This window comes from Paenibacillus sp. 7516, assembly GCF_002272715.1.
GTDB lineage: Bacteria > Bacillota > Bacilli > Paenibacillales > Paenibacillaceae > Paenibacillus > Paenibacillus illinoisensis_A.
Genome location: NZ_NPBI01000039.1, coordinates 1 through 57,671 on the forward strand (window position 1 = coordinate 1; position 57,671 = coordinate 57,671).

Sequence of the window (57,671 nt, forward strand, 5' to 3'; positions counted from 1 at the left end):
TTCGTTTCCGACTCTATCAAGGCCGGAATTAGAATATATCACATTTCATTATATCTTGTAAAGAGTTTTCTCGAAAAGTTTTTTTGAGAAAAGTTTTTTTGAGTTTTCCGTGCCTTTTGCGGCCGGAAGAATAATATATCATTTTGTTAGCTAGCTTGCTAGTTGTAAATTATTCCAGGTCTTAAAGCAAGTTGAACTGCAAAGAATTGCAATTTGCAAAAATTCCAATCTGCCTTTGGCTTCAGTTTCTAGCTTCATTAGGAAGGGAACCTTTCCATAACAAACATTAAACCAGGAATACGCTTCATGAGGTCTCTCGCCTCTTGTTCTGTGATCCGCATTCCACATCCATCTTCATGTGCTTCCGTAAACAAATAGTCGCTTCCGTCTTCATTCAGAAAGCACAGGTCCTCTGGCAAAGAGGGATAAAGCCAATCGAGGAAACCATCGGCCTCTTCCTTCAGAATCTGTCCAGAGGCTGGCGTACATTCATATATGTAATAGATTCCTTCTGTGTAGAATGCTCTTGTTCTCATCATCATTTCTTCCGTGGTACAACGCTCAATCAGATACGGCTTCAATCTTTCAAAAACTCTGGCGACTTCCGCTGGAGTATCCCCTCTGCCGTGTCGTCTGTCCACAAGGAAAAAGCGACCCGTCTTATCAATTAATTCGTCAATTAAATATCTATATGCAGCGCCGCTTGGAGCCGTATGAAAAGGTATTATTCTCATGCCAATCCCCCTAAATGTTCAATATCTCTGAGATTTCTACAGTGTCACGCGATTGCATTGTGGCATAGGCTGATATCATCTATTTGATAACAGGAGGCTGATCACATGGCATACGGACCTGGTTCGGTTTCATCTCCGTCCTCTGCGGGGTATCCTTATCCATATTACCCACCAATACCGCCCCCCCCTTATCCCTATCCTTATCCTTACCCCTATCCATACCCGCCATTTTACCCGCTGCCCTTGCCCATTCCCTTTGGCGGTCCTTGGTGGCATGGAGGGTATCCGGGAGGCGGATACCCAGGCGGACATCACGGACCAATCCCTGGAGGCGGTTATCCCGGGGGTCCACATGGCGGAGGTCCTGGAGGTCCTCCAGGTGGAGGTTTCCACGGTCATCGCTTTTTCCAGCAGGGATAACTTTTGGAATCGTGCAGGAGCTGCTACAGGCAGTTCCTGCAATTTATGATTGTTTTTACGATTTCACTAGTGATCTAGTACTCAATCTCATCCATAATCTCCAGATTACGATTGGAGTCTTTCAGCAGGTTAGTGAACGTGTCTGTAATATAATAAACAAAGTCGGGATCATGTACATAGATAATAATCTGGCCATAACTCCCCTGTTCTGACGGGTCAAAGTCTAGCATCAAATACAGGGAACCCCCGGCCATTGTCGCAAAGGGAATCCACGGTTTATGAAATAAATAAGGTTTGATCTCGGGGTCAAGTTTGCTGATCTCCTCTGCGGAATAATACTCACTTAGCTTCTCATCACGCTCACAGAAATATTGCTTGGTTTCCCGTATCTCATCAAGTGACATCATGTAAAACGGGGTGCATTCCTCTGTCTCGGCATTGCCGGGATACAAGATATGAAAGGCATAACCACTACCATCTTTACATTTGTAGAATTCGCGAAAATCTTCGGGCAGCCGGACATGCATCTCGGTTTCAAAAGCAGCCAAACGATCCTCGGAAGCTCCTTTCTTATCCTGATACTCATTGTATAGCTGCCTAATCTCTTCATCCTTCACTTTAACATCCAATAATTCATTCAGATGATTCATCAGTTCATGCATTCTATCGTGTATATCCGATTTCACAACCTTCTCCCCTTCTCACCATTTTCGGCCTGTTCCCGCACATATTCCTTATATCCCCAGAACGCTTCTTCTTCACCGCCATCTTCAATCAGAATCATGACGGCGTAAGAGAGAAGGTCCAGCCATTCTTCCATTAAGGCAATTTGCTCATCCGAAAGGAGTTTGTTCCTGCGCAGCATGCCATCAGGCAATATCGCCCATGCACGCCCCAAATGGGTGATACTCCATAAACAGGACATCACTTCCCGGTTTAGTGCCTGCTGCTTAAGTTGTGGTGCCAACGTGCGGACAATTTCCATTAACTCGTGAAAGTTTTCTTCTATTAATTGCCCGCGAAAAGGGCGCAGGCTTCCCAGAAAGCCGCTCTCCATCTTGGGATGATCCAGATCGTCATGAACAAAGGCATGACATTTCAATAAAAGGACAGCTTCTTCAATTCTCAATGAGCGTTCCCCATTTCTGTTTGCATGTTAAACAGCTCGCCACTCTACCATCGCAAAGGCTGCTCTCCACGCCACACAACAAAGCGCTCTACTTCACGGAGTGTTCCTGTTCCAATGCTATAGTCATCCATCTGGTCAGCATGCAGATCAAGAATATGCACCATGCCCCCAAACGTACCTACTGCAAGCCTGGATTGATCAGGCGAGATTGCCAGTGAATAGATGGTGCTGCCGACAAAATGTCTCCAAACTTCCTGACCCTTCTTATCTATACATTTGAGGTAACCATAAGCATCACCAAGAACTATGCCTTCAGGTATTTCTACCGAAGCATAGACACGAGCAATTTCATCCATTATCGGCCAATCTTCTCTGGATTCATTGCCTTCCACTTCACTCAATTCCACCTGCATCGTAACTCCATTGTAAAAATGACATGCATTAAACCATACCTTCCGGCTATCTCTGGTAAATAACGCATGATGCGGATAGCTGGACTCCGGATAGAGCGAATACGTATGATGACGTCCAAGATCCAGAAGCATATGGTCACTGACCTGACTGCCAAACGCAATCCATCGACCATCCGGTGATACCGCAGCGTGACCCATGGAAATTTGTGTATCTTCTAATTCATGCTCTTCCACCTCTGCAGGATCCGGATGAATTGGAGAAACCTTGCCATGTTCCACCAGATAAATTCCGTGAGTGGACAAAATGAGGAGTGCATGGCCTTCATTGAATGGAATAAGGCCTTCAAGTGTGCGCTCCGGGTATTCACAGTCTGCAAGAGATTCAATTCGAGGCAGGGCCTGATGAATGGCCGATTGAATGTCTTCCCAACGGAACGTTGCCACTTCTTTTCCTTCCAGATGACGATCCGGATGTGTTATCACGCGAATCCCTTCACCGCCTGCCAGAGCATACTGTGTACCATCCGGGGACTGACCTGCAAATTGATATTGCGGAAAAGAACGTACATGTTCTGAATCTGCAGTATACACACATCCATGATCCGTATGAAAACCACTATTGAATAAAACGGTACTGTTGTTCAGATATCCGGCTATGCGCACGGCCTGCATGGATGACTGGAAGGTTTCATTGAAAGGCCATGTCGCTGCAGGCAGCTCCTTGCGCAGTCTTTGCAGATCGTTCTGCTCATTGGCCTTCTTCACCATGTCCCATACTTGCGCACTGATTCCGGCTCTTCCGTCGTCTGTCAGTTCCGATTCATCCGGCTCTTCGCCCGCCATACCTCTGAGTACAAAATCATTTACACTCTCGGCATAACGTTTCCCTTCATTCCTCCACTTTTCTGCAATCTGTTCGTTTAACCAACTCATCCATGATTCCTCCACTCCGTCTCAATTCATGATTTTACAGTGATGTGCGAGCAAAAATTGTTCAAGTTCATAATCCGTCGTCCCCCGGCTCCCGTCCGTTTCCTCATAGAAAAGCACAATTTCACTGCCGTATGCATAATTAAAACGCAGGTATCCACCGATCGAAGCCATAAACAGCTTACAGGTATATTCATTTTCAATCATGGCATCCCACTTGAACTGCGATTGGCATAACTTAGACAAGTGGTGGAGGGAGAGCCCTTCCCCGTTATCCTGCAAGTGGTAAAAGGTATGATTCCTCAGCTCATTCCACGGTTCATAATATCTTAGCGTTATTGGAGTAGCTTGGCGGTAGTATCCACAATAGATCTTATCCAGCATATCTCCAAATTCGGACTCGGTATGTTCCCACAACGTAATCTGTTCATCGTGGCGAGGGAGCCACAGCAGCCCATCAATCATCGGATGAATGGCCAGAAAATCTCCATCCACAGAGCTGCCAATACTAATGCACTCCTTCAACTGATCTTGACTGACAGGCGTATCTTCGGTATGCATCCAAAAATCATACTCTGCAAAAGGCTTCAATACCTCCTGATCGGGCCGCTGGATATTCATCCAACCCGAATAGGTTCCTTCTCCATATTGTTCAAGCCACTGACGATAGGATGCAGGCAATGATACAGAATACTGCTGCTCAAAATGTCCAAGCTCCTCCGCAGATACCGGTTTAAGCATATGACTTACCACGTACATGAACGACATCTCCTATCTTCCAATCAGATCCCTGTCTTATAATTCAAACGATGAATCAGGCAAGCTCCTCCTGAACAATTTCCGTTGTTACGCCTTTACGATTCACGATACGAATCGAGAATGCATCATATCCATCCCGTTTAACCTGATCAAAATCCATAGTCTCGCCCGTAATCAATTCGTAGGTTCCGTCTTCATCCACATCTTCTCCGAATTCCTCATCCCAAGGAACGTTATAAAAGGCGGACAAGTGAACTTCAAATGTATCTTCTCCTTCAACGTCCAGATAAGGACGCAGCATCCTTTTACTCAGCTCTTCCTCCGGATAAGTTTCACACAGCATCGAATCATAGCCATGTTTGGCTGCATCGATTAGCAAGTAACGCTCTCCAGTAACCGTGTGCTCGGCATATACGATTAACGGTGTCGAATCCTGCCAGGTTATCAGATCATCTTCCATCAAGTCACCATAATAAAAGATATGGAACTTGTCATGGCCATCACTCGTCTGCAGCTTGCCTTTCCACTCGACTTCCTGGTTCTCCCCATCCGTTACTTTCTTAACGATCCCTTCCAGATATGCAGGTCCATTATGTACGCCAAACAAATTCATGGTCTCGCCTCCGCTTTATTCATTCGTATCCATACGATTTTCTGTTCTTCATCTACGGTCAGGTTGACATCCACATTCAGCTTATCGTGAAATAGTGCCGTAATGTTCAGGTACGGGTCACGTGCCGGTTCACTTCCTCCGTTATGAGAGCGAGTCATCCCTTGGTGAATAATGGATTGTACCAGATTCCCATCGCCTTTGCCGGTAGATTCATAAGTATAAATCTCCTGTCCTTCTTTATTGTAAAAATGAAGGAAGGTGGTGTAATCCTGGGCGTTGGAATATTCCATTTCCGATTTTACATACGTGCTTTCAAGGCTATGGAAGTCCACTTTCCCTGCCAAATAGGGATTCTCATTATCGGGTGAAATGTCATACTCCTGATAAGCCAATTGAAAAAGGTAGTTAATATCACTCATATCCACCCGGTAATACAGCTGGCGATGATCTCCGCTCTTATCCATGGCAGCGAAACTGTTGATCAGCGGCCATGCATCATACGGTTTTCCATCCACATCGATCGCGAGCGCATAGTCTGATAAAACTTTTTCTTTTTGGAACACACCGAACGTCTGTAAAATAAAAAAGGCCGGGATCATCAGGATCCCTAAAATAATAGCCAACGTAAGCAGCTTGCCACGCAATTTCATTCCTTTCCTCCTTCAAACATGTACAGCATCAACCTTAGCCCGTCTTGTGCTGAAGCTTGGTGAGTGTACGCACCATTTGATCCCTGTTTTTTGCTTCTTTCATATATACAGGTAGATAGTGTGATGCTGTTTTTAACGGCACATTTCCACGTCGTACGCGCAGATCGGCGGAAACATACGAAATCAGATAATTTAAATGCGCCCGATTAACAGCCCATACCAATTTGCCTCGAACGTAGTCCAGGAAATATAACTCCATCCCAAAAACGGGGTCTCTCCCGTCACGGGTGTCCATAATATATCTTCTGCAAACCGGCTTGCTATGCAGCTCTGCCTGATTGACTGAACCGCAGTGTGGACAATGGATGTGCGTTGATTTATGTGATACTTTTTTCTCATCTGTTACTTCAACATTGAACCATCGTTCACAGAGAACACAATTACCCTTGGCATGATACTGATACACTTGTTTCTCCACCCCATGCGCATAACATGCCGAGCACTTCCACGTGATTTCATCCTGACATTCTTCAATATACGCATGACCACCACAGGATTGACATGTGACATCCACACGTTCACCTCGGCGGAGTACCCAATAAAAATTATATTTATAGGCTCCTTCATCCTCAAAACGTTTCATTAATAAATCGACTCCTTTCTTGACTGAATTTTATTCGGTTTTCATCAGCATGGCAGTAAACATAAATTTCAACCCTCAATATTTCCCATCCAGCGCTACCTAAAATTATAAGTAACTCCATCGCGTAGTACAAGAAAGGTGTCTATGTCTGCGGAAATTTTGAATATCGAGCCTCTGGGGAATGTGTTTCACGTCACACCTGTCCCTACTGAACTGTCGTACACTAGACATGGCTGCAGCAAGATATTGATTAGTTTGTGAATGATATCACTTGAATAAGGTTGTGTTCCCATGTTCTCCTGGATGAGTCTCATCAAATTGTCTTTCGCATTGGCATTAAGTACGGCCGTCCTATCCCATTGCAATGCTGCAGAAATAGATAAACCGGATCATCACGATACTGCTCCTGTTGACTCAATTAGTCATCAACCTGTTGACCCCATCATCCGTAGAGAAGGCACTAACGTATACATCGAGATGACGGCCCAAGTGACCGATATCGAGATCTCCGCAGGTGTCGTCTACAATGCCTGGACTTTTAACGGCACTGTACCTGGACCCGTTCTGCGCGTAATCGAAGGTGACACACTGATTTTCACTTTAAAAAATAAGGATTCTTCCTTGCCCCATTCCATGGATTTTCATGCCGTACATGCTTCACCAAGCAGCAAATTCGTCGACGTTATGCCAGGTGAGGAGGGTACATTCACTTATAGCACATCGTCACCCGGAGTCTTCATGTATCATTGCGGAACCAGTCCGGTACTTGCCCATATTGCAAACGGTATGTATGGCATGATTATTGTTGAACCGAAGGCCGGCTACCCTTCTGACGGACAGATTGATCGGGAATACACACTCGTACAAAGTGAATGGTACAAAGAGCATAGCTACGATGCTTTTATGAATGATGAGCCGGATTATGTTGTTTTTAATGGCAACGACTATGGTCTGGTCAACTCCCCTTTGCTCGCTAAAACGGGTGATACGGTTCGAATATATGTCAGCAATGCAGGGCCGAACGAAGTTTCGTCCTTCCATGTGGTAGGGACTATTATGGACCGGGTTTACATGGATGGAAATCCCCGAAATATCCAATATGGATTACAGACCGTTATGCTTCCTGCGAGCGGAGGTGCAGTCGTTGAGTTTACCGTAACGGAAGAGGGCGATTATCCCATTGTAACCCATCAATTCAAACATGTATCCAAAGGTGCTTCAGCTGTTTTGCGAGTTACCTCTGATGGCAAGGATCACGGTGGTAAAGCGATGCAGCATTAAGTCCGTCTCCGTGCTCAAGCAAATAAATAATTGAACCATGCGAGGTGAATTTTGATCATGATATGCAGTTCTCAGAACAAGACTCCCTGCCATGTCAAAGTCCCCCTTTTTCAGCACCTTGGACCTGAAGCATCATCCCTGCTCGTTTCCCTGCTGCAATCGCAGGTCTTTCACAAAGGGGAGATGGTAGTGAAGGAAGGAGAAGATTCAGCTAAGTTATACATGGTTCATCAGGGATGTGTGAAATTATCCACATACACCGAGAACGGCAAGGAGCATATTGTCCGTTTCCTGTTTCCTGGTGATTTCTTCGGGCTTGACGCTCTGTTACACCAAAAACCGTTAGGAGTTCATGCAGAAGTATTGGAAACATCAACTTTATGCACCCTTCATAGGCAGGATTTTGACCAATTGATAGAACATGACCCGAAGCTTGCTTATCATTTTCTTCTAGCTGTTACCGAACTTCTTGAACAATCTGAAGAATGGAATACTGCACTCAGTTCCATGAACCCTGAACAACGAATTGCTAAGCTATTATTGAATTTTCATGTGCGAAATAAAGAGACAGATGGAATCAAGCTTCCTGTTTTTAAAAAGGATCTGGCATTACTGGTAGGCATTACGCCCGAAACCTTGAGCCGCAAACTGGCCATTATGCAGTCCGAAGGTCTGCTTCAGGTAGCTGGGAATGTCATTCACCTTCTTCAATTGGAAGAGCTTCAGCAACGAATCCAATAACTCGGTATAGAGAATCCTGACAGGAACGTTACATATTTCACACAATATGTGAGTATCGTCACAGTGCACCATGGAGATCAGGTATACAGTGATACGTAAGAGAAACCACTCTACAGGAGGTAAACAAGATGAATACAATTGTAAAAATGGACAAACAGGCGATCATGCTTAAAATGGAGGAGTTGTGCTCCGTGTTATTACAGGATGAAGGTTACCGTGAGATGCGGGAGATGATTGATCAATTTGCCGCAGATGAGCAGGCTACATCGCAATACGAGCAGTTTATGGAGAAGCATCAGGCTCTGGAGGAAAAAGAACGTCAGAATATTGAATTGCTGACATCCGAAATGCAGGTGTACGAACAAGAAGAACGCGCCCTCTATGATCACCCGCTTATTCGCAGATTTATGTATGCACAGCGTGAGTTTAGCCTGATGCATCAGCAGATCAGCCAGTATTTCACCAAGTCCGTTGAATTAAACCGACTGCCCAAACCGGGCGAAGTATACAAGGAAGCATGTGGTTGTGGAGGGAACTGTTCAAGCCATCACTAGTCACTGGGGAACAATGTATATGCATTAGTAAGCAAAAGAGTATCCGTACCTCAAAATTACTTGAGCGGATACTCTTTTTTTTGTGCTTTTTTCGTGTAGATCTTACAGATCAAGCAGTAAGGATACAAGAAGCCCCATGGAAGCAATGAAGCCCACGACAGGACCACCTTCTTCAAAAGCTTCAGGCATCATGGTAGAACAGATCATGGCTATAATACCGCCGCCTGCAAATGCCCCAATGGCCGCAGCCATCTCATCCGGAAGCTGTTCGAGAAAAAGATATCCGCACAAGGCTGCAAGCGCAGAAATCAACAGTACACCAAGCCACATCCATATGATTCTGGACTTGGTGTAATGATTGCCTCGCAAACCCACCGTGCTGGACAAGCCCTCCGGGATGTTGCTGACGAATATGGAAACGATGAGCACCACACTCACGCTTTTTCCGGCCAGCAAGCTAGCACCAAGCATGATGGATTCAGGAATGGCATCCATCACCGTACCCGCAAAAATGCCGAGCCCACTTTGGCTGCTTCCTCCGGGTTTCGGATGTGCAGAACGTTTCCGTCCGGCACCACCCCTACTGGAAATAAGCAGGTCGAACAAGGTGTACACTACAGCACCCGCCGTAAACCCTATGGCTGTCGGGACAATTCCGCCATCATTCAAGGCATCTCCAATCAGCTCAAATGAAGCTGCCCCAATTAATGTCCCCGTACCGAAGGCCATAATCCAGCCAATCACTCGTTTCGGAATCTTGAGAAACAGTGCAGCAAGTGCACCAATAACTACTGCTGAAGCGGAGATGCCTCCCCACATGAATGCAGTCCACATTCGGGTCATCCCCTCTCATGTCTATATCATATCTATCCTTTCATTAACCTGGCTTGCTGCTGCAAAAACATATCGGGCAGCACTGCTGCAAGATACAACCTATCTTGTCTGATCTTCTGTATTCCTCATCACATCCCATGTGATCTATGTCACTCATGTATTTCTAATATCGCGTTATGATAAAATGATGCTGACTAAAAGAGAATAAACCAAATCAGGAATTGCACCGCTCCAGCAATCTCAATCATACCCACTTTCATCGGACGCAAAGTGCGACCAGCATATACAAATGCTCGAACAGCTGAGTAGATATATGCTAAGCTCATCCATGGATATCCGGCGATGACGGGAATGATGAGCAGGATAATATGCAGCAGACGGGTCATTGTTACCCAGCGTTTGTTGTTTCGCTCCCGGAAGACTGATTTCACAAAGAACGTACTTCCTGTAAAATGTAAAAAGGAAAACAACAGCACGATCGCCATCCGGTAATCCCATACTCCCGATCCAATGAGATATGCTGCTGCACCTCCTAGCGAGAACATCAACATGGCGCATAGATCATTCGTGAGCGAACGCTCAGCCTTGTGTCTGACATGCCAGATATTAACGAGCAATAATAGGATCAGAACCGGGGCAAATGCCAGTATGGAAGGATGCCCGATTAACGGGGGTACCAGACATATCACTGCACCCACGCCATATATCACTGCCCATGTGTACAGACGTCGATGATCCGCTTTTCTTTTAAGAGATTGCATCAAGGGGTAAGCCGCCAGGTATAGCCCAAGCCATGCCATGAATAGTGGCAAATGCAGCCACTGTGGTCCGCTGGCCATTACACCTGCCGCAAAAGGCACACTTACCATGGCCCAACCGCCATGTTCATGAGGAATAACAATTTTATGTACTGTCACTTCACCATTGACCTCCTAATTGATATGGATATAGAAAGGAAGAATCATAATGCGCAGGGAAAACAAAGATACGGCAGCAGAGTTTCTTCAACAGTTCCCCATTTTTCAGGATCTAAGTCCTGAGGAATTGAAGCAGGTTGAGGATATCGCCATTTCCAGAAGCATTCATAAAAAAACAGTTGTTTTTGCCGAAGGCAGCGAAAAGGAAGCTGTATTTTTTATCCGAACCGGCATCGTAAAAGCATATAAAACGGATGAGAATGGGCACGAGCAGATCGTTTCCTTCCTGAAAACGGGAGATATGTTCCCACATACGGGGTTCTTCAATGCTCACCCTTATCCCGCTACAGCAGAAGCCATCACTCCAGCGGAACTGATCGCCATTCCGGTCAGACTGTTTGAACGTCTTATGCTAAATACGCCATCCATTGCGATCAAAATTATGCGGGTACTCGGCGATAAAATCCGCGAACTGCAGGATAAACTGCAAGTGCTCTCCAGCCAGGATGTCCGGAACCGCGTGCTGTCCTTCCTGCTGATGTTGGCAGAGCAGCACGGTCAGCCTTCCGGTCACAAAATCATTATCAACCTGCCCATGACGCACCAGGAATTCGCCAATTCCATTGGCACGACCAGGGAAACCGCCAACCGTTTGTTGAATCAGCTCACCAAGGAAAATCTGCTCGAAGTCGATCGGAGACAGATTATCATCCATGATTTACAAGCCTTGAAGCATCAACGTGACACTTGAGCAGGTACCTAAACTGTACCTCTAATGCTGAAATTATAATGACCCTAGCATGGTATATATCTAATTACGAAAGAAAAGACCTTAACAAGGGTGGCATGTTGTTAAGGTCTTTTGCTGAATTTATCCTGGTCATGTGGCTACCATGACTATGCTGAAGGAAGATCCCTTTTTCCCATATCACTGAACATGCCCGCATAGAACTTTACTTCCCCAGCTTCATTGCGGATCGCTGTAATACTCAGCCATTCCAGATATATCTCTCCGTTTTTCTTCCGATTCCATATCTCTCCCTGCCAGTACCCTTGCTGCTTCAGATCAGCCCACAGCTGTTCGTAGAACAATTTATCCTGTTTACCTGATTTCAGCAAGCTCGGCTTCTGTCCCACTGCTTCATCGGATCGATAACCGGTGACTGCCGTAAATGCCGGATTCACTGAGCGAATAACGCTGTTTGTATCCGTAATCAGGATGGCCTCAATCGTATTTTCCAGTATGCTTGCGGACAGCTGAAGCTTCTCTTCGTAAAACATCCAGAAGACAAGTACCAAGCTTACCAGTGCAACCATGGAGAGTGCCATGAATCCAATCGCATAGTGACCTGTCATGCTGTAGAGCAGCGTCAACATTAGTGGCGGAAAAAAGCCACCGAGTCCCCCCATTGCAGATATAATACCGTTAGCGACACCTGGTTGTTTAACGAAATACATTGGGACCAGTTTAAAAATAGTTCCGTTTCCTGTACCGGCACATAAGGCTACGGTCAGGCAACCAACTGTATACATGTAGATTGACGGCGCGAAGGATAATACGATCGCCGCTACCGTTAAACCACCGAATACAAACATCAGTATTTTAAAAGAATTAAAGCGGTCTCCAAGCCAGCCCCCGACCGGACGCATAATGGTAGCAACCAGAATGAATCCCGCTGTGCGTATCCCTGCATCCACTTTATCCATCTGAAAGTGACTGACCAGGAAATTGGGAAGGTACACGGTGAACGCTACGAAGGAACCAAAGGTCAGGAAGTAAAATAAACAGAGCAGCCATAATTTAGGGCTTCGCGATACCGCTTTTAATTGTTGAATTAGCGGCACGTTAACCCTTGTTTCCTGTTTGTCGCCCAATACAAAATTCAAAGCGGCCATTCCCAGCAGCAAAATGCTGTACAGAAGAACCGTGTTGGACCAACCTATTTGATCCGCAATCAGCGGGGCACCAAATGCAGACAATGCCGTTCCCAGATTACCGATACCATAGATCCCGTTAACAAACCCATGTTTCTCTTTTGGATAATATTTGGGCAGTGAAGTTACGCCTACGGAAAATACCGCTCCGCCAATCCCGAGAAAAAAACCACCTATAATCAAATCCAGAAATGAAGTGGATCGGCTGATCCACCATATGGGCGCGAGCAGCAGAACAAAACTGATCATAAATATATTGCGTGCTCCATATCGGTTCGTCCAGTATCCAATCGGGATACGGGCAACGGAGCCAATGAGGACAGGAATGGCTGTAGACCAGGCTAGCTGCGAAGAGGTTAACGCAATATCCTCCTTAATAAATGGCATTAAGGAAGACAGTATAACCCACACCATGAAGCCCAGAACCAAACTTGCCGTCTGCAAGGGCAGTTGGACTTTGCCTTTGTTTTGCATCTACATCGCCCTTTCTTTGTTCGGTTTTGATTTTGGATCCGGATAAACAGATCCGTCACGTCTGCGGTACAATACGTAGCTTCGCTTGAGGTAGCCGAGCGGCATGCTCAGCATATGCACAAGACGCGTAAACGGAAAAACGCAGTACAGGACAAACGAAAGCAGGATGTGTACTTTAAAGTTCATAGGCACGGTCTGCATCAGCGTTGGATCAGGCTGAAATACCATCAAACCGCGCAGCCAAGGGTTAATGGTCGTACGGTAATCAAAGCCAGTATGGTTCACTGCATTTGCAGATGTCGCCAATATGCCGGTTATGATGACAACAAGAAGCATGATGAGGGCCATCCAGTCTCCTGCACTGCTCGTCGCTCGTACTTTGGTGGCCACGTATCTACGCACCAGCAGTATGACTCCCCCGGCAAATGCGATAATTCCCGCAGGCAACCCGCCCGCTATGGCAATCAGATGATAACCTTCGTCACTTAGACCAATCCAGCGATAGAATTCTACCGGAACAATTAATCCGGCAATGTGGCCGCAGATCACTGCGAATATGCCAATATGAAACAGCAAGCTTCCCCATTTCAGCATGCGTTTTTCTAACATCTCACTGGACTTGGATGTCCAACTGAACGGATTCGTCACGTATCTCCATATGGTTGCAGTAACACAAAAAATGAGAACCATGTATGGGAGAGCACCCCATAAGAACAACTCTGGTGTACTCATCGGCTTCCCCTCCCTATCCAGGTTGGCACGGTTTGGGATGCTGCAGAGTGGTCATGAACTTCTTCGTCAACATGAGCTGGCTTAGGGATAACCTTCAGAACTTGTTCTAACAATGGACCGTAGGGACTGTTCTGCCCTAATACACTATCTGTGATCGTTACCAAAGACTTATAACAACTCGATATCACTCCATAAGCATCTTCAGAAGGAGCCTCCGCTATAAATTCAAGCACCATGGGTAAATAATCCGGCAGTTCATTCAATTCCATGTAGAATCCCGCAGCTTCGTATCTGCGCTTTAAATCAATTAGTGCCGGTCCACGGTCTCTTTCGTCTCCATAGAGAGCATAGGTTAAGTACAGATTTGATTTTTTGTCAAAATCAAACGTCCGTACGTATTTGTCCTCCCAATACGTGGAATCCACTAATTCCGCTTCACCCACAAAGGTCAGAAGAACTTTTTTCATTGTTTCATCCGTGAGGGATTGCACAGCAGTTCGGACACCCTGCAGTCCGGCCCTCCACGCAGGATCTGGATATTGCAGCAGATAGGAGGTCAGCTTACATGCTTTTCTGGCTTCATCCATTCGTTCATCCGATCCCTGACTCCATTCCGTATTCATATTGGTCGCCATCGTAGTCGTTGTCTCCTCTCCCATCAGAATACACCGCAGGAACCTGGGCCCCCCGCAAAATCAAGCCCGCAGCTTCCTTGTTCCTTGAAGAGATCCGCTACTTCTTCCCGATGAGCAGGCGGGATCACGAAGCGGTCATTATATTTGGCAATGGCGAGCAGTCGGTACATGTCTTCAACTTCCTGCGTGTCCATCCCCACAAGGTTAAGCAATGCAGGATCACTGGTTTTTCCGGTTTGCTGATTCCGCATGTGAATTCGCATTACCGCCATTTTGCGCAGTACATCACGAATTCGTTCCGTGTCTCCTGCAGTGAGCAGATTGGCCAGATATTCCACAGGTATGCGCATATTGTCAATGGCAGGGAAGATATCACTCGCATCCAGCGAACTACCCTGTCCTTCAACCCGATTCGTAATTGGACTCAGCGGCGGAATATACCATACCATCGGCATGGTCCGGTATTCCGGGTGAAGCGGAAGCGCTATGCGCCAGTCCACAACCATTTTATAGATAGGCGACTGCTGAGCAGCGATGATCCAATCTTCCGGAATGCCGGTCTCCCTTGCTTCACGAATTACGTCAGGGTCATGCGGATCCAGGAAGATATCCATTTGCGATTCATACAAATCCTGTTCATTCTCCGCTGAAGCTGCCGCTTCGATGCGGTCTGCATCGTACAACATCAGACCAATGTACCGAATACGACCGACACAGGTCTCCGAACAAATCGTTGGTAATCCCGCCTCAATCCGCGGAAAACACAGGGTGCATTTCTCCGCTTTGTTAGTCTGCCAATTGAAATATACTTTTTTGTAAGGACAGCTCGACACACAGAATCTCCAGGCACGGCATGCGTTTTGGTCGACCAGTACGATGCCGTCCTCTTCCCGTTTGTACATCGCTCCTGAAGGGCAGGAAGACACACAGGAAGGATTGAGGCAGTGTTCACAAATTCGCGGAAGGTACATCATAAACACCTGTTCAAAATCCATTTTGATCGATTCCTCGACACCCTTCATGTTGGGATCTTCCATCCCCGTTACATGGGCACCTGCCAGATCATCCTCCCAGTTGGGTCCCCACTCCAGGTTCATGTATTCACCCGTAATTTGGGATTTGGGTCTCGCTACGGGCTGATGCTTTTTCTCCGGACTGCTCGTTAGTTTCTCATATTCATAGGTCCAGGGTTCGTAATAATCGTCGATCGTCGGCTGATCGGGATTGTGGAAAATGTTAAGCAATCGTCTGGCACGTGTGCCTGACTTTAACTCGAGCTTGCCATTTTTCATTTCCCAACCGCCGCGATACCGCTCCTGATCCTCCCACTGTTTGGGATAACCTACCCCTGGTTTGGTCTCCACGTTATTCCAGTACATGTATTCCGCGCCCGGCCGGTTCGTCCACGTATTTTTGCACGTTACGCTGCACGTATGGCATCCGATACATTTATCCAAATTCATGACCATGCTGACTTGTGCTTTAATCTTCAAGCCAATCCACCTCCTGCAATTTTCTTATGATGACATTCAGGTCACGCTGGTTGCCTGTTGGGCCATAATAATTGAATCCATAGCTTAACTGGGCGTAACCGCCAATCATGTGGGTCGGCTTCACATGAATCCTCGTCGGACTGTTGTGCGTACCTCCACGTGTTTGCGATATTTTCGTTCCGGGAACGTTAATATGTCGATCCTGGGCGTGATACATGAACGCCATTCCACGAGGAATGCGGTGGGTGACGACTGCACGGGCAACGACTACACCGTTCCTGTTAAAACATTCGATCCAATCATTATCGACGAGTCCTGCCTCTTCGGCATCCTCATGATTCATCCAGATCGTCGGGCCACCTCGGAACAGGGTCAGCATGGGCAGTGCATCATAGTACATGCTGTGAATCGACCACTTGTTGTGCGGAGTCAGGTAGTTCAGAACAATTTCCTTGCCACCTTCGATTGGACGTTTGCTGCTTGGATGGAAAGGTGTATGTTTCAGTACAGGTTTGAACGTCGCCAGTGTCTCTCCGAACTCACGAAGCATCTCATGATCAATGTAGAATTGCTGTCTGCCTGTCAACGTGCGCCAGGGAATAAGCCGTTCCACATTGGTTGTAAATGGCGAGTAGCGTCGTCCGCCCTTCTCCGATCCGCTGAATGCGGGTGACGTGATAACCGTTTTGGGTTTGGAAGTAATCTCATCAAAAGTAAAACATTCTTCCGATCGCTCTTCAGCCAAATCCTTCAGATGTAAGGCCGTTTTTTGCTCAAGCGACTCCCATGCACGTACCGCCATTTTGCCATTTGTTGTTGTGGAGAGCGTCAGGATGGCTTCCGCCACATTTCGGTCTGTACTCAGATCTGGACACCCTTGCCCCACTCCGGCTTGCCTGCGCGTACCCAGAATACCCTTGAGCTTCTCGTACTCTTCGCTGGCTGACCAAGAGATCCCCTTGGTTCCAATGGGTTTATCCTTGACCACAGGACCAAGAGTGATCATCTTGTCATATACCGCCGCATAATCACGCTCCACAATCTGAATGTGAGGCATCGTTTTGCCCGGAACAGGTTCACACTCTCCTGCACTCCAGTCCCTGATCTCGCCATACGGTTGAGCCAGCTCATCAGGTGAATCATGCAGCAGCGGTGTCGCCACAATCTCATGCTGCGGTCCGTCAAACTGCTGCGCAGCCATTTCCGAGAAGACACGTGCAATCTCCTTGAATGTGTCCCAGTCCGAGCGTGACTCCCACTGCGAGGCGACTGCCGGATTAAACGGATGTACAAATGGATGCATATCCGTGCTGCTCAGGTCACTTTTTTCGTACCAGGTTGCCGCAGGCAAAACAATATCTGAGTACATCGCTGTTCCCGCCATGCGGAAATCCAGGTTGATCATCAGATCCAGCTTACCCTCGGGTGCTTCGTCCACCCACTCCACGTGTTCTGGCCGTAGTCCGTGATCATCATCGTTCAGCAAACCGTTCGTCGCACCAAGCAAATGCTTCAGGAAATACTCATGGCCTTTCCCCGAGCTGGAGATCAGATTCGCTCTCCATACGAACAGCACTCGCGGGAAATTCGCAGGGTTATCCGGCTGCTCAATGGAGAACTTGAGTTTTTGACTTTTCAATTCGGATGCCACATATGCACCGATTTCGTCTTTCGTTACAGCTCCGGCATCTATAGCATCCTGATGCAGATCAATCGAATTCCGATTGAATTGTGGATAGGACGGAAGCCAGCCCATGCGAGCAGCCATGACGTTATAATCTGCAACATGCTGGAATCGGGGTTCACCCTCCAGTGCCGAAGTCAGCTCGCCTACTTTCGTTTCTTCGTATCTCCATTGATCTGTAGCAAAATAGAAAAACGATGTACCGTTCTGAAGACGGGCTGGCCCTGTCCAGTCACGGGCAAAGGCAATTGTCTGCCACCCCTCCGCAGGACGAAGCTTTTCCTGTCCGACATAGTGAGCCCAGCCCCCGCCGTTCACGCCCTGACAACCGGTCATAAGAATCAGATTGATAATCGCTCGGTAGATCACGTCCGAGTTATACCAATGGTTGATTCCGGCTCCCATAATAATCATGGAACGCCCCTGGGTATCGATCGCATTCTGGGCAAATTCACGTGCAATCTGCACCACGGTTTCCTGCGGAACGCCTGTAATCTGTTCCTGCCATGCGGGGGTGAAAGGCTTCTCGTGCTCGTCATTCAGCTGACCATTCACTGCATCATACGCTGTTGTTCTTCGAGCACGCGGCATGTCTGAGATTGAGATTACTTCGTTAGAATCTGCGGAACGTGTCATTTCACGTTCTACTCCGTACTTGGCAAGAACCAGATCATACACCGCTGTAACCATAATCCAGCGATCCTCCAGCCAAATTTGACGAACAGGAATTTGACGTTCCATAACATGTCTACCCTCGTCGTCAAAATAAGGCAGCTGAATCGTGACCAAGTCATGATGCACCCCTAGAAGAGATAACCGCGGATCGATGGGTTCGCCATTCTCAACCTGTTCCATTTTCAGATTCCAGGTCCCTTCCTCACCCCAGCGGAATCCCAGGCTTCCTTTCGGCATCGCATATGTACCGCTGTTTTCGTCATAGACGAGTGTTTTCCAGGCCATATTGTTGCCCGTGATGCCCAAGTCTTCTCCGACAAGAAATCTGCCCGCTGTGTGGACCCCGTTTTTCTCCTCAACGATCAGGAGATTGGGAAAATCCGTATATTGTTTGGCATACTGCATGAAGTATTCCGTAGGTTGTTCGATATAGAATTCTTTGAGAATCACATGTCCCATAGCCATGGCAAGAGCTCCGTCGGTCCCCTGTTTGACTGACATCCATGTGTCCGCAAATTTGACATATTCAGCATAATCCGGGCTGATGGATACGACCTTCGTTCCCCGGTAGCGTGCTTCAGCCAAAAAGTGAGCATCAGGTGTACGAGTCATTGGCAGGTTAGAACCCCAGACGAGAATATACCCGGAATTGTACCAGTCGCTGCTCTCCGGCACATCGGTTTGATCACCCCAAATCTGCGGTGAGGCCGGAGGCAGATCGGCGTACCAGTCGTAGAAACTGAGCAGTGGCGATCCCATCAGGGACAGGAATCTTGAACCTGCAGCATAACTGACCATCGACATGGCAGGAATAGGCGAAAAGCCGATAATCCGATCAGGTCCGTACTGCTTGATCGTATGAATAAGGGAGGCCGAGATAATCTGCGTTACTTCACTCCATGACGCACGAATCAATCCGCCCTTGCCGCGAACAGACTTGTATTTATTGACTTTATCCGGATCATCCGCAATACTGGACCAAGCCTTGACCGGATCACCATGCAGCTGAAGTGCCTCACGCCACAGATCCAGCAATGCTCCCCGGACGTATGCATATTTGACACGCAGCGGACTGTAAAGGTACCAGGAAAAACTCGCTCCGCGCGGACACCCTCTTGGTTCAAATTCCGGCATATCCGGACCCGTGGAAGGATAATCGGTAGCTTGCGTCTCCCAAGTGACAATTCCGTCTTTCACATAGATCTGCCAGCTGCAGGATCCGGTGCAATTCACGCCATGTGTCGAACGTACAACTTTGTCATGCTGCCAGCGTCGCCGATAGACGTCCTCCCAGTCCCGGTTTTCGGGTGACATCTCGCTCCAGCCCTCTGCATTCTTTTCCCGTTTCGCAAAATATTTAAGTTTACCCATCCACGGTGTGCTTTGCTTACTCATTGTTTTCCTCCTGCTAATATGACATGTAGTTTCAGACCGGAATAACATCCGTTGCCGACATTTATCACTTACATCCAGCTAACCTCCAATTTGGGACATATGCCGGAGAGACGGAACACCTCGAATTTCTTCGCCTTTAAGAGCATTGAGCATGTCATGCGTCTCGGGCTTAACCCCCAGTGCTCTAAGAAATATGGCTTGAACCGCACTGTCGTTACCGACATGTGGACGTACGTTGAATTCATCCGACCAATATAGGCAGGGCTTGATATTGCCGTCTGCCGTCAGTCTCAATCGGTTACATGTACCACAAAAGTGACTGCTTACAGGATGAATCAGACCAAATGTGCCAGCCGCTCCGTCAATACGGTAACTATCTGCCGGACCATGGCTATAGACATCACAGCCTGTGTAATTCCAGCTGTTCTCACATGTATCCAGTACCTGCTGCAGGGACATAAAACCCGATTTCCAGGCTTCTCCGCTCCCCCCTATGGGCATGTATTCGATGAAGCGAACATGTATCTCTTCATCGAGAGTCAAGCGCAAAAAGTCCTCAACCTCGTCATCATTCACGCCTTTCATAAGCACCACGTTCAGTTTGATTGGCTGCAGACCGGCTTTTTGGCTGGCTCTTACACCATCCAGCACCCGTTTCAGCTTGCCTCCTCTGGTAATTCGGGCAAACCGTTCAGGTTGCAGGGAATCCAGACTGATATTTACTCTTGTCAGCCCGGCTGCTTTCAGACGATCCGCGCATGCGGCCAGATATATGCCATTGGTTGTCATAGCGATATCCTCAATGCCAGGAATTTCGGATAAACGGGCAATTAGCTCGTCAAGATCTTTTCGAACAAGAGGCTCCCCGCCGGTCAGACGCAATTTCCTGATCCCAAGCGGAGCAAGCGCCCGAACAACCGAGACAATTTCATCATGTGTCATGATCTGATCCGGTGGTTCAAACTGCATTCCTTCCTCCGGCATGCAGTATACACAGCGCAGATTACAGCGGTCCGTAACCGAGATGCGCAGATAATCATGAACTCTTCCAAAAAGATCAACCAGTCCAGCTTGCATCTCAAACTCCCCCTTCCTCTGGGTGTAATCTCACTATGGCGGGATGGAGGGATTCCTCTTTCCTCTCATCACTTGTCATCTTGTCGCTAAATATAAGGATGTCTTTGTAACGTAACTGTGCAAAATATCACAATGAGTGAAACATAATGCACATGACCTATCTCTAAAACTCCCGCAATCCGGGTTCCACGTAGGAATCCGTAAAAAATGAGGCAAGATTATGACAAAACAAAATGTGTGAGCATGCTCACACAGGGGACCGTACATATTTTCTATACTCAGTTTGCAACACCACACTAAACCGATCCTGGAGGAACAACCTATGAACACATATGCAGCAACAATTAACGCAACCGAGTATCCGCCGCATCTGAAACATAAGATCATCTTCGAGACGTTTGAACAATTGCCGCAAAATGAGGCCATGCTGCTTATCAATGACCATGATCCGGTACCTTTGCGATTCCAATTTCAGTCCACTCATCCAGACGGCTTCACCTGGGAATATATCGAACAGGGTCCGTCTGTCTTCCAGGTCAAAATCAGTAAATTGTAAAATGGTGGACCAAACAGAGCACGAACTTACAGGAATGGATGTGAGCCATATGTCTTCAACGGATAACCGAATTATTGAACTCGATGTCCGGCCGCATTTAAGAAAAAAGCTTGAGCCGTTCCAACTCATTATGAACACCGTCAAGGGGCTGGACCCCATGGATGTATTTGTGCTCCACGCTCCTTTCAAGCCGACACCCCTGCTCGGCATACTAAAAATGAGAGGCTATTCCCATTCATCCGAACGAGTCAATGCTGAACACTGGCGTACCACATTCGTTCACCGGAAAAATAAAACGTGGTCCAAGGAAGGGACGTTTCATACTGCAAAAGACCTGAACCAGGAAGAAACTCCTACTGGCTGCACCGGAGAGCCTGACTCAACTGAATTTATTTACAGCTCTGATAAGATGCCCCTGTCCCCAACGATCACATTGGATAACCGGGGATTGGAGCCGCCACAGCCAATGATGAGAACCCTCGCCGCACTAAAGCGCTGTGAGCCTGGTCAGACGGTTCTCATTCATAATGACCGTGTTCCTGTATTTTTGATGGAAGAACTGATTAATCTCGGATGCTCTTACACCGTAGAGGATCAGGCGGATGGTACAGCCAAGCTTAGAATCGTAAAAGGATAAGGGAGGGAAACGCCATGTCCAGGCTGCCATTTTGGTTTATCGTTACAGGCATCCTCGGATTTATCGCGTACCATGCGTTTTCCCTTCTGTCCCTGACAGGCTGGCTTGGTGATGAGTTACGAGGGCCGGAAGGATGGTTCCATGCCCATCTGTTTGTCTTGGGATGGTCGACCATGCTGGCCATGGGGGCTGTATATCAACTGATTCATGTGATTTTGCAATCGGATATTTACAGTACAAGGCTTGGTTACATCCATTACGTGATGTTTAGCATTGGCGTCACTGGCATGCTGTATGGATTCATTCAGGCAGATGTACGCTGGCTTGCAGGTTTTGCTACCTGTGCCCTGATTGGAATTCTGTTGTTCGGATGGAATATGGCGGTCACGTTATTTCGAGCATCGCAATGGAATCCGATTACGGTAAGTACGGCTTGTGCTTGTCTTTATTTGGTTCTTACCGGCCTGACGGGTATGTTAATGGGCTTGAATTTTGCATTCGGCCAATGGAACGGGCTGCATGAACGAATATTCGGAGCTCATATCTGGATGGGGACAATCGGCTGGTTCGGCATGTTAATTACAGGATTCAGCTACAAAATGCTGCCCATGTTCTATCTTTCGCACCATTATCCAGTTCGGCTTCAAAAGATAGTCCTGTTGTTGTGGAATGCAGCTGTAATTACAGGCGTTGTGGCATTTCTAGCTGATATGAAACGAGGCTTGCTCTGGCTCGCACTCCTGCTGCTGACAGCAGGTATGCTCGTTTACGTCTACCATTTGGAACAAATACAGGAGAAACGCCACAAAAACAATCCCGGCCCAGGCATACGCTGGTCAGTCTATGTAAGTCGTGCACTGGCAGCATTTATGGTCGCTCTGTTGATCTATGCATCACAAGGACCGGAACTTCTGCTTCATCCGAGGGTAGTCCTTCTGGCAGGCTGGGTCTATCTTGGTGGATGGGTCTCATTAACCATTCTGGGTTATGCTTCGAAGATTGTCCCCTTCTTATGGTGGACACACAAATATGGCAAGCAAGCCGGAAAACCAGGAACACCTCTTATGGCTGGTATGTTAAACCAGCGTCATGTGAGCTGGGGTTTGATTGCCATGGCTGCTTCCAGCCTTCTGCTTGTCAGTGGTGTATTGATCAATCTGGCAGAGGTGATGATGGTCGGTGGTACTCTTTTATCGATCTTCTCCATGGCTTATATCTTCATGATCGCAAGGGTGTTCCAACATTAAGAAACAGAAATGGAGCGTGGAACATATGGAACAGACGCAACAGGTAAACCCACTGTTTGAGTATCTTAAGGAAGTATACGACCCGGAGCTAGGCGTTAACATTGTTGACCTTGGGCTCGTATATGAAGTGCAGGAGGAGCCGGAACGGGTCTCGGTCCGCATGACCTTGACCACACCAGGCTGCCCGCTGCATGATACGATTCTCGGTGCTGTGAAATGGGTACTGCAGGCGCATACAGACCATAAAGATGTAGATGTACAGTTGGTATGGGAACCTCAGTGGTCTCCCGATATGATGTCGAATGAAGCCAAGGAAATGCTCGGATATTTTTAAATGGGTAATCCAACTGGCTCCTGATGAACATATAGACACGATAAAAAACGTACTACAACTCTGCATTTAAGAGAGTGTAGTACGTTTTTTGCTTGATATGAGTTTTGATAATTCATATGGGAATCTACAGGCCTTGAGTGACTCAGAACCATTTTATATGTCACGGGCGTACGATTCATCAGGCACCTTGTTTAATACAACAAACAACCGAGCTTCACGATTTCCCGTGTTATGGAAAGCAAATGTGTCTTCTCCACTGCAGCAGATTACATCTTCCTGTTGTACTTTCTGTTCGACTCCATCCAATATAATTGTTCCTTCTCCTTCAATAATAAGAACCAGCACATCCGATCCTGGATGTTTATGGACAGGCAGTTGTTGTCCCGGCAGAAAATGCAGCGCAAACGTGACCCCACCATTCTGCTGAAACAGAATGCGTTTCGTAAAACGTTCGGTCTGAAACTCCTTGACGGCTTGCAAAGAAATCGTACTCACGTTTATTCCTCCTTTGATATTCTTGGAATAAACTCATCATAAAGTACAATAGCCGGGATCACCTTGATTAGAATCAAGGAATCCCGGCTGGCTCAATGATTAAGTGTTGATCAGCATTGCCCTCAATATGATCTATACCATCATTTTTCTCAACGAAGAGATATATTTTGCACGAATAACAAAGAAATAAAAAGTCTGTGCCAACAAAAACGCACCAAACACGGTTAATACAGGAACGGTATAGTTGGCAATCCCGAATTGAGTCAGGAACGGTCTAACCACAACCAGTGTTTCCACGATCGAGATTAAAATGGGAAAGAAAAAGAGAATTGCAATCTGTATCGTAGACGATCTCTTCATCTCCTGGAAACTGAGTCCCATCTTCGAAAGCGAACGTACCATTCTTCCATCTGCTTCGAGATCCGTGTGCAATCGGAAATATAGAAAACTGGCTGATGAGATTGAGAAAATCAGACCAATGAAAATACCCAAAAAGGTAATCAGCGCTGTCGTCTGTCTGAATTCCTCAAAATCCGTATAACGAGTCGTGAAATAGCCGGAAAACTCCTTATCCGCAGAGTGTTCCCTTATTACTTCATCGATGTCTTTCAAACGATGACTGACCAGAGCTTCGGATGATTCACGATCCGGTACAGACTGGCCCCATGATGGGATTTGATAAAGATATTTGCCTGAAAGCTCTCGCTTATCCAAGGATTTCGTGAGTTCGTTGTATTCCTCATCATTGATAACCACCATCGCTGTTGAATAGAGAAGATCGCCAAATACCGGATCTTTTTCAGTGTGCTCTATATTGAGCTCAAGAGCCTCTGATACGGTATTTAAAACGAGCTGCTCCCCAATCGCATAAGGATGAAATCTCTCATGCTCCAGCGGCCTGTCCTCATTTCGGGAGTCAATGAAAATTGCTGCGTGATCTGTCAGCGTATACGTCGGTTTCTTCCGTATGGTATTCAACGCATTGTAGTCACTTAGTGACAACAGTGTTACCCCGCTGTCATTCGTGCTTGCATAAAAATACTTCAGGTAGACTTCCTGATATTCCAGATTAGCTTCATCAAGCACTTCATTAACAGGAGCCATATTGGGCTGATCTAATGCACCATATACATTGTAACGAATCGGGAACGTATTGTCCTTGAAAACCTGGCGATTTTGCTGATCCAGGGATAGGATGACTACAGCGCTCATCGATGCGAGGGCAATCACGACCGTCACCATAAACAGCATGCGTGCATTGTCCTTAATCTTGTAACTCATCTCCGAAATCCACAACAATCGAGTTCCGTGCCACACCCGCTTACGGTTGCGTTTCATCAATCGAATAGCCAGAACCGAGAGCTGGGAGTAGAAAAAGTAGGTCCCGGCTATACCTGCTACCGCAGCGATCAGTATATTTCCACCAGATAAATCACTGTATAGAGCTATAAAACCAGCCGACAGTAAGGCCAGCCCTATAAGGGAGAGCGGCCAGGATGCTTTGGGTTCCGTTTTGGGTTTACTCGTACCTTTTAACAACTCAAGCGCCCGCTTGTTACCGATAAAGAGCAATGTGAACAGGGAAATACAGAAAAATAACAGCAAAAAGGCACCCACCGTAATCAAAATTGCCTTTGTCGGGAAATAAAAGGGCAGATCCTCCATGCCGATAAACCGTGTAGTGAGCATAAGGAACAGTTTGGACAACAACATGCCACCACCTATGCCAGCCACAATGGACAGGGAACCGATCAGCATATTTTCCATGATGACAAGTCTTCGAATCTGTCCTGGTTCTGCACCCAGTATGGTCAAGATGCCGAATTCCTTATTCCGTGATTTTAGAAAGGCACCGATGGAGTACATGACGAAAAAGATCGCAAATACATACACAATAATTGAGGCAATTTGCATTCCAGACGCCGTTGTCTTGCCAATCGGCATATTCGCCACATAAGGATGATAGCTGAATACCGCATAAGCGAAGAAGATCATAACCATAAATACACTGCTCAGAAAAAAAGCCACATACGCCCGTCCATTCCGCCGAATATTATTAAACGCGAACTGAGGAAAGTTCATGTGAATTACCTCCCCAAAAGGATAGGGTATCGATGATCCGCTGGAAGAAGGTTTGACGGTTATCCCCGCGGTGGACTTCTGCAGCAAGTTTCCCATCCTTGATAAAAACGATGCGATGACAGAAACTGGCGGCGAGTGGATCATGCGTCACCAGCATAATGGTCGTTTTCTCCTGCTGATTAATCTGTTCAAGTGATTCCATCACGGCTTGTGAGGACGTGGAATCCAATGCCCCTGTTGGTTCATCCGCGAGCACGATCGATGGCATGTTAATCATGGCTCTGGCAATGGCGGTACGCTGCCGCTGTCCGCCTGAAATTTCATAAATGCGTTTGTCTAGAATATGATCAATCCCGAGCTGGTTCGTGATTCGAGTCAACCTGCTCTCCATTTCCCTATATTTCACCTTGTCGAGCGTTAGGGGTAATACGATATTCTCTGCAACCGTTAGGGTGTCCAGCAGATTAAAATCTTGAAAGACAAATCCGAGTTCCCTGCGCCGGAACATGGCGAGTTCTTTTTTTCTCATTTCAAAAGGATTTTTGCCGTTAATGAGCACTCTGCCCGAACTAGGTTCATCTATCGTAGATACCATATTCAGCAACGTCGTTTTGCCACTTCCGGAAGGACCCATAATGCCAACAAACTCACCTTGTTTAATGGACAGATGAATATCGCTAAGGGCCTGAGTTTGTACTTTACCCTGATAAATTTTATTCAGTGCCGAGACCTGTAACATCTCCATATCTATTTCCCTCCAATGGAACCAATCTTATGTTCCTTGATCTTATCTTTATCGTAACCTACCTCCCGCACCGCTGCTATCGAATAACCTTAAACTTTCCTTACAACAGCTTTAAGATTATGTTCCCCTTGCACTGCAACTGTTTTTATCCACAAAAAAACACCTCGCCCTCAGGCAAAGCGCTCTACTTTTGATCCGCCCAACTGAAGCGGACCAGTGTCCCTTCGTCCAGTTTGGAGAATAGTTCAACCTGGTTCCCCAGACGTGTACTGATCTCACGGACAAGATATAACCCCATTCCGGTGGACTCATGATACTGCCTTCCCCTCTTCCCTGTGAAGTAAGGGTTAAAAACGCGATGAATGTCTTCCGCAGATATGCCAATTCCTTCATCCTGAATGTCCAATACGGTTCGGTCACCCTTAAGGTAGGCGGTCATAATGACCTTTTTGCCAGATCTGCTGTCCGAGTAGTTAACGGCATTGGTCAAAATTTGGGTAAACATAAAACGTAACCACTTGGCATCACTGTATATGTGAAGCTCCTCTTCAATCCGGATGTCTGGTGTGATACCTTTGCGAATAAACAGGCGACGATTTTCAGCAATGCTTCCTCGGATCACTTCACCAAGAGAGAGACGCTCTACACGAAAGTCTCCTTCAAACTGCTCCAATCTGGAAGAATGAAGCACCATCTCCAGCCCTTTGCGCATTTTATCCAGTTCATCCTGAATGCTACCAGCTGTCTGATCCTCCACATCCTCCAGTGTTAATTGAATGATCGACAATGGTGTCTTCATCTGGTGAACCCAGCGATTCATAAAAACGACCTGCTGCTCGTTTCGAGTACGCAGTTCACCCATTTCTTGCTGCCGATTTCGTTCTTGTTCGTGGAGCACCCCTCTAATGGCTTGCGCCATTGGAGCATAACCCAGCGGCTGAAAAGGTTCCCTGACCAGATCGTTTGGCTTTTGAAGCGCGCGATAGACATGATGAAGCTGCGCATAACGCACAATCAGATACACGACAAAGATAACCGTGCTGATCAACATGCCGTATAGGACAATACGAATAGGACGAGCTTCGCCCGAAAGCCAGTATACTGAAGGGACTATCAGCATCTGTAGCAAATAAAAACCAATCAGGGGTAACTGGTCTCTGAAGAAAAGTTTCATTTACAATCCCTCCTGAGCAGCCGTGCCCAAATCGAGTAAACGATAGCCCGCTCCCCGCACCGTTTCCAGCAAATCCTCTACACCCAGATCTTTCAGCTTGCGACGGACACGGGTAATATACACATTCAGTGTATTATCATCGATAAAGTGCTGATCTTCCCACATCAGCTCAAGCAGTCGTTCGCGGCCCACCACCCGCCCGACCTTGCTCATCAATGCTTCAACCAGGACAGATTCTTTTTGGGTCAGCTCCACAGTTAGATTTTGATGTTCAAGTACGAACCTTTCGGGATACAGCACCAAGGGTCCATTTCGGACTTTTACCTCTTGCTGAGCTGCAGCATATGTGCCGTACGCCCTACGCAGCTGGCTTCGTACCTTGGCAAGAACCACCTCATATTGAAAAGGTTTGGTAATATAATCATCCGCACCATGTTCGAGCGCCATAACCTGATCCATTCCGTTGTCACGTGCTGAAATAAATAAAATGGGACATATGGAATGCGTGCGGATCTGTCTGCACCAATAGTAACCATCAAATTGCGGAAGGTTCACATCCATCAGGACCAGATCCGCACCGATTTTCAAGAATTCATCCAGGACATGACGGAAATCATCCACGACATATACCTGGAAACCATTTCGGTTGAGATATGATGACAGTAAGCCTGCGAGCTTAGCATCATCTTCAACCAATAGTATCGATTGCATTGTATAACCTCTCTTTCCACACCAGAATGCCCTGTTCACATCTAGTAACCCATTCTAGACGGAAATGGCCCGGAAATAAAGGATCAGACCACAAGACGTCCTCGTTTCTCTGCAAGACTGATGGTGGCTTCCACTCCGGAATTGAATTCGAGAAAGTCCTGTTCCACGCCATCGCTAAAAATGACCCCATCTTCGGGCATTTGCGATACGATCTGTAGTGGCTGCTTCTGATGCACCTGACCAAACACCAGGTTGACTGCTGTGGTCCGGCTCGGGAACGGTTCACGAACTGTAAAGTACAAATAGGGAGCATCCCACCCAAAGTTCTCCATTTGATGTCCTCGGGTAACCGGACTTACCGCGTTAACATCATCATTGATGTGCATATGCTTCCATGCTTCGGATCCCACAATGCCGGCTGCTCCAGCCAACACACTCTTGAACCAGCCTGTCGATCCGAGTCCTGTGGAAACAATAATACCGCTGGATGACTGCTGTTCAACCGAGGAACCCAAACGTACTTCATACCTGGCTGAGACATGGGTCTTCCGTCCGATGAACAAATCGTTAACCCCGTACAGAAACTGTCCATCATTAAGTTCCACTTTTGCCAAAGTCACTTCTTTTAAGGAACGCTGCTTGCGCATGACATCCGGGATTATCATCTTCAGATCCTCCACCGTAAAAGGAAGGAGTACGCCATCCCATCGCATGGGATCGGGATTCACGCCGATAAGCGGCTGTTCCGTCACATATTTGAGCGTATTCGCCACCAGTCCATCCTGCCCTACAACGACAACAATGTCCTGTTCTCCAAATATAAAATTAGGCACATGTTCCCGGTCAATGATCTGTACCCGGCCGAGCTGACCCAGCTGAAGCTGGGCCTGCTGCACAGAATGTCGATAACGCCGATCCTCCTCAATATAATCGCTGAAATCGGCACCAAGACGTTCAATGTAAAACTGGGCCTGCTGCACCGTGTTATAACGCACCACCAGTTCTTCTAATCTTGTTCTGCGTTTGACCAGAATCAGCTTGACATCACCAAGGTGGTTTTGGTCAACATGTTGAGAACGTGAAGATTTTTTTGCGTGTCCCCGTCTCATCGTGCATGGCCTCCCTTCTCTCTTCCTGGTGTCGACATTAATCCTTGCAGCAGATCAGGCGAAATGTTGAGCTGACCAATTTTCCCCGCATTCTCCGCCAGCTCCTGAAATGCCAGCGCGATCAGTTTATCCGAGTTCATTCCCATATTGGCCATTGCCTGAAGTACATTCGGTTCCACATCCTGCAAAGATCTCATAACGGCCGCAATTTCATAGGCTTTCGCATCCGCTTCGGCATTTTGGTTGGCAATGGTCAATTCAATGAGCTGCTGTTTCCGTTCCTCCATTGCGGTGTTGAATTGAAGCTGCTCCTGCTCCATTTCATTTTCTTTCTGCTTGACCGAACGCTCCGCCTGTAATTGTGTCTCCCTGATCTGCTGCTTTTTCGTTTCGACGGCTATTTCCGTATTGAGCTCGTTTTCCTTCACTCGTCTCTCCTGCTCGATGGAGGCATTGCGGCGCACATATAATGCTTCATCCGCTTGACGTAAAATTTCTTCCCGTGCCTGTGCCTCCAGCGCCCGCATCGTTTCCTTATTCGGCAGAATGGCCAGAATGGATAGACTCATCAGCTCAACGCCCAATTTTTCAAGCTCCTCGCTTTGCACCACTTCGCGCTTCATGCTGCTTGCAAGCCTTTCACTGGATTGAATGGCCTCCTTCAGAGGCATCTGCTCCAAGTGCTTCTTGGTTAATACTTTGGCCGTCGTAATCACACGTTGATCAAGCTTGCCAGGATCGTCAGAGATATATTTGTTTTTGCGCAAGTTGTACGTGTAATTTAAGCTTTGCGTTATTTTCAGGTAATCCACGATGCGGTAGCTCAATTGTCCCTGCACCGTCACCGTTTGATAGTCCGCCGTAATTTCTTCGAACATAAACGGAACGTCGACGGATGATACAGGCAGAACAACAACCGACGTTGTAGGCTCATAATAATAAAAGGACAGTCCTACACCTTCGCGCTGCACCTTGCCATTTTTAATTTTCATTACATACTCACTGGGTTGAAACTTCACGAATCGGAATCCAAACATCGCTCATTCCCCATTTCTCTATATTGTCATTATGATATTATCGGAATGATAACAAACGATAACGATAATGTCAATATGACATTAATGATTTCCTAAAAAAAAATAAAAGACCCGTCTCTTGGCCGCAGCCTTAAGACAGGTCTTTATTTTATTCCTTCACAATTTTAATATAGCAGTTCCATCATTCTGGCGACGACAACAGCACCTTGTGCACGGTTAGCCGTCTGTTTGGGAGCGAAATTTCCATCGCCCATGCCCTTCAATAAACCTAACTGCTGCATGGATGACACGGCTTGCTTCGCATAATCTGCGATATCTTCGTTATCCCTGAACTCAGCACGAGTGGATACATCCAAATCAGATGTTGCATCCTGCTTCACCGCTTGCATGGCACGTTCCAGGATAACCGCCATTTCTTCACGGGTAACCCGTTCATGCACTCCAAACGATCCGTCAGGGCGCCCCTGAATAATGTTCATCTCCAAACCAAGTCGAATCGAATCCGTATACCATTGTCCTTCGGATACATCACTTAGCAAATATCCGGTTTGGTTCGGAACATGAGACTCACCAATTCCCTGCACAACCATATGCAAGAACTGGGCTCTGGTCAGTTCACCCAACGGATCGAAACGGTCACCGGACATTCCGGAAACAATTCCCTTACCATACAAACTCTTCACTTCATTCACTGCCCAAGAATGTGCTTGTATATCCGTCAGAGGCACATTCACCTCTACAATAACGAATGAACCGGATTGAAGCGGCTTGAACGTCATGACCTGTGCAGAATCATCATATGCGGAATACAGGACTGTCTTCATCTGACCATCTGGCGATATGGATTGAACAACGGGAACTGTATTGGCTGTCGCCGGTTTAGCTATACCCGAAAATGCGATCTCAATCGCTCGATCGGTCCAAGGCAGCACTTCGCCATCCACCAACAGTTTGACGTCGATGACGGAGTGATTACCGACCACTGCTTTTTGCTGCTCGGATAGATTCGCAGTGGATCCCTTCGATATCACCACATCCAGTGTTTTGGCAGTCGATGCATGCATCTCCTGAAGTGATTTCATCGGTATGCGTACCGATGTCTGGCCCACTCTCAGTTCCAGTGTCTGTAACGCCTGTGTCTGAAGCCATGCTCCGACAGGCAATTGGAATGTGACTGCTTGGTATGGCTCAGCAATGTCTGCAACCAAACGCAGCTGATGCTTCCCAGCTTCCAGCCCTTTAACCAACTGAACCAGCTGCTGTTCGTTCAGCGAAACAGAATACTGATCTTTCCCGGTCAAAACTCCTTTGATTAGGGTAGAACCCTTTTCGGTCTGATGTTCCGTTTCAGGTCCAGGTACTGTAACCGCTGGACTTCCCGGTGAGGATGGTTGTGACGGTTGGACTGGTTGCGAAGGTCCAGGGGTTGACTCCTGCCGGACCAACTGACGCATGGCTTCTTTTAATGCGCTGTCAGCATCTCTGATATTCTGAACTGAAGCTTCGATATCGTCCATCCATTCCTTGGCTGTATTTAGCGCCTCCGCCAATCTGCTCCAACTCGCAGCCGTGTATTGATTTTGCTGAAGCTTGGACGCTGAGTCCACGGTCATCTGAAGAGCAGTTTTGTCTGCAGGGAATGTTCCATATGCCTCAAAATCCATGAATCCTTTCCAAGTCGAACCAGCTGTAATGGTAACCCGAATGTAACGTGCCTGAGTGTTTTCCGGCAATATGTGCCTTGGACTGGTGGATACAACGACATCACTTGTGGTATCCACCACCGTGACATAATGTTCATTGTCTTCAGAGACTTCGATTCTGTATTTGATGCCTCCACTCCACATGGACATTTCTAACTTACGAATATTGGCAATGGTGCCCAGGTCCACCTGCCACCAGCTGCCTACACTTTGATCCGTTCCCCATGATGTATTCGGGTTGCTGTCAATCGCCCCGTCAGGTGAGTTGCTCTGTCCGCCGCCCGTTCCTGCACTCGTGGAGGCTGTTGCTGTCTTCCCTGTTGTTAAGGCTTCGAGTTGAACAAGGTCACGACCGGCTTGCTGAAGCTGTTCCAGTGCTTGATTGACTTCAGACTGGATGGCATCAGGTTTGTCTCTAACCACAATGGCTGTCTGCAGCGCCGTCTGCAAAAGGCTCCAGCTTCGGTAAGTATACGATGATTCACTCTGCTGCTGAGTCTCTTCGATGAGCTGTATAAGCAGAGTCTTGTCTACATCGGACAATCCCTGAATGGCTTTCTCCAAATGAATCACTGCCTGACTCACTTCGGTCTGGGTCGCTCTTGGATCAGCAAGTACTAGTTTAGCCTTGGCGAGTGCTTTGCTAAAAACGGCCCATGTTGCCATTGACCAATCTGCTTCATGGTATGATTCAGCTTCTGCAATTTTGCCTTCAAGCGCCTTCCGATCAGCCGGAATAACTTCAAGCTGCTGCATAACGGCTTCGAGTGCTGCTGCAGCTTCATCAGTCTCCTGTTGTGTCAGAACCTCTGAAGTATAGGCTTTGTGATATGTGTTCTTCGCTGTCTGAATGGCTGGTGCCAGGGTTATCCAGCTAGACGGCGTATAATCAGAAGCCACCATTTCACTTCCGCGTTTAATGGCTGCCCATAATTGCTGGCGGTCTACAGGCAGGGTATCCATCCCTCGTTTGTACACATTCAGTGATTCCAAGGCACGACCTTCGAACGAGTACCCTCCATTGGCAGGGTATTCATCATAGTCAAACATGGCATGGTTCTCCCATGCATCTCCCTCTGAAGCAATCCAACCCACATTGGCGGCAATCCATGCCGGCTCCCAGTAGAAGAAGCCCGCTCCACGACCATGAGGAACTTCTGCAATCATATCCATAATGCCGGCAATGGCATCATGCTGACCTTGCACCGTAGCCGGGAAAGTCGCACCTCCCACATTCAACGCCTCTGGACTGCCAATGATGTTGCCGTGGGCATCTCCATTTTTGTAGGAAAACGGATATGAGGTCTCGGCAATGATTACATCTTTTTTATATTTGTCGGAGACTGTATTCATTGTCTTCCGTACGTCTGCGAAGGTTCCATGCCAGAACGGATAGTAGGATAACCCAATGATGTCATAATCCAGTCCGCGCTTCTCCAGTTCTCCAAAGTACCAATCGAACAGCTCGGGTTTGCCGCCTTCTGCCAGATGAATCATGATCTGAACCTGATCTCCACCATCAACAGCCAGCACCCCATCTACACCGCTCTTCAGCAATGCAACATTCTCATCAAAATTCACATTGCTGTTCAGGCCATTCAGAACACCGCTGTTAATTTCGTTCCCGATCTGAACCATGTCCGGCATGGCACCGGATGATTTCATCTCACCTACGACTTCAGACGTATAATTGAATACCGCCTGTTTCAGTTCTTCAAAGGATAAGCCCTCCCATGCCTTCGGCCGAAGCTGCTGACCTGGATGAGCCCACTCATCGGAGTAATGAAAATCCAGCAGGATCTTCATTCCCTTTTCCTTAACACGTTTAGCTAGTCGAATTACATCAGCTTTATCATTATATCCACCTGACTTCTGTGGATCATTCCACAGTCGGAGACGAACATAATTGACGCCGCGGTCCTTCAGGATGTCGAGCAGATCCCTTTCCGTCCCATTACTGTCCAGATATTTACCACCATTGTCTTCAATTGCCGTTAAGGTTGAGATGTCCACCCCACGTACAAAATCATTCCGGTATCCCCCAACCTGAATATTAGCTACCGGTTGAGTAGGCGCTCCATATACATCCCCCGTAACCGTGAAGCTTCCAGCGGAAGAATATTGAATCGGATCTATCGCGTTCCATGACACAGGAACATCTGCCGTCTTTCCATTTGCATAATGAGCCTGCACATCAGCAGGCAATACGGGTGCCATACCTTTTAAGGTGGAAACAATAATTGGAGAATACGATGTAATGAGTTCTGGCGTAAGCCCCTCTTCTTGCCCCCAGACTTTCAATTCGGCAATGCCTGGCCACCAATCTGGTCCAGCATAATATGGAATCGTAACCTTCACATACCTCACGTCGTTAGCCTGAAAACTCACCTTCGCGATGTCTTCTGCTGTTTCATTCGTTCGTTGATCCGCAGCTGTTGTCCATTGAGCGCCATCTGCTGACACTTCAATATGGTACTTTACCACCTGGCCTTTATCTTTCCATGTCACTTCAGCTCCCGATACCTGGTACGTTCCTCCCAGATCGACCATTAACCAATGAGGCTGCCCCGCTTCATTCCTGCTGTCTGCACTCCATTTGGTGTCGGCGCTGCCGTCCACGGCATTTTCCTTGTTTCCATTGTATTGCAGATCCTCTGCACTCACGGTAACCTGTTTATTCAATGCGACGTTTACCCCTGCTGCCCCAGCCGGACGAACCCAGAAGCCCAACTCACAGAACAGCATGAGTAAGACCAGGCAGCCGCTTATGTATTTCTTGTTCACTCTTGATCCCCCTTTTTTGATTGACTGAACATGATTGAATCATTGATGAAATCTATATTATTGTAAGCGCTTCACAGTAACCCGGAACACGGCATTTTCCAAAGGAAACAGCAGTTATTTCAAACAGTTTAATATCATTTGCTGCTAGCCGAACCATTCGAACCATTGAGTCTCTCTGCTACTCCTGTGTTAGAACAACGCCTTAACACAAAAAAAGCCTGCCCCTTTGCCTTCGGCATCTGGGACAGGTGTAACTAATTATATTATTCAATCCAAGTAGACCGGATCAACAGTGATCCTATTTTGAATCAGGCTCTGTGCCTTATCCTTTTCATGGACAAATCGTTTATTTGTCAAGCTTCAGTTCCAGTTGGACCTGAATATCATTCTCTGTGGATAACACAACAGAGTGAGGGTTCTCCATACCGAAGTCTTCGAAGGTTACCGTCGTCGTGGCAGACAGCAATACCTGACCATTTTCATATGCGGCCTTTGCATCAAAAGTGACCTCTTTTTCGACGCCTTTAACCGTAAGGGTACCGTTCATTTTAAAATCCACGGTTTGCCCTGCAGTCCATTCCGCTGGCATGCCTTCAAAGGAAGTTGCCGTAAAAGTCGCTTGCGGATGTGTGCTAACATCGAAGAAATCAGCTTCTTTCACGTGACCATCGCGCTGACCGTTACCCGAATCAATTCCGCTCATCTCAATCTGACCTTCCGCTTTCATCTGGGAAGCATCGTCCACATGAATCGCCCAGGTTCCACTTACCTGCTCGTCCACAAAATTGACGGTCTCCTGTGATGTCGTTACCGAGAAATACACCTTCGAGCCTTCGCTGATAGTCCAATCCCCGTTTAATTGCTCCGTACTTGCTGCTTCATTTGCAACCGCCGTACCTGTGCCTGCATCCGTTGTGGATGCTGCAGTGCTTGCCGGAAGTACCTGTTCAATATCTACGTTGTTACCCATATAACTGTTAGCAAAATAGTAACCTCCGCCCCCAAGAATTGCGATTGCTGCGACGCCGGATATCACCCATGTTTTTGTCTTTTTATTCATCTCTATCTCCTCCAATTGGTCATTGTATATGTTGGTTGTTGCAAGAATCTTATCAACCCAATGTGTCAGGATGACGTCAAAAAGGATGAAAGCCTCATTTTTTTTCTGAAAATATTTGCCTAATTGGCTTTAAGCCCCGGCTCATGTAAAATCAGTACACAAGCTTATGTCGTGAAAGGAGACACCTTCTTGAAATCCATACTTATCGTCGAGGATGAGCAAGCAATTGCACGTGTGCTGGCTGCTTATCTGAGAAAAGCGGGTTTTGAGGTCCGTCATGCCGCAGATGGACCCACTGCTCTCACTTTATTTGATTCTGACGTACCCGCCCTGGTACTGCTTGATGTCATGCTGCCAGGGATGGATGGTTGGGATCTGCTGAGAATTATTCGTGAAAAAAGCCCTTGCCCTGTCATTATGCTAACGGCACTGGACGACATTCAGGACCGTCTCAACGGGCTGAATGCCGGTGCCGACGATTATATGAGCAAACCCTTTGTGCCGGAGGAAGTGGTTGCAAGAGTTAATGCCGTACTTCGCCGCAATCCACATTGGACAGCGGAAGGGGAAGGTAAACGTTATTTCGGCAATCTGGTCATTGATCTGGCAGCCAAACAGGTACTGCTGAATGGTGCAGAAGTGGCGTTAACGCCTCGCGACCTGTCGCTGTTGATGTTCCTATCTGAATATCCAAATCGAACGTTCACACGGGAGCATCTCATTGAGCAGGTATGGGGCATGGATTATGACGGAAGTGACCGGGCTGTGGATCTCTCCATTAAACGGTTGCGTCAGGCCCTCTCCCACTGGCTGCCAGAAACAGGAGAAATCCGGACTTTAAGGGGAATGGGGTATCAATTTTGGATCGCAAACTGAGCCGTAAAACGCCTAAACGAAAAACATCCATTCTCTCCTATTGGACGCTTCAATATTTTCTGATCCTCTGTATCGGCTTCATCATTATTGTTGCAGGGGCACTCTACTGGATCAGGACCACTTCCCTTGAGAAAGGTCTCAAAACCGCTGAGCTTCTGGGGCTTGAAATTGCGGAGAAGGTATCAGGGACTGAAAACAGACTGCACATCCCTCCTGATCTGGATCGATTGGTGGACAAGCGTACCAAGCTTTTTAATACCGATAATCATTTTTGCATCATGATTCTTGACAACAACAATCAATTGATCTATTCGAACCCGAAAATGACCCAGCAGGAAGTCTACACTAGACTGTCGGATGATCTGTCGGAGCCGCGAAACCACAAATTTGCGGGTGTAACCGTCAATGTAGTGGATGCCGACCAGACGCTGGGTAAAGTATGGGTGTTGCAGTCCAAAAAAGCCATAACTTACAGTCCCGACACTCTGCTGATCGTAGGTCTGCTATTTGCTGCTCTCATTCTGTGTGGCTGGTTTACGATCTATCTTCTGTCCCGCAAGCTGTCCAAACCCATTCGCCAGGTCGCACATGCTGCAGAGCAGATTCGAACCGGCAATTATGATGTAAACCTGGATCTGGACACCAGGGAGCAGGAAATGAATGAACTCGTCAATTCCTTTCGCGAAATGTCCCTGCGATTACAGCAGCTGGAGGAATGGCGTAATCTCTCACTGGCAGGCGTTACCCATGAGCTAAAAACCCCGGTTACCTCCATCAAAGGACTGGTTATGGCCGTTCGAGATGATATCGTCAGCCCGCAGGAAGGCAAGGAATTTCTCGATATCGCATTAAAAGAATCCGAACGTATGGAACGCATGGTGGCTGATCTTCTGGACTATAATGCCATGAGTGCAGGCAGTGTTGCCGTGCGCCATGAGCGCGTCGATCTGAGTCTGCTGGTTGGGGAGATTATTTACCAGTGGAAAATCGCTTACGAGGATCAATCACCGGAAATTGCAATGCATGTACCTGCGGGGGCACTGTATACGATCGGTGATGCATTGCGGATTCAGCAAATTATCGTCAATCTGCTGAATAATGGTTTGCAGGCCACAGCTTCAGGGCAAACCACGCTGTTCGACATTCGCCTGCGAGCTGAAGAACACGATCTCTACGTAGACGTACAGGACAACGGTACAGGCATCACCGAGGAAGATCAATCCAAAATATTTGAACGTTTCTACCGCGGCGAGCTCAAAAAGCGGCAGTCTCGGGGATTGGGACTTGGGCTCACTTACAGCCGCCTTCTCGCTCAAGCACAAGGAGGAGATCTGAATCTCACCTCAAGCAGCCCAAAAGGAAGTCAGTTTACGCTAAAACTGCCACGCTGGAAGGCACCTGATGCGACTACTCCGGAAAAAGCGTACCGTTCACCAGTAAATGCATAGAACATCTTAAACAGCAGAACAGCCCGGCCCGGTTTCCTGAATGGATTCCTGGCAGGGCTGTTTCGTTATATCATTTTTGTTTATTAGACAGTTACGTTTCGGCTCAGCTTCTAGATGGTTAATAACCGCGGCATATACTCATCATATGCATCAGTTATCAATTGTTCATGCAATGGACTGTCCGTAATAATCGCTTTCCGTTTGGCTTTGAGCACAATCTGCTCCACATCGGCGTAACTGCACCCTTTTAACTGCTTGCACATGTAGGTTTTCAGGTCTGGCTGATGCTCAAATTGTCCAACCAGTTTGTTGATATATCGCTGCCTGCTCTCTTCATCCGGCATGCCATACGTAATTTTGGTATCAAATCGACGCCATACGGCATGATCCAGTTGGGTTTCCAAATTGGTGGCTGCCACAAGTACGCTATCGCCTTCGAATTCATCCAGACACTGCAGCAAGGTGTTAACTACCCTGGCCATCTCTTTCACTTCATCATTGCTCTCTCGGGTGCGGCCAATGGCATCGAACTCATCCAGAAACAAGACACAGGGATTCATACGCGCATACTCAAAAAGTTTGCGTACGTTCGTAGCCGTCTCTCCCAAATGACTGTGAATGATGGCGTCCAGACGTACCAAAACCAGTGGGAGATTAAGCCGAGAGGCCAGGTAGGATGCCGTTAATGTCTTCCCGGTGCCGGGAGGACCAAACATGACCAATTTGTTCGGCATAGAAACATCATGCTCCACAAAACGTTCCTTCATGCCGAGAATGGTCAGGAATTCCTCAATGACACGCTCGTTCTCCTGTGAGAATACAATGTGCTTCACTTTGCGTGTACACTCTTTCGGTGAATAAAAAGCAGCCATATCGATTCCCTTGGCACGGGGAATACGATTTATATGATTTGTTTTGCTCATGTTTGGATAACTCTCCTTCGTTCATGCCAGGAGAGTAAACTGCGAATCTCCAAGCCTTAAGTAATTAATGTTTGAGAAACCGAATAAAGAGGTCACGATCAACTAAGATTTATAAACGTCACTATAAACGACTTAAAAATAGTTTGTGGTGAGCTAGTTGTGAGTTTCTTATTGAACTCCTTGTTAATCGTAATTATTACTATTTAATCATAGCATATAACCGCCTTTTTGCAAAGGCAGTCTTCCTCGCTCGCGCAAATAGCTTCGTAAAAGCATTGCACATGTTGCATGCTTTGCCCAAATTTGCTATTCTGAAAGTGCACCGTTGTGTATAATGCAAATAAGCCCTCTTTAATTAAGAGGACAAAATGTTCCGAACTTCAAGCGGCAACTTGAAAAGTCGGACCTATCTTTATACCAACGAATGTAATCTAACTCAAAGCGAGGTTATTAATCATGGCAAAAGACGTATTGTGTGAAGTAAATTCCTGTGTTCACTGGGCTGAAGAGAACAAATGTAATGCTGATTCGATTTATATCGTGAGCCACAGTTCTCAAGAAGCAAGCAAGTCTGCTGAAACAGACTGCAAAACCTTTGAAGTAAAATAAAAACTTTTTAAGTTAAAGGAGCCCTGGCCGGTTCCTTTTTCTTTTTGTATTGTAACAAGAATGATAATTATTATCAAGCCCTTTTTGCCAAGTTCGTTATTCCTCTGTCAGGATGCACATAAAGGAGACTGCCTACGTAAACTACGAGAGCAGTCAATCTGCCCATGAACGATTAGATCCAAGAGGTGAAAAACGATGCCTGTTAAAAGTGGCAAGCAGTACATTGAACGAATCAATGCCCAGACTGTCCCCTGCTGGTACAAGGGAGAACTCGTTACGGGTAAAAGATCCGAACATCTTGCTTTCAAAGGTCTTATGGAGACTCAAGCGCAACTCTACGACATGCAGTCAGATCCGCTGCTTGCAGGCAAAATGACGTACGAATCCCCCGTAGACGGCAAACCGGTGGGACTATCCTTCCTGCCGCCAACCACAGTTGATGATCTGCGGAGACGTCGTGAAGCGATGAGCATCTGGTCGGGCACCCATCACGGGTTTCTGGGTCGGTCACCCGATTATATGAACACGGCCATCATGTCATTCTACACTGCAGCGGATCTCCTTAACGAGTTATCTCCGCAGTACGCCGAAAATCTGAGGAACTACTATGCCTTCTGTCGTGACAACGACATTACCCTCTCTCATGCCTTTATACAACCACACGCCAGCAAAATATCCGGGCAAATGGACGCTACCGAGGATGCAATTGCAGCCAAGGTGGTTGAGCACACCGAAGATGGCCTTATTATAACTGGTGCATTCATGATGGCTACACAGGGTGCAACTTGTGACGAAATTTTTGTATACCCGTCTCCCTCACCTGCCCCATTTGACGATGAGAATCCATTTGCCTTTGCGTTTGCCGTGCCTAATGATCTGCCAGGCATCACCCTCGTTTGCCGGGATACCTATGCATCTGAATCACGGTTTAATTTTCCGCTCAGCTCCAGATACGAAGAGATGGATAACATCGTCATCTTTGATCATGTCTTAGTGCCCCATGATCGGATTTTCTTTGCCGGAAACGAAGAAATGTCCTCGCGTCTATTTAGCGGAAGCAACTTCCACATTCACGCGGGACATCAAGTGTTATGCCGCTATATTGCCAAAACCGAATTCATCTTGGGAACACTTCAGTTGCTCACCGATACGCTTGACCTCGCCTCCGAAGCACACGTCATTGAGAAAACGGCACGTGTATTAGCCGGGCTCGAGTCTCTTAAGGCGTTAGCCATCGCGGCTGAAGATGGCGGCGTGCCAGATGGTAGAGGTTTTATACTGCCTGCACCACAGCCATTGTTCGCTGCCAATATTCTATATCCGAAGCTGTATCCCGAGATGATTGAAATCATTCAACTTTTGGCTTCAAGCGCGATGATCATGGTGCCTCAGGAGGAAGAATTCAGGTCGGGCGCGGCAGCACATTTGGATATCTATCTGAAAGGCACAGATATGGCTTCACAGCAGCGTACTTCCCTTTTCCGTTTGATCTGGGAGCTCGGAGCAGGTTCATTCGGCGGCAGACAGACCCAATTCGAACGTTTTTTCTTCGGAAACCCCATTACCGTATCCAACCGCTTGTACTCGACCTATTCTGGCGTAGACACGTACCGTCAGCTCGTTAGCCATTTTCTGGCAGACAGACATCATTAATTTCTGCTCGCCTAGACGCAACGTTTTAAACCAGATGGTCGTAGACTGTCATCAGTTCAGAGGCTGGTCTGCTTATGTCCACATCTCTTAATGCAGGCTGGTCTCCGTAACCGATATGAAATACTCCCAAAACCTGCTCTTCACTGGTTAAGCCCATCAGATTCATAAAAACGGGGTGCTGCTGATAATCATTCATTTTCCAAACGGCATGCAGTCCCTGTTCTGCTGCCAGCATGGAGAATCGCCTGCTCCAGGCCTTTGCAGGCAGCATATGATCCTCTTGACTGCCCGTTGGTGCAACAACAATCAGATGCGCAGGGATGGCTTCTGTATATTGATATGCGGCCCAGTCACCATATCGATCTGCCAAGTGAGGAGGATAGCTCTGTCTGACCGCTTCCAGATAGAGCTGGCGCCCTTCTCCAGCAAAAAGCATAAATCGCCAGGGTTTAGAACTCATCACGTACAAGGAAGGGTCTGCCTCATCCAGCAAACGTCCAATCACCGACTGTGGTACCGGAAGTGGACTGAATTCGCAGCTTCCTGCACGCTTCTTGCCACTCCCCAACTGATTCACACCGGTTAACATTGTATCGCTCCTCCTTTATCTTCACTTTCTCAGACACTCTTCATGCAGATTTACATGAGCCAGTTTTTCTTGGGTTCCACTTCACTTCTTCTTCGGTCCACTTCCTCATGTATCCGTGCTTTGTCACGGGAGGTGAAATGTTCCGTTTCCGAATTTTCCGTTTGCGGGATACTGTCACGAACAAGCCTGATGTAATCCATTGAGCGAATCAGGGATTGACGTCCCGGAATAAATCGAATTTTACGACCTTCGAGCAAACAGTAAATTTCAATCATGCCAGGCAGCTTCCCGAAGGCTTCCCAGCAAAACACACTGGCCATATGCTGAAAAGCTTCAACTACGTTTGGATCGTGGACCACCATGAATTTCTGAACCAACAGAGAGTCCCACCCTTCCGGTTGCCAAGCTGTCTGGAAAATCATTGACAGGTGCATGGAAAGTGCAGGAATTTCGGTTTTCCACTGTTCAAACAGGATCATGGGATGCTTCAAATCATCGTTCATCGCGATTGCCAATGAGAGTTCATCGATGACTTTATTTTTCACATCCCAGTAATGAAGGATGGAGTCGAAACCTGCTGCCTTTTTCGGCCACCACTTTTCCAGCAGATATTGTACCGGAACCTCCTTGCGCACATCCGGGTCCATACTATAGAAGGCATTGACCGCATGACTGACTGCATACTGAACGCGGTGTCTCCATTGTAACGAGGAACGCTCTACAGCCTCCGATTCTGGGCGAATGAATCGATGCGGGCTACGAAGAATCTCCTCCAATTTATAATCCTCAAGCAGTCGCTCCGAATTGTACGTACCTCCCGGCTGAACGGCTGCCTGAACATTAGGTTTCAACATGGTTTCTAGGACACCTGTAATCCGGCAGCAGCGAAGCGTTTACCGAATTCACGGCATGTATCCTTCTCCTGCTCCATCGGACTGTACTCAATCTTCAGCATCTCTGGAGATACCTCCGCCCCGCGCTCCTGCAGCTTCGCAGCTGCAAGATCCACCGCTCCGCAAAATTGTTCATAAGATGTGTCACCACTACCGAAGACAGCCGCTCGTTTGCCACTCAGGTCCAGTTCATCCAGCTCTTCGTAAAAATCAAGGAATTCATCGGGCAGTTCCCCGTCTCCCCATGTGTAAACTCCAATCAGGAAACCATCATATTCAAGCACATCTGCTGCATTGCAATCCATGACATCCTTGAGGACTGCCTCATGCCCTCCCTGTGTAATTCCTTCTACAATCAGTTCTGCAATTTCTTCCGTATTTCCAGTCATGCTCGCATAAGCCACCAACAATTTAGCCATCTATTATTCCCTCACTTTAATTTAGTCATCTAGATCATGCAGTTCATAAGGATATCTGAATTATCAAAATCATATGTGATAATGATTATCATTGTCAAATTAAATTTTCATCTTTTCTTCATTTTCAGGATATGGTTACACAGCAAATTCAAAATAACAAAAGCCCCTTCTGCCCACCCCAACTGGCGTACAGGCCCTTTTTTGTTGTACAATAGTATCCAAATGACTTTTGAAGGATGGATAAACGACTATGTACGTAGCATCGAACTGGAAGGACTATGAAGTAATCGATACAGGAGGCGGCGAGAAACTGGAGCGTTGGGGCGATGTCATCTTGCGTAGACCCGATCCACAGATTATTTGGCCTCTCGAAAAAGAAACCAATGAATGGCGCCAGGTGCACGGTCACTATCACCGCAGCTCTTCCGGCGGCGGCAGCTGGGATATGAAAAAGCCAATTCCGGAACGCTGGACCATTGGATATGAAAACCTTAAGTTTCACATTAAACCGACCAGCTTCAAGCATACAGGCCTGTTCCCTGAACAAGCTGCCAACTGGAGCTGGATGATGGATAAAATCTCGAATGCAGGACGGCCCATCTCCGTACTTAACCTGTTTGCCTACACGGGCGGTGCGACGGTTGCTGCAGCTTATGCCGGCGCTTCGGTAGTTCACGTGGATGCAGCCAAAGGCATGGTGCAGTGGGCCAAGGAGAACGTTCAACTCTCCGGTCTTGCAGACCGCCCTGTTCGTTTTATTACTGATGATGTATTCAAATTCGTACAACGGGAACAGCGCCGTGGTAACCGTTACGATGCGATTATTATGGATCCTCCGTCCTACGGCCGTGGACCTAATGGAGAGACGTGGAAGCTGGAAGAGAACCTCTACCCCTTCTTGAAATCTTGTATGAGTATTTTGTCGGATAATCCACTATTCATGCTGGTTAATTCCTACACTACTGGCATCTCATCCACAGTTCTGCGCAACATGCTGACGATGACGATGTCTGCTCAATACGGAGGCAGCATTACTGCAGGTGAGATCGGTCTGCCGATTACACGCAGTGGTCTGGACCTGCCTTGCGGCATTTTGGGCCGCTGGGAGTCATGATGTCTGATCACGTACAGCCACCTTGTGATATTCCTATACTATACGAGGATAATCATCTGTTAGGCATTACGAAACCTGTTAATATACCTACCCAGGAGGATGCGTCGGGAGACCCCGATCTGCTCACGATCCTGAAGCAGGATTTGAAGGAACGTTACAATAAACCCGGCAATGTATATCTCGGTCTGGTTCACAGGCTGGATCGCCCCGTTGGAGGTGCAATGATATTTGCCAAAACCTCCAAGGCGGCTTCCAGATTGTCTGAAACGGTCCGCGGACGGCATTTTCGCAAAATATACGCGGCCGTTGTCCATGGTAAACTACCTGCGCAGCAGGGTACGTTGAGGCATACTTTGCTGAAAGATGCGCGAACCAACACGGTAACAGCTGTACCAAAAGGTACACCAGGCGGCAAAGACGCTGTTCTGGATTACCGGGTTATCGGTCAAACGGACCGATACAGTCTTGTACACATCGAACTTCACACCGGAAGATCCCACCAGATTCGAGTTCAGATGAAAGAATCAGGCTGTCCCTTGTTTGGAGATCAGAAGTACGGTGCTGGTGTGAACAAGCCTGGTCAGCAGATCGCCCTCTGGTCTGCCATCGCGGCTTTTCCGCACCCGGTAACCAAGGAAGAGATCACCTTAAGATCACTGCCTCCCCGCGAGTTCCCATGGGCAGAATGGCCATCTGGTGTGTACGAGGATGCGTTTAAAGAATAATGGACAAACCGTGTATCCGAATCTATATTCTGGGTACACGGTTTTTTTAACAATTCACATCTTGACTGAAATGACAGGTATGATGACCATTCACTAGAAGACGAAGATCTGTTTATAGAACAGAGCCAATACTCCTGAGACGGAGAAAGGAAGTTTGCATTCAGATGACACCGTTCACTAAACAAGTCGTGGCCATTATTGCATCTATACCGGAAGGCAAAGTTATGACCTATGGCCAAATAGCTTCTCTTGCGGGTAGCCCCCGTGCTGCTAGGCAGGTTGTGCGCATTCTTCACTCCATGAGCCGAAAGGAGCGACTTCCCTGGCATCGTGTCGTTAACGCCAAAGGAGAGATTGCCATTCCAGACGAACACTCTCGCATGATGCAGGAGACCGAGCTTATCAGCGAAGGTGTTGAATTTCAGCTGAATGGGACCATTAACCTCCAGCAGTATGGATATGATCCTGGGCCTGTATTTCTTGACGGTTTATCGGATAACCAGGAATAATTCTTATTCCTCTAATACAAAAAGAGCCTCAGCAGTTCAAACTGCTGGGGCTCTCTCTCATTCAATCGCTTTGTATACAAGCGTAGATCGTATGAATGTTAAACGATAATACCAATAATATATTTAAGCTGTTGCATTCGCTTTTTGATGCTGTTCCACCGGTGTCGGTTCAATTGCCGGCTTCGTCTTACGGATAAAGAACGCCAGAAGCATTGCGGCAACGGTCATCCAGGTAGCCACCGTAAATGCGTAGTTTACCCCGTAGATGGTTGCATCTGCCGTAGCACCGAGCATAGCAGCTTGATCCTCTGGATTAATCTGTCCCAAGGCAAGTGTATCTGCCAGGTGGGATTTCAATTTACTGCTCATGATCGTAACCAGGATGGCTGTACCAATCGCACCAGCCACCGTACGAAGTGTATTGGACATTGCTGTACCGTGTGCATTCAAACGCTGTGGCAGTTGGTTCAAGCCGGCAGTCTGAATCGGCATCATCAACATCGACATACCGAACATCCGTGCGGTATAGATAAACATCATGTAGCCATATGTTGTATCAATCGACAGGCGGCTGAGTCCCCATGTCGTAATTGCAGTAATCGCAAGACCTGCAACGGACAGCCAGCGAGCACCAACTTTGTCAAAGATACGGCCTGTGATTGGTGACATAATCCCCATCAAAATCGCACCAGGCATCATGAGCAAACCTGATTCAATTGGTGAGAAGCCGCGAATATTTTGCAGGAAAATCGGAAGCAAAATCATGCCGGCAAACATCGCCATTGTCACAAGCATATTAATAATCGTAGTTAATGTGTACATGTTGTATTTGAAAATACGGAACTCCAGCAGTGGATGATCCGTTGTCAGTTGACGAACAACGAACAGGATCAGCGATATGGCACCTACGACCAGACAGCTGATAACAATTGCGCTTCCCCATCCATCTGTACCAGCATCACTGAAACCATACAACAAGCTACCAAATCCAAGTGTGGACAAAACAACGCCTGGATAATCGAGTTTCGGTTTGGATTGACGGGTTACATTTTTGACAAATGCAATACCGATTGCTGTTGCAATCACGGAGAATGGCAAGATGATGTAGAACAGCAGTCTCCAGGAATAATGTTCTACGACATAACCGGAAAGCGTTGGTCCAATGGCCGGAGCAAGGATCATGGCGATCCCCATTGTACCCATGGCCTGACCGCGTTTCTCGATCGGGAAAATGGTCAGGAATACGACAGTCATCAGAGGCATCAGAATACCTGCGCCTGCCGCTTGAATCACACGACCAACCATCAGAATGGAGAAATTCGGACTGATTCCGCAGACGAGTGTTCCTAATGTAAATAACGTCATTGCTGTAATAAAGATCTGACGTGTTGAAAATCTGGCAATGAGATAAGCAGTAACCGGAATCAGCACGCCATTGACAAGCATGTATCCCGTTGTCAGCCACTGGGCTGTATTAGCCCCGATACCGAGATCTTCCATGATTTTAGGAAGAGCCACGTTCATCAGGGTTTGGTTCAAGAAGGCTACAAATGCACCAATTAGCAGCGCGGCTACAATCGGTCCCTTCTTAATGTTGTCCATCGCAGAGGATGGAGCTGCAGCGGTAGTACTCATGGGTTGTTCATCTCTCTTCCTTCTAACTTTTCAATCATTTGAGTATGAATTCTTAGCAGATGCTCAAGATCTTCTTTTGGAATATCCAATATGGGAGATACTCTTTCCATCCACAACTGGTGTGTTTCCTGCTGTGCCTTATCTCCTTTATCCGTAATTTGCAGCATGACGGATCGGCGATCAGAATGGGAACGTGTCCGGACTATGTATCCACCCTTGACCAGACGTTCAACCACAGCACTCATGGAACTGCTGCCCATATGGCACAGTTCAGCCACCTCGTTGATGCCAATGGAAGGACGCTCCTTCAAAATGGATAACACCATAAATTGAATCGAAGTTAGCTCGATCTGCTTGTTTTCATTCCAGAATGCCCGAAACAGCATTTGATTCACTTGCCGGAACGAATTGATAATGTAGAATACTTCATACGTATCAATCATTAATTCACCCTTTTTACTTTTGGAATATAATATTTCGCACACGAAATATCAGGGGAACAATTATTTATTATAACAAAAATAATGACATAGTCAACTCTTTACATATAAATTTCTGAAATTTTTCTGGGTCCTATGAAACAGACAAATCCATTCACCCCAGCCAAAATAAAATACCATAGCACTCCTGCTTGGATCCGCAGGAGTGCTACGGTATAGGATTAACTTTAAATCATATAATCATGAATTATCCGTGTCCATCATCGTTCATTAGGATGTGGAAGACAAGACATGCTCCTTAGTTTTGGGTGCTGTCATCTTACCCAGTAGATAGACAAGCAGCTGTTGGTTATGCATTGAAATATTGCTGAGTACGGAATTCATGAAATCATTTCGAATGGCAACGCCACGTTCCGTCTCCATTCGTCCCTTGTCAGATAAGGATACCCACACGATTCTTCGATCGTGGTCATCCCGATCTCTACGAATCAAATTGTTTTTTTCCATACGGTCAAGCAGCATGGTTACGGCTGCAGGTGTTGTAGCCAAAAAAGGAATCAGATCGGATGGCTTCATTTTCTGATGATCCTCAAGCACCTCCAATACAGCCAGCTGTGCCTCTGTTAAAGAGGGGGCCAGTTCCTGATCCATATGCAGCTTGTAGTCCTTGGTGAGTCTTGACCAGCACTTGGCAAAATCGGAATTATACATCTTGAATCGCTCCTCTCTGCAACCCGGTTTTTCACTTCACTAGCTTAACTTTTCGCCCTAAAAACCCGCATTCCTGCTGCATTTTTTCAATTTCCCAGCGATCGACCGTAATCGACGAAGGTTGTTAATCTTCGCATGGACATCCTCTTTTAATCCGAGTTTGAACAACAAAAAAAGACTCTTTGCACGACAGAGTCAACTGCTGTGCAAAAAGTCTTTTTACACATTTTACGATGTTGATGCTGGCTGATTTTCATCGAAATTCATGAGAAGTTCCACGATTTCATCCTGTTTCTCCACATGAACCAGCAGCTTGCCAATATGTTTGCGTTCCGTAATCGGTACACCTTCAGAAGAAATCGGATACGCCTGCCCATCTTTGGTCATTACCGTTACGTTTCGTTGTTCCCTGCAATAGAAGGCCCCGGCTATGCGGCTTCCATTCGGTTTCACACGCTTGCCTTCTTTGAATTCGAATGTGGCAATACCTTTGCCTCCACGACTTTGCAATGCATAGTCCAGCAGCAGCGAACGCTTACCATAGCCCAAGTCGGACAGCACCGCAATCTCGCCCTCATCACCTTCCACCCATAGGGCAGAAACGACTTCATCCGTCTCTTTTAACTGAATACCACGAACCCCTCCGGATACCCGTCCCATTGGATTGACCTCATCCTCACGGAAACGGATCGCCATCGCTTCCTTGGTGATCAGCATAATATCCTTGCCGCCTGTGCTCAGATGTACCGATAATACCTCATCGTCCTTACCCACTTTGCAAGCAGCTACAGCTCCGGAACGTTTGGTGATGTACTCTTTCAGCTCGGTACGCTTCACCTGTCCCTTACGTGTAACGAAGACGAGACTGTGACCTTCTTCTTCGAAGGACTTGACTGCGAGCACACTCGCAATACGATCATCCTTCGCTAACGGGATGACATTGACAATGGCTGTTCCGGGGTCTTTCCACTTGAATTCCGGCACCTGGTGAACAGGCAGCAAAAAGTACTGGCCTTTTTGCGTGAACACGAGCAGGTTTTCAAGCGTATTGACTTCAAGCACCTGTGAAATATAGTCGCCTTCCTTTACACCGCTTCCGTTGCGTTCGCCGCCTGAACGAGTAAAGGACTGCATTCCCGTACGTTTCACATAACCCTCTTTGGATAATGTAACAAATACATCTTCCGCGTTGACGAGGACTTCCAGATTAACCTTAAGCTCTTCCACCTCGCCCTGAATGGCCGAACGACGGTCGATCCCGTATTTCTCCCGGATCTCCATCAATTCTTTGCGGATGACACCAATTAGCTTGCGGTCGCTATCCAGAATGGAGCGTAATTGGGCAATCTTTTTCATCAGATCGTCAAGCTCCTTCTGGAGGGACGTGATCTCCAGATTGGTCAAACGGTACAGCTGCAGTGTCAAAATGGAATCCGCCTGGCGCTCCGAAAATCCGAACATCCACATCAGATTATTTTGCGCGTCCTGACGATTTTTGGATGCCTTGATTGCTGCGATGACTTCATCAAGAATGTTCAGCGCCTTGACCAGACCCTCCAGCACGTGTGCACGGTCTTCCGCTTTCTCCAGCTCATACTTGGTCCGGAATGTCACAACCTCACGCTGATGGGCGATATAGGCTTCCAGGATGGATTTCAACCCAAGCTGTTGAGGTGCCTTGTTCACGATGGCAACCATGTTGAAATTGTAGGTTACCTGAAGATCGGTTTTTTTCAGTAAATAAGCCAGGATGCCTTGCGCATCCGCTTCTTTTTTCAATTCAACCACGATACGCAGACCGTCACGTCCGCTCTCATCGCGAACTTCGGCAATACCTTCTACTTTTTTCTCAAGTCGAATATTCTCCATGGCTGTAACAAGTCTGGATTTTACCACCTGATATGGAATCTCGGTGATGACAATCTGCTGCTTGCCCCCGCGCATATTCTCTATATCCGTTTTGGAGCGAATGTAAATTCTTCCTTTGCCTGTCCGATAGGCATCCAGAATACCTTCGCCACTCATGATTAAGCCACCTGTAGGGAAATCCGGACCTTTCATGAACATCATGATCTCGTCCAGCTCAATCGATGGTTTTTCCATGACCGCGATGCAGGCATCAATGACTTCACGCAGATTATGCGTTGGTATCTCGGTTGCAAAACCGGAAGAGATTCCGCTTACGCCATTGACCAGAAGGTTGGGATAACGAGATGGGAGCACAACCGGCTCTTTGGCTGTATTATCGAAGTTGTCCTTAAACAGAACCGTACGTTTCTCGATATCTCGCAGCATCTCCATCGCGATCGGCGACAATCGGGCCTCTGTATACCGCATCGCTGCAGCCGGGTCATCATCCTGTGAACCCCAGTTACCATGACCGTCGACGAGAACATGGCCCATTTTCCAAGGTTGTGCCATCCGCACCATACCATCATAGATGGAGGAGTCACCATGGGGGTGGTAATTACCCATCACATCACCGACGGTTTTTGCAGATTTGCGATAAGGCTTTTCAGGTGTATTACCGGAATCGTACATGGCGTATAGAATACGACGCTGCACGGGTTTTAACCCATCCCGAACATCGGGAATGGCCCGATCCTGAATAATATATTTGGAGTAGCGACCGAACCGGTCACCAACGACCTCTTCGAGAAAGGCCGGCAAAAATTGTTCTGATAGACTCATTCCAAGCACCTTCTATTCTTCGTACTCTGTAAAGTCGACGTTCTCTACAATCCAGCGTTTACGCGGATCGACCTTATCACCCATAAGTGTTGACACACGGCGCTCCGCTTTGGCAGCATCTACAATCTCCACCTTGAGCAATGTCCGTGTCTCCGGATTCATCGTCGTTTCCCACAGCTGATCCGGATTCATCTCACCCAGACCTTTATACCGCTGAAGTTCGACGTTGTTTCCAAACTCCTTCATGTAATTCGCCAGCTCATCATCCGTCCAAGCGTAGCGAACACTTGCCATTTTACCGGACTTGCGGGTGAGCTTATACAAAGGCGGCTGTGCAATAAATACTTTACCTTGATCAATCAGAGGTTTCATATAACGGTAAAAGAAAGTCAGCAGCAGTACCTGAATATGTGCACCATCCGTGTCCGCATCGGTCATGATTATGATTTTGGAATAATTGCTGTCTTCAACGGCAAATTCAGTCCCAATACCCGCTCCGATCGCAGCCGTTATCGCACGATATTCCTCGTTCTTGAGGATATCCGCCAGCTTTGATTTTTCCGGATTGAGCGGTTTCCCCTTCAGAGGCAGTATGGCTTGAATCTTCGAATCGCGTCCCTGTTTGGCCGAGCCTCCTGCGGAATCCCCTTCAACAATAAACAGCTCGTTCCGGGTAAAATCCTTGGATTGTGCCGGAGTCAGCTTGCCATTCAGGTTGGAACTTTCACTGCGCTTTTTGCCTGTGCGCATCTCGTCACGGGCCTTGCGTGCAGCTTCTCTTGCCTTGGAGGCCTGAACCGCTTTGCGAATCAGCGTCTGAGCCACCTGCGGGTTTTCTTCCAAAAACCGCTGCATGTTCTCCGAAACGACCGAATCGACCGCACTTCGAGCGGAAGCGCTGCCGAGTTGATCTTTCGTTTGTCCAACGAATTCCACTTCGGACATTTTTACGCTGATGACAGCCATCATGCCTTCGCGAAGATCATTACCCTCAAGGTTTTTATCTTTTTCCTTAATCATGTTGGTACGTCTTGCATAGTCGTTCATCACACGCGTATACGCCGTCTTGAATCCGGTCTCATGTGTACCGCCGCCCCTGGTCGGGATCGAGTTAACAAACGAAGCCAGCGTTTCGGTATACCCTGCGTTATACTGGATCGCCACTTCCACCTCGATGTCGTCCTTCTCCGCATAGAAGTGAATGACATCATGCAGCACATCTTTATTTTCGTTCAAATACGCAACAAACTGGCTTGCTCCGCCTTCATACATGTACTCATCCTGATTGCCTGACCGTTCGTCTTTCAGAACAATTTTCAGGCCCGAGTTCAGAAAAGCAATTTCCTGAAGCCGTTCTGCCAGTGTATCATAATTCAATTGAATGCCATTTTGGAAGACACGTATATCCGGTTTAAACGTTACTTTAGTTCCTGTCCGATTGGTATTCCCGAGTACTTCGAGTCCCGTTACCGGCTCTCCGACATGTTCGACACCCTTTTTGTCCTGCCAATATTCAAAACGTTGACGATGAATCTTGCCATCACGGAAGATTTCGACTTCAAGCCACTCCGACAAAGCGTTCGTTACCGAAGCACCTACGCCGTGCAGTCCGCCTGATTTCTTATATCCTGATCCACCGAACTTTCCGCCTGCGTGCAAAATCGTAAACACGACCTGGGGAGTAGGAATCCCTGTTTTATGTATACCTGTCGGAATTCCCCTTCCGTTATCCTGAACCGTAATAGAACCGTCCTTATGCAGCGTGATATCGATTTTGGAGCAGAATTTGGCGAGATGCTCGTCGACAGCGTTGTCCACAATTTCCCATACCAAATGATGCAGACCTGAAGTACTGGTGCTGCCGATGTACATCCCGGGCCGTTTCCGAACCGCTACCAGTCCTTCAAGTACTTGAATGTCGTCCGCGTCGTAGCCTGAAGACCCCTGTCCTCCGCCTGTCGAACCTGCCGACATATCGATTTGCTCGACCATTCATGCTCCCCCTTCTTAACTTGCAACTGAAAAAAAACCTAAAATGCAAACAGATGTTTTCTTATCCTTGTCCATTTTAATTCAAGATATCCCGTTTCGTAAAGACAAGGAATGACACAATGAGTGAGGCAATGCCCCAAACACTAAGCACAATAAGGGAAAAACCCAAATTCATTCCTTCAATCGGTGGCAATCCACCGGACAAATAATCCGGAAGTTCCAGATTAACCATGAACAGGTATTTGGCTGATTGCCAAGAGGCTGCCATATTCGTGAGAATGGTTCCTGCGATAAGCGCAGCCATCATAATAACAATACTTGCTGCCGTGCTTCGAACCAATACGGAAACCATGAAAGCCAGAATGGCCACAATGACGCTCACAAACCATATCAATCCTGCCTGCATGAGAAGATACAGCCATTGATCCACGGCGTGTACGGCGGACAGATCCACATCGGTACCCACAACCTTGAATCCGGTAAAGATCGGCATGCCGAAACCTTTATAACCGAATACTGCACCTGATATAACGTAACAGATAATATACGCAGATACGACGATTATAGACACAAACATAATCAGGGTGACCAGTTTGCTGAGCAGAACCTTCCAGCGTTTGACCGGACGAGTCAGCAGCATCTTGATGGTACCTGTTGTGCGCTCACCCGACACCAGATCCGAGGCAATGGCCATAATCAGCAGCGGAATAAACAAGCCAACCGCATTATTCATAAATTCCCGGGTAAACGTTACGCCATTGGGCTCCTCCGGATTCACGTCATTTTCCAGATAATATTGCATCTGCTGGATATAAACCGTGCGGTACTTTTTGTATTCCTCAGGCACCCGGTCGCTGCCCAGTGAATTTTGATTATCCGTGATTGCCTGCTGAAGTTCAAGTCTCCAGTCGCCACCAAACTTGTCGCGGTTATTTTCCGCAGATTTCATCTGGGCATACGTAAACATCGGAACCAGAACCGCAAGTACAATAAATATAATATAAAGACGTTTCTTCTTCACCATCTTAATCGTTTCATTTCGGATAAGCGGCATGATATTACTCAATGGATTCACCTTCAGTCATCTTTAAGAATAATTGTTCCAGTGTCGGCTGAACCCGCTGTACACCTTCAACCTGAATCCCTGCCTGAACCATCTGATTCACAAGACCCGCGATGCGATCCTCGTGCATTTCAGCCACAACCGCATTGGGTCCAAGCCCTGCGATAATGGTATCATCCATCACCTCGGCAGGGCGATCCACTAACGCAACACCTGCGTCAAGCAGCATTTTTCTGCCCTCCTCCAGAGGTGAGACATGCCATATGGCGAATTTAGAGTGATCTTCAATTAATTCATCTACGCCTCCAACGGCAAGAACGCGGCCTGCACTTATAATCGCAACCCTGTCACATAGAAGCTGAATTTCACTCAGCAGGTGACTGCTGACAAATACAGCCATCCCTTCGCTTGCAAGTTGTTTGATAAACACCCGAAGCTCCTTAATCCCTTTGGGATCAAGTCCGTTGGTAGGCTCATCCAGAATCAGCAGACGCGGGCGTCCAAGCAGGGCCTGGGCGATACCCAACCGTTGGCGCATGCCTAACGAATAGGTTCTCACTTTATCATGAATTCGTTGATCCAGACGGACAATATCGACCACTTCTTGAATACGGGCATGATCCACACCAGGCTGCATCCGGGCAAAGTGCTCCAGATTCTCCCAACCTGTCAGGTATGTATACACCTCCGGATTTTCCACGATGGAACCGACATATTGAAGAGCACGCTCAGGATCGCGATTCACATCGTAACCACAGACTTTAATATTGCCTTCTGTCGGTTTGATCAGATCAACGAGCATCCGGATGGTTGTCGTTTTCCCCGCTCCGTTCGGGCCCAGGAAACCAAATATTTCTCCGGGCTTCACTTCAAACGTGACATCTTTGATAATCCATTTGCGTCCTATTTTTTTCTTAAGATGCTGCACAGACAGTACATAATCGCTCTGCGGCTCTGCCATTAGTTCGTGCTCCCTTCTGCCTGTGTTTCAGCCTGATATTCCTGCGCAATCCGAACCGCAATCTCCTCGTATCCTGCACCATTTGGGTGGAAGTGATCGGAGGAGAGATATTCACCCAGATGATTTTCAAACAGATCAAAGGTGGGTACAAGCGTCATCTTATCCTCTTGGTTCAAGATTTGGAGCGCAGCATCATTCCATGCAGCTACAACCGCATTGCCGGGTACCTCCAGCTCCTTCACATCCCCAAACGGGTTATAAAGACCTATGTACACAATCTGTGCTTCCGGATTGATCTCTTTAACTTTCTTCAAAATTTCCTGGAGACGCTTGGACGTTTCAGGCAATGCTGCAGCCAGCTTTTCGGCAGTCGGCGGATCCTCACCCTGCAATACCTGACCACCCTGAAAGAGATCGTTAGCTCCAATGGACAATAAAATAAAGTTGGATTGCTGGAGTACATAGCGTACACCTTGTTCATCCAGTTTACTTAGTAATGCATCCGTTCTCAGGCCATTGACTCCCAGGTTGTTCATAACCTGAACATCATGTCCCTGTTCCTTTAAAATATTTCCTGCACGCCTTACAAAGCCCAGTCCTTCATCATCCCCCGTGCCTCTAGCCAGAGAATCACCAATAACGGCCATTCGAATTTTGCCATCATCAACTGGAGCTGCAGGTTTGCTTGCCTCATCGGCCGGTGTTTTCGTCGACTGCCCTGTCCCTAAAGCTGGATCCCCCTCAGGATAGATGACGTCTTTTATGGCATAACCAAAACCGAATAATAACAGAAGCGTTGCCAAAATGGACACCGTGCTGATTGTTCTCCAGATCCATGGCGCTGAATCAAGGGTTTTTCTTTTCATTCATCACATCTCCGCTCATGTACACCTGGTTGGGTGCTAATAATTTAAAATGGTTTGACTTTAAGATGACGCTTTTTCTAAATAACATAAATGTTCTGTCGTTAATTTGCAAATTTTGCCGCTCTATTCTTTTTAAAAATTTATAAACGGAAAAAGGCTATGCCTCACACAGATTTCGCTGTGCTGACATAACCTTTTTTCGAATTAAATCTGAACGTTATTCATTCAAATGACTTATTTGCCGATAAATTCTTGAGCCCAGTAACCGTTGTAGTATCCAACACCGATTTGAGTAAAGTTTTTGCTCAGGATATTCGCACGGTGTCCTTCACTGTTCATCCATGCAGTAACTACTTCTTGAGGCGTTTTTTGACCTTTGGCAATGTTCTCACCAGCGTAGCTGTAAGTTACTCCAAATTGTTTCATCATATCAAAAGGAGAACCATACGTTGGTGATTGGTGATCAAAATAGTTGTTATTGCTCATGTCTTTTGCTTTGGCAAGAGCGACTTTATCCAGAAGTGCATCGGATGCCAGTGCGCTCAGACCTGCCTTGGCACGCTCAGCGTTCACCAATTTTACAACCTGTGCTGCGAAATCGGATTGAGTTGACTCATTACCACTGTTGCTTGTGTTATTACCAGTGTTACCCGTGTTGTTTGCGTTACCAGTGTTGCTGCTGTTCTCAGGCTTTTTCGTTGGCGTAGCAGCCGGTTTCTCTTCTTGCGTTGGTTGAGACGGTTTTGTTGTTGATTCTGGTTTCGCAGGTTCTGGCTTCGTTGTTTCAGGCTGTGCTGCTGGTTTTTGGACAACCTGACCATTCGATACCGTAATTCCGTTATCCTTCATCCACTTTTCAAGCAATGTTTTCAGGCTAGTTGCATCCGTAAGTTTAATTGTAGCTTTATATGTGGACACCTCTGCCGCGGAAGCAGAAGCAGGGAGCATAATTCCTACGGCCAGTACAGCTGTCAGACTTCCAGCGACGACGGTTTTCAACAAGTTCTTTTTCAAATTCATTCATCTCCTCGAAAATTAATTAGTTACAACTTTGTAATCAATACTCTAGCAGTATACCAATTCATACGAGTGATGTGAACCTATAAATTATGGAAAAGTTACTTTTTTGTAATATTTAATTGTGTTTCAAAAGCATTTAACA

General features: G+C 47.1%; 54 protein-coding genes. 16 read left to right on the forward strand and 38 right to left on the reverse strand.

The window, feature by feature from the left end:
- Positions 1-257 precede the first annotated feature (257 nt).
- A complete protein-coding gene (locus CHI14_RS25805) occupies positions 258-734 on the reverse strand; it encodes a hypothetical protein (protein WP_095292570.1) in 477 nt (158 codons plus the stop codon).
- A 105-nt stretch (positions 735-839) separates the two neighbouring features.
- Between CHI14_RS25805 and CHI14_RS29805 the strand changes: the two genes are divergently transcribed.
- Positions 840-1,154 (forward strand): hypothetical protein, encoded by a 315-nt coding sequence (locus tag CHI14_RS29805; protein ID WP_212677028.1) that lies wholly within the window; start codon positions 840-842, stop codon positions 1,152-1,154.
- 74 nt (positions 1,155-1,228) lie between these two features.
- Here the strand turns inward: CHI14_RS29805 and CHI14_RS25815 are convergent, their stop codons facing one another.
- The 7 genes from CHI14_RS25815 to CHI14_RS25845 are packed head-to-tail and all read right to left on the reverse strand — an operon-like array spanning position 1,229 to position 6,291.
- Entirely contained in the window at positions 1,229-1,816 is a 588-nt protein-coding gene (locus CHI14_RS25815; RefSeq protein ID WP_095292932.1) for an SMI1/KNR4 family protein, read from the reverse strand.
- 20 nt (positions 1,817-1,836) lie between these two features.
- A complete protein-coding gene (locus tag CHI14_RS25820; protein ID WP_095292576.1) occupies positions 1,837-2,283 on the reverse strand; it encodes a hypothetical protein in 447 nt (148 codons plus the stop codon).
- Between the two features lie 44 nt (positions 2,284-2,327).
- Entirely contained in the window at positions 2,328-3,629 is a 1,302-nt protein-coding gene (locus tag CHI14_RS25825) for a WD40 repeat domain-containing protein (protein WP_095292578.1), read from the reverse strand.
- Positions 3,630-3,650: 21 nt separating this feature from the next.
- Positions 3,651-4,385, reverse strand: coding sequence for an SMI1/KNR4 family protein (locus CHI14_RS25830; protein WP_170948278.1), 735 nt, complete (start codon positions 4,383-4,385; stop codon positions 3,651-3,653).
- 55 nt (positions 4,386-4,440) lie between these two features.
- Positions 4,441-4,998 (reverse strand): hypothetical protein, encoded by a 558-nt coding sequence (locus tag CHI14_RS25835; protein WP_095292583.1) that lies wholly within the window; start codon positions 4,996-4,998, stop codon positions 4,441-4,443.
- Positions 4,995-5,648: a hypothetical protein gene (locus CHI14_RS25840; protein ID WP_095292586.1), complete on the reverse strand. Its 654-nt coding sequence runs from the start codon at positions 5,646-5,648 to the stop codon at positions 4,995-4,997. Before CHI14_RS25840 ends, CHI14_RS25835 begins: the two co-directional genes overlap by 4 nt.
- 34 nt (positions 5,649-5,682) lie before the next feature.
- Positions 5,683-6,291, reverse strand: coding sequence for a hypothetical protein (locus CHI14_RS25845; RefSeq protein WP_095292589.1), 609 nt, complete (start codon positions 6,289-6,291; stop codon positions 5,683-5,685).
- Between the two features lie 303 nt (positions 6,292-6,594).
- Here CHI14_RS25845 and CHI14_RS25850 point away from each other — a divergent pair, with 303 nt between their 5' ends.
- The 3 genes from CHI14_RS25850 to CHI14_RS25860 all read left to right on the forward strand — a co-directional run bounded on the left by CHI14_RS25850 (position 6,595) and on the right by CHI14_RS25860 (position 8,867).
- On the forward strand, positions 6,595-7,572 hold the full coding sequence (locus CHI14_RS25850; RefSeq protein ID WP_249281243.1) for a multicopper oxidase domain-containing protein: 978 nt from the start codon (positions 6,595-6,597) through the stop codon (positions 7,570-7,572).
- A 57-nt stretch (positions 7,573-7,629) separates the two neighbouring features.
- Entirely contained in the window at positions 7,630-8,313 is a 684-nt protein-coding gene (locus CHI14_RS25855) for a Crp/Fnr family transcriptional regulator (RefSeq protein WP_095292595.1), read from the forward strand.
- 128 nt (positions 8,314-8,441) lie between these two features.
- Complete coding sequence (locus tag CHI14_RS25860; RefSeq protein WP_095292598.1) at positions 8,442-8,867, forward strand: YlbF/YmcA family competence regulator; 426 nt, start codon at positions 8,442-8,444, stop codon at positions 8,865-8,867.
- Between the two features lie 102 nt (positions 8,868-8,969).
- On the opposite strand, the gene CHI14_RS25865 is transcribed toward CHI14_RS25860, so the two are convergent.
- Positions 8,970-9,701: a ZIP family metal transporter gene (locus tag CHI14_RS25865; protein WP_095292600.1), complete on the reverse strand. Its 732-nt coding sequence runs from the start codon at positions 9,699-9,701 to the stop codon at positions 8,970-8,972.
- A gap of 194 nt (positions 9,702-9,895) precedes the next feature.
- Positions 9,896-10,618 (reverse strand): YwiC-like family protein, encoded by a 723-nt coding sequence (locus CHI14_RS25870; RefSeq protein WP_095292603.1) that lies wholly within the window; start codon positions 10,616-10,618, stop codon positions 9,896-9,898.
- A gap of 49 nt (positions 10,619-10,667) precedes the next feature.
- Here CHI14_RS25870 and CHI14_RS25875 point away from each other — a divergent pair, with 49 nt between their 5' ends.
- Positions 10,668-11,369 (forward strand): Crp/Fnr family transcriptional regulator, encoded by a 702-nt coding sequence (locus CHI14_RS25875; protein ID WP_095292606.1) that lies wholly within the window; start codon positions 10,668-10,670, stop codon positions 11,367-11,369.
- A gap of 146 nt (positions 11,370-11,515) precedes the next feature.
- On the opposite strand, the gene CHI14_RS25880 is transcribed toward CHI14_RS25875, so the two are convergent.
- The 6 genes from CHI14_RS25880 to moaA form a co-directional block, all read right to left on the reverse strand.
- On the reverse strand, positions 11,516-13,027 hold the full coding sequence (locus tag CHI14_RS25880) for a nitrate/nitrite transporter (RefSeq protein WP_095292609.1): 1,512 nt from the start codon (positions 13,025-13,027) through the stop codon (positions 11,516-11,518).
- The gene (gene narI / locus CHI14_RS25885; protein ID WP_095292612.1) at positions 13,028-13,759 is read right to left on the reverse strand and encodes a respiratory nitrate reductase subunit gamma; all 732 of its coding nucleotides are present in this window, start codon (positions 13,757-13,759) and stop codon (positions 13,028-13,030) included.
- On the reverse strand, positions 13,756-14,394 hold the full coding sequence (gene narJ, locus CHI14_RS25890) for a nitrate reductase molybdenum cofactor assembly chaperone (RefSeq protein WP_170948279.1): 639 nt from the start codon (positions 14,392-14,394) through the stop codon (positions 13,756-13,758). Before narJ ends, narI begins: the two co-directional genes overlap by 4 nt.
- 23 nt (positions 14,395-14,417) lie before the next feature.
- Positions 14,418-15,887 (reverse strand): nitrate reductase subunit beta, encoded by a 1,470-nt coding sequence (narH, locus tag CHI14_RS25895; protein ID WP_095292617.1) that lies wholly within the window; start codon positions 15,885-15,887, stop codon positions 14,418-14,420.
- On the reverse strand, positions 15,877-19,641 hold the full coding sequence (locus CHI14_RS25900) for a nitrate reductase subunit alpha (protein WP_095292620.1): 3,765 nt from the start codon (positions 19,639-19,641) through the stop codon (positions 15,877-15,879). Before CHI14_RS25900 ends, narH begins: the two co-directional genes overlap by 11 nt.
- Before the next feature lie 78 nt (positions 19,642-19,719).
- Positions 19,720-20,718, reverse strand: a complete 999-nt coding sequence (gene moaA, locus CHI14_RS25905) for a GTP 3',8-cyclase MoaA (RefSeq protein WP_095292623.1) — start codon at positions 20,716-20,718, stop codon at positions 19,720-19,722.
- A 322-nt stretch (positions 20,719-21,040) separates the two neighbouring features.
- On the opposite strand from moaA, the gene CHI14_RS25910 reads away from it, so the two are divergent.
- The 4 genes from CHI14_RS25910 to CHI14_RS25925 are packed head-to-tail and all read left to right on the forward strand — an operon-like array spanning position 21,041 to position 23,492.
- The gene (locus CHI14_RS25910; protein ID WP_095292626.1) at positions 21,041-21,274 is read left to right on the forward strand and encodes a DUF2249 domain-containing protein; all 234 of its coding nucleotides are present in this window, start codon (positions 21,041-21,043) and stop codon (positions 21,272-21,274) included.
- Between the two features lie 49 nt (positions 21,275-21,323).
- Complete coding sequence (locus tag CHI14_RS25915; RefSeq protein WP_095292629.1) at positions 21,324-21,911, forward strand: DUF2249 domain-containing protein; 588 nt, start codon at positions 21,324-21,326, stop codon at positions 21,909-21,911.
- A 14-nt stretch (positions 21,912-21,925) separates the two neighbouring features.
- A complete protein-coding gene (locus CHI14_RS25920) occupies positions 21,926-23,158 on the forward strand; it encodes a heme-copper oxidase family protein (RefSeq protein ID WP_095292632.1) in 1,233 nt (410 codons plus the stop codon).
- 25 nt (positions 23,159-23,183) lie between these two features.
- On the forward strand, positions 23,184-23,492 hold the full coding sequence (locus CHI14_RS25925; RefSeq protein ID WP_095292633.1) for a metal-sulfur cluster assembly factor: 309 nt from the start codon (positions 23,184-23,186) through the stop codon (positions 23,490-23,492).
- Between the two features lie 153 nt (positions 23,493-23,645).
- On the opposite strand, the gene CHI14_RS25930 is transcribed toward CHI14_RS25925, so the two are convergent.
- The 9 genes from CHI14_RS25930 to CHI14_RS25970 form a co-directional block, all read right to left on the reverse strand.
- A complete protein-coding gene (locus CHI14_RS25930; RefSeq protein WP_095292636.1) occupies positions 23,646-23,987 on the reverse strand; it encodes a cupin domain-containing protein in 342 nt (113 codons plus the stop codon).
- A gap of 132 nt (positions 23,988-24,119) precedes the next feature.
- Positions 24,120-26,069, reverse strand: coding sequence for an FtsX-like permease family protein (locus tag CHI14_RS25935; RefSeq protein ID WP_095292639.1), 1,950 nt, complete (start codon positions 26,067-26,069; stop codon positions 24,120-24,122).
- A complete protein-coding gene (locus tag CHI14_RS25940) occupies positions 26,044-26,814 on the reverse strand; it encodes an ABC transporter ATP-binding protein (RefSeq protein ID WP_095292642.1) in 771 nt (256 codons plus the stop codon). The genes CHI14_RS25935 and CHI14_RS25940 overlap by 26 nt, the downstream gene beginning before the upstream one ends.
- Before the next feature lie 184 nt (positions 26,815-26,998).
- Positions 26,999-27,988 carry a sensor histidine kinase gene (locus CHI14_RS25945; protein WP_095292645.1) on the reverse strand — a complete coding sequence of 330 codons (990 nt, stop codon included), beginning with the start codon at positions 27,986-27,988 and terminating at the stop codon, positions 26,999-27,001.
- Positions 27,989-28,699: a response regulator transcription factor gene (locus CHI14_RS25950; protein WP_095292648.1), complete on the reverse strand. Its 711-nt coding sequence runs from the start codon at positions 28,697-28,699 to the stop codon at positions 27,989-27,991.
- A gap of 83 nt (positions 28,700-28,782) precedes the next feature.
- Positions 28,783-29,808 (reverse strand): diacylglycerol kinase catalytic domain-containing protein, encoded by a 1,026-nt coding sequence (locus tag CHI14_RS25955; RefSeq protein WP_249281244.1) that lies wholly within the window; start codon positions 29,806-29,808, stop codon positions 28,783-28,785.
- The gene (locus CHI14_RS25960; RefSeq protein ID WP_095292650.1) at positions 29,805-30,845 is read right to left on the reverse strand and encodes an SPFH domain-containing protein; all 1,041 of its coding nucleotides are present in this window, start codon (positions 30,843-30,845) and stop codon (positions 29,805-29,807) included. The genes CHI14_RS25955 and CHI14_RS25960 overlap by 4 nt, the downstream gene beginning before the upstream one ends.
- 164 nt (positions 30,846-31,009) lie before the next feature.
- Entirely contained in the window at positions 31,010-35,332 is a 4,323-nt protein-coding gene (locus CHI14_RS25965) for a glycosyl hydrolase 53 family protein (RefSeq protein WP_095292653.1), read from the reverse strand.
- Positions 35,333-35,678: 346 nt separating this feature from the next.
- Positions 35,679-36,392 (reverse strand): YceI family protein, encoded by a 714-nt coding sequence (locus CHI14_RS25970; RefSeq protein WP_095292656.1) that lies wholly within the window; start codon positions 36,390-36,392, stop codon positions 35,679-35,681.
- A 189-nt stretch (positions 36,393-36,581) separates the two neighbouring features.
- Between CHI14_RS25970 and CHI14_RS25975 the strand changes: the two genes are divergently transcribed.
- Entirely contained in the window at positions 36,582-37,268 is a 687-nt protein-coding gene (locus tag CHI14_RS25975) for a response regulator transcription factor (protein ID WP_095292659.1), read from the forward strand.
- Positions 37,253-38,716 carry a HAMP domain-containing sensor histidine kinase gene (locus tag CHI14_RS25980; protein WP_095292661.1) on the forward strand — a complete coding sequence of 488 codons (1,464 nt, stop codon included), beginning with the start codon at positions 37,253-37,255 and terminating at the stop codon, positions 38,714-38,716. The genes CHI14_RS25975 and CHI14_RS25980 overlap by 16 nt, the downstream gene beginning before the upstream one ends.
- Positions 38,717-38,826: 110 nt before the next feature.
- Here CHI14_RS25980 and CHI14_RS25985 read toward each other — a convergent pair whose 3' ends face one another.
- Positions 38,827-39,639 carry an AAA family ATPase gene (locus tag CHI14_RS25985; protein WP_095292664.1) on the reverse strand — a complete coding sequence of 271 codons (813 nt, stop codon included), beginning with the start codon at positions 39,637-39,639 and terminating at the stop codon, positions 38,827-38,829.
- A gap of 456 nt (positions 39,640-40,095) precedes the next feature.
- Here CHI14_RS25985 and CHI14_RS25990 point away from each other — a divergent pair, with 456 nt between their 5' ends.
- Both CHI14_RS25990 and CHI14_RS25995 read left to right on the forward strand, forming a co-directional pair.
- On the forward strand, positions 40,096-40,248 hold the full coding sequence (locus CHI14_RS25990; protein ID WP_095292667.1) for a DUF1540 domain-containing protein: 153 nt from the start codon (positions 40,096-40,098) through the stop codon (positions 40,246-40,248).
- 195 nt (positions 40,249-40,443) lie between these two features.
- The gene (locus CHI14_RS25995) at positions 40,444-41,901 is read left to right on the forward strand and encodes a 4-hydroxyphenylacetate 3-hydroxylase family protein (RefSeq protein WP_095292669.1); all 1,458 of its coding nucleotides are present in this window, start codon (positions 40,444-40,446) and stop codon (positions 41,899-41,901) included.
- Positions 41,902-41,926: 25 nt separating this feature from the next.
- On the opposite strand, the gene CHI14_RS26000 is transcribed toward CHI14_RS25995, so the two are convergent.
- The 3 genes from CHI14_RS26000 to CHI14_RS26010 are packed head-to-tail and all read right to left on the reverse strand — an operon-like array spanning position 41,927 to position 43,802.
- Positions 41,927-42,490, reverse strand: a complete 564-nt coding sequence (locus CHI14_RS26000) for a nitroreductase family protein (protein ID WP_095292672.1) — start codon at positions 42,488-42,490, stop codon at positions 41,927-41,929.
- A gap of 50 nt (positions 42,491-42,540) precedes the next feature.
- The gene (locus CHI14_RS26005) at positions 42,541-43,344 is read right to left on the reverse strand and encodes a hypothetical protein (protein ID WP_095292676.1); all 804 of its coding nucleotides are present in this window, start codon (positions 43,342-43,344) and stop codon (positions 42,541-42,543) included.
- Positions 43,345-43,349: 5 nt separating this feature from the next.
- Positions 43,350-43,802 carry a flavodoxin gene (locus CHI14_RS26010; protein ID WP_095292679.1) on the reverse strand — a complete coding sequence of 151 codons (453 nt, stop codon included), beginning with the start codon at positions 43,800-43,802 and terminating at the stop codon, positions 43,350-43,352.
- Between the two features lie 250 nt (positions 43,803-44,052).
- Between CHI14_RS26010 and CHI14_RS26015 the strand changes: the two genes are divergently transcribed.
- The 3 genes from CHI14_RS26015 (at position 44,053) to CHI14_RS26025 (ending at position 46,150) form a co-directional block, all read left to right on the forward strand.
- On the forward strand, positions 44,053-44,916 hold the full coding sequence (locus tag CHI14_RS26015) for a class I SAM-dependent methyltransferase (RefSeq protein ID WP_095292682.1): 864 nt from the start codon (positions 44,053-44,055) through the stop codon (positions 44,914-44,916).
- Complete coding sequence (locus CHI14_RS26020) at positions 44,916-45,641, forward strand: RluA family pseudouridine synthase (RefSeq protein WP_095292685.1); 726 nt, start codon at positions 44,916-44,918, stop codon at positions 45,639-45,641. The genes CHI14_RS26015 and CHI14_RS26020 overlap by 1 nt, the downstream gene beginning before the upstream one ends.
- Before the next feature lie 164 nt (positions 45,642-45,805).
- Positions 45,806-46,150, forward strand: coding sequence for an MGMT family protein (locus CHI14_RS26025; protein ID WP_095292688.1), 345 nt, complete (start codon positions 45,806-45,808; stop codon positions 46,148-46,150).
- Between the two features lie 123 nt (positions 46,151-46,273).
- Here the strand turns inward: CHI14_RS26025 and CHI14_RS26030 are convergent, their stop codons facing one another.
- From CHI14_RS26030 to CHI14_RS26070, 9 genes are all read right to left on the reverse strand, one after another.
- A complete protein-coding gene (locus CHI14_RS26030; RefSeq protein ID WP_095292691.1) occupies positions 46,274-47,785 on the reverse strand; it encodes a DHA2 family efflux MFS transporter permease subunit in 1,512 nt (503 codons plus the stop codon).
- On the reverse strand, positions 47,782-48,228 hold the full coding sequence (locus CHI14_RS26035; RefSeq protein ID WP_095292694.1) for a MarR family winged helix-turn-helix transcriptional regulator: 447 nt from the start codon (positions 48,226-48,228) through the stop codon (positions 47,782-47,784). Before CHI14_RS26035 ends, CHI14_RS26030 begins: the two co-directional genes overlap by 4 nt.
- 267 nt (positions 48,229-48,495) lie before the next feature.
- The gene (locus CHI14_RS26040; protein WP_095292697.1) at positions 48,496-48,936 is read right to left on the reverse strand and encodes a MarR family winged helix-turn-helix transcriptional regulator; all 441 of its coding nucleotides are present in this window, start codon (positions 48,934-48,936) and stop codon (positions 48,496-48,498) included.
- 228 nt (positions 48,937-49,164) lie between these two features.
- Positions 49,165-51,627 carry a DNA gyrase subunit A gene (gyrA, locus tag CHI14_RS26045; RefSeq protein ID WP_095292700.1) on the reverse strand — a complete coding sequence of 821 codons (2,463 nt, stop codon included), beginning with the start codon at positions 51,625-51,627 and terminating at the stop codon, positions 49,165-49,167.
- Between the two features lie 12 nt (positions 51,628-51,639).
- On the reverse strand, positions 51,640-53,619 hold the full coding sequence (gene parE, locus CHI14_RS26050; RefSeq protein WP_095292702.1) for a DNA topoisomerase IV subunit B: 1,980 nt from the start codon (positions 53,617-53,619) through the stop codon (positions 51,640-51,642).
- 76 nt (positions 53,620-53,695) lie between these two features.
- Positions 53,696-54,685: an ABC transporter permease gene (locus tag CHI14_RS26055; protein WP_095292704.1), complete on the reverse strand. Its 990-nt coding sequence runs from the start codon at positions 54,683-54,685 to the stop codon at positions 53,696-53,698.
- A complete protein-coding gene (locus tag CHI14_RS26060) occupies positions 54,678-55,643 on the reverse strand; it encodes an ABC transporter ATP-binding protein (RefSeq protein ID WP_095292707.1) in 966 nt (321 codons plus the stop codon). The genes CHI14_RS26055 and CHI14_RS26060 overlap by 8 nt, the downstream gene beginning before the upstream one ends.
- The gene (locus tag CHI14_RS26065) at positions 55,643-56,509 is read right to left on the reverse strand and encodes a GDSL-type esterase/lipase family protein (RefSeq protein WP_095292709.1); all 867 of its coding nucleotides are present in this window, start codon (positions 56,507-56,509) and stop codon (positions 55,643-55,645) included. Before CHI14_RS26065 ends, CHI14_RS26060 begins: the two co-directional genes overlap by 1 nt.
- A 234-nt stretch (positions 56,510-56,743) precedes the next feature.
- The gene (locus CHI14_RS26070; RefSeq protein WP_095292712.1) at positions 56,744-57,523 is read right to left on the reverse strand and encodes a CAP domain-containing protein; all 780 of its coding nucleotides are present in this window, start codon (positions 57,521-57,523) and stop codon (positions 56,744-56,746) included.
- Between the last annotated feature and the right edge of the window lie 148 nt (positions 57,524-57,671).

Bases quoted from the DNA above. Each gene is read 5' to 3' on its own strand.
- CHI14_RS25805 (WP_095292570.1), bottom strand. From the start codon at position 734: ATGAGAATAATACCTTTTCATACGGCTCCAAGCGGCGCTGCATATAGA.
- CHI14_RS29805 (WP_212677028.1), top strand. From the start codon at position 840: ATGGCATACGGACCTGGTTCGGTTTCATCTCCGTCCTCTGCGGGGTAT.
- CHI14_RS25815 (WP_095292932.1), bottom strand. From the start codon at position 1,816: ATGCATGAACTGATGAATCATCTGAATGAATTATTGGATGTTAAAGTG.
- CHI14_RS25825 (WP_095292578.1), bottom strand. From the start codon at position 3,629: ATGAGTTGGTTAAACGAACAGATTGCAGAAAAGTGGAGGAATGAAGGG.
- CHI14_RS25830 (WP_170948278.1), bottom strand. From the start codon at position 4,385: ATGTACGTGGTAAGTCATATGCTTAAACCGGTATCTGCGGAGGAGCTT.
- CHI14_RS25835 (WP_095292583.1), bottom strand. From the start codon at position 4,998: ATGAATTTGTTTGGCGTACATAATGGACCTGCATATCTGGAAGGGATC.
- CHI14_RS25840 (WP_095292586.1), bottom strand. From the start codon at position 5,648: ATGAAATTGCGTGGCAAGCTGCTTACGTTGGCTATTATTTTAGGGATC.
- CHI14_RS25845 (WP_095292589.1), bottom strand. From the start codon at position 6,291: ATGAAACGTTTTGAGGATGAAGGAGCCTATAAATATAATTTTTATTGG.
- CHI14_RS25850 (WP_249281243.1), top strand. From the start codon at position 6,595: ATGAGTCTCATCAAATTGTCTTTCGCATTGGCATTAAGTACGGCCGTC.
- CHI14_RS25855 (WP_095292595.1), top strand. From the start codon at position 7,630: ATGATATGCAGTTCTCAGAACAAGACTCCCTGCCATGTCAAAGTCCCC.
- CHI14_RS25860 (WP_095292598.1), top strand. From the start codon at position 8,442: ATGAATACAATTGTAAAAATGGACAAACAGGCGATCATGCTTAAAATG.
- CHI14_RS25865 (WP_095292600.1), bottom strand. From the start codon at position 9,701: ATGTGGACTGCATTCATGTGGGGAGGCATCTCCGCTTCAGCAGTAGTT.
- CHI14_RS25875 (WP_095292606.1), top strand. From the start codon at position 10,668: ATGCGCAGGGAAAACAAAGATACGGCAGCAGAGTTTCTTCAACAGTTC.
- CHI14_RS25880 (WP_095292609.1), bottom strand. From the start codon at position 13,027: ATGCAAAACAAAGGCAAAGTCCAACTGCCCTTGCAGACGGCAAGTTTG.
- narI (WP_095292612.1), bottom strand. From the start codon at position 13,759: ATGAGTACACCAGAGTTGTTCTTATGGGGTGCTCTCCCATACATGGTT.
- narJ (WP_170948279.1), bottom strand. From the start codon at position 14,394: ATGGCGACCAATATGAATACGGAATGGAGTCAGGGATCGGATGAACGA.
- CHI14_RS25900 (WP_095292620.1), bottom strand. From the start codon at position 19,641: ATGAGTAAGCAAAGCACACCGTGGATGGGTAAACTTAAATATTTTGCG.
- moaA (WP_095292623.1), bottom strand. From the start codon at position 20,718: ATGCAAGCTGGACTGGTTGATCTTTTTGGAAGAGTTCATGATTATCTG.
- CHI14_RS25910 (WP_095292626.1), top strand. From the start codon at position 21,041: ATGAACACATATGCAGCAACAATTAACGCAACCGAGTATCCGCCGCAT.
- CHI14_RS25915 (WP_095292629.1), top strand. From the start codon at position 21,324: ATGTCTTCAACGGATAACCGAATTATTGAACTCGATGTCCGGCCGCAT.
- CHI14_RS25920 (WP_095292632.1), top strand. From the start codon at position 21,926: ATGTCCAGGCTGCCATTTTGGTTTATCGTTACAGGCATCCTCGGATTT.
- CHI14_RS25925 (WP_095292633.1), top strand. From the start codon at position 23,184: ATGGAACAGACGCAACAGGTAAACCCACTGTTTGAGTATCTTAAGGAA.
- CHI14_RS25935 (WP_095292639.1), bottom strand. From the start codon at position 26,069: ATGAACTTTCCTCAGTTCGCGTTTAATAATATTCGGCGGAATGGACGG.
- CHI14_RS25940 (WP_095292642.1), bottom strand. From the start codon at position 26,814: ATGGAGATGTTACAGGTCTCGGCACTGAATAAAATTTATCAGGGTAAA.
- CHI14_RS25945 (WP_095292645.1), bottom strand. From the start codon at position 27,988: ATGAAACTTTTCTTCAGAGACCAGTTACCCCTGATTGGTTTTTATTTG.
- CHI14_RS25950 (WP_095292648.1), bottom strand. From the start codon at position 28,699: ATGCAATCGATACTATTGGTTGAAGATGATGCTAAGCTCGCAGGCTTA.
- CHI14_RS25955 (WP_249281244.1), bottom strand. From the start codon at position 29,808: ATGAGACGGGGACACGCAAAAAAATCTTCACGTTCTCAACATGTTGAC.
- CHI14_RS25960 (WP_095292650.1), bottom strand. From the start codon at position 30,845: ATGTTTGGATTCCGATTCGTGAAGTTTCAACCCAGTGAGTATGTAATG.
- CHI14_RS25970 (WP_095292656.1), bottom strand. From the start codon at position 36,392: ATGAATAAAAAGACAAAAACATGGGTGATATCCGGCGTCGCAGCAATC.
- CHI14_RS25985 (WP_095292664.1), bottom strand. From the start codon at position 39,639: ATGAGCAAAACAAATCATATAAATCGTATTCCCCGTGCCAAGGGAATC.
- CHI14_RS25990 (WP_095292667.1), top strand. From the start codon at position 40,096: ATGGCAAAAGACGTATTGTGTGAAGTAAATTCCTGTGTTCACTGGGCT.
- CHI14_RS25995 (WP_095292669.1), top strand. From the start codon at position 40,444: ATGCCTGTTAAAAGTGGCAAGCAGTACATTGAACGAATCAATGCCCAG.
- CHI14_RS26000 (WP_095292672.1), bottom strand. From the start codon at position 42,490: ATGTTAACCGGTGTGAATCAGTTGGGGAGTGGCAAGAAGCGTGCAGGA.
- CHI14_RS26005 (WP_095292676.1), bottom strand. From the start codon at position 43,344: ATGTTGAAACCTAATGTTCAGGCAGCCGTTCAGCCGGGAGGTACGTAC.
- CHI14_RS26010 (WP_095292679.1), bottom strand. From the start codon at position 43,802: ATGGCTAAATTGTTGGTGGCTTATGCGAGCATGACTGGAAATACGGAA.
- CHI14_RS26015 (WP_095292682.1), top strand. From the start codon at position 44,053: ATGTACGTAGCATCGAACTGGAAGGACTATGAAGTAATCGATACAGGA.
- CHI14_RS26020 (WP_095292685.1), top strand. From the start codon at position 44,916: ATGTCTGATCACGTACAGCCACCTTGTGATATTCCTATACTATACGAG.
- CHI14_RS26025 (WP_095292688.1), top strand. From the start codon at position 45,806: ATGACACCGTTCACTAAACAAGTCGTGGCCATTATTGCATCTATACCG.
- CHI14_RS26030 (WP_095292691.1), bottom strand. From the start codon at position 47,785: ATGAGTACTACCGCTGCAGCTCCATCCTCTGCGATGGACAACATTAAG.
- CHI14_RS26035 (WP_095292694.1), bottom strand. From the start codon at position 48,228: ATGATTGATACGTATGAAGTATTCTACATTATCAATTCGTTCCGGCAA.
- CHI14_RS26040 (WP_095292697.1), bottom strand. From the start codon at position 48,936: ATGTATAATTCCGATTTTGCCAAGTGCTGGTCAAGACTCACCAAGGAC.
- gyrA (WP_095292700.1), bottom strand. From the start codon at position 51,627: ATGAGTCTATCAGAACAATTTTTGCCGGCCTTTCTCGAAGAGGTCGTT.
- parE (WP_095292702.1), bottom strand. From the start codon at position 53,619: ATGGTCGAGCAAATCGATATGTCGGCAGGTTCGACAGGCGGAGGACAG.
- CHI14_RS26060 (WP_095292707.1), bottom strand. From the start codon at position 55,643: ATGGCAGAGCCGCAGAGCGATTATGTACTGTCTGTGCAGCATCTTAAG.
- CHI14_RS26065 (WP_095292709.1), bottom strand. From the start codon at position 56,509: ATGAAAAGAAAAACCCTTGATTCAGCGCCATGGATCTGGAGAACAATC.